Origin of the sequence: Bradyrhizobium sp. SZCCHNRI20481 (assembly GCF_032485055.1) — a bacterium.
Classification (GTDB): domain Bacteria; phylum Pseudomonadota; class Alphaproteobacteria; order Rhizobiales; family Xanthobacteraceae; genus Bradyrhizobium.
On the sequence record NZ_JAUEUE010000023.1, the window covers coordinates 57,672 to 108,685 of the forward strand.

The window sequence follows — 51,014 nt, forward strand, 5'->3', positions numbered from 1 at the left end:
CCGAGGGCTTCGCTGCGGGCGAACAGATCCTCGATCAGTCTGACGACGCCGAGGCCGAGTCCGAGCAGGACGAGGCCGGCGACCGAGCCCCAAAAAAGTGCGCCCCAGCCGAAGCTGCGCCGCGCCGGCAGTATGGTCTCGACCGGCACCGGCAATTGCGCCGGATCGGCCTCCGGCGTGATCTGGATGGTGCCGCGGCCCGGCCGGGTGGCCTCTTCGGCATCGACCACGACGACGTCGGGATCGTCGAGCCGGAAGGTCTGGGGACGACGTGGCTTGGCGCGTTCGCTCATTGCAGCCGGTCTCCGATCAGGAACTGAAGGGCGCGGTCCATGCGGATATGGGGCAAAGCGGGCTCGGCGCCAGCATCTGGGGTCAGCAAAGGCGGGCGGAAGCGAAGAAAGCGGAAATCGGTCCCGTCGGCGGCGGCGCTCGACAGGCCGCGATAGGCGCCCCCCTTGAACAGCTCCTCGGCGTCGGCTGGCAGCTCGCCCGGAAAAGTGGCGACCTCGGTGTTGCCGTCGAAGATCTCGCCATTGGCGCTTTCGCCGGCCGCCGGCGTGCCGAGCAGCGAGGGGAGCTTGTCGCGGCCGCGGGCGACCAGCGCCTCGCGCGTCGCCCTGACCGCGGCCAGCGCCACGACGTCGATCGCAGCGCCTGTGCTCTCGGCGCGCGCGACGGCACGGTTGACGGCACGCCGCAGCACCGCTTCGAGCCGGTCGTGGCTGGTGTGATGCAGATGGTCGGCCTTGGTCGCCGCGAACAGGATGCGGTCGATGCGCGGCCGGAACAGCGCCGTCAGCATGTTTCCGCGCCCGACGCGGAAGCAATCGAGAATGCCGGTCAGCGCGGCTTCGAGATCATGCAGCGCCTCGGGGCCGGCATTGAACGCCGCCAGCGCGTCGACCAGCACGATCTGGCGGTCGAGCCGGGCGAAGTGGTCGCGGAAGAACGGCCGCACCACGATGTCCTTGTAGGACTCGTAGCGCCGCGCCATCATCGCCCACAGCGATCCGCTCGGCGGCTGGCCCTCGGCCGGCACGTCGAGGGGCGCGAAGGTGAGCGCCGGCGAGCCCGCGAGATTGCCCGGCATCAGGAAGCGGCCGGGCGGCAGCAGGCTCATGGCGAAGCGCTCGTCGCGGCAGGCGCGCAGATATTCGGTGAACAGGCGCGCCGCCTCCAGGGTCGCCGGCTCGTCCTCCAGGCCTTCGGGGGCGAGCGTCGCCAGATGCGCGTGCCAGTCCTTGGCGACATGCGCGCGCGGCTCGCTGCGCGACAGCGCGAGGCTTTCTTGCGCCCACTGCTCATAGCTCTTGTTCAGTAGCGGCAGGTCGAGCAGCCATTCGCCGGGATAGTCGACGATGTCGAGCGTGAGCGTCCGCTCGGCGCCGTTGGCGCGCTGGAATTCGATCACCAGCCTGAGCTCGCTGATGTCGACGGTCGAACTCGGCCAGCGCCGCTCGGCGACCAGCGCCCGCAAATGACTCTCATAGGCAAAGCGCGGCACGCCGTCGTCGGGTTGCGGCGTCAGATAGGCGCGGGCGATGCGGCCCGATGCCAAGGCCTCGAACACCGGCATGCGCCCGCCGCGAACGAGGTCATGGATCAGCGCGGTGATGAACACGGTCTTGCCGGCCCGTGACAGCCCGGTGACGCCGAGGCGGATGGTCGGGTTGAGGAAGCTCTCGCCATAATCGAGCAGGGCACGGGCCGAGAGCCGCGCTTCCTCGACGAGTTCGGAAAAGGTCACCATGGGAGGAGGGGGAATTCGCAGTTGAAAAGGGCGTGAGCGATTTTTGACAGGTGGCGATGCAAAACGCCGGATTCAAGCTCACAATTCCGGCCCGTTTCCGGATAGAACCAGACTTTGAACGGAACGTTGACCACTGGAAACCATAATCCTTCCGGCACAATTGTCCCGGAAAACCGGCACCAGGTTCTGACATGACCGTATTTCAACTGAAGCAGTTCGCCTCGACCTCCGTCCATGCCGCCACCGGCGCGATGCGCTGGAACTACGACAAGGTCGAGATGATCGCGGACGGCGTCGTCCACGTCGTCGGCATCGCCGCCGGGCTGGTCGCCGCAACCGTGCTCGTCGTGCTGACCTCGATCTATGCCAGCGCCGTCGACATTGTGGTGGTGTCGATCTACGTCGCGGGGCTGCTCTCGATGCTGACGCTGTCGGCAACCTATAATCTGTGGCCGGTGTCGCCGACCAAATGGGTGCTGCGCCGCTTCGACCACTCCGCCATCTACGTCCTGATCGCAGCCACCTATACGCCGTTCATCGCCGCCCTGAAGGATACGGTATTCTCGGCCGCGCTGCTGCTCGGGGTCTGGGGCGTCGCCATCTTCGGCATCGTGCTGAAGCTGCGTTGGCCCGGGCGCTTCGATGCGCTCTCGATCGGCCTGTATCTCGCGCTCGGCTGGAGCGGCGTGATGATGTACGACCGGGTGATCTCGGTGATGCCGGCCTCGGTCCTGGCCTGCGTGCTCACCGGCGGCATCCTCTACAGCCTCGGCGTCATCTTCCACTCGTGGCGGCGCTTGCGCTTCCAGAACGCGATCTGGCATGGTTTCGTGTTGCTGGGCGCCGGCTTTCATTATACCGCGGTGCTCGATCTGGTCTTGACCTAGAAAATTCCACGAGGAGGGCTTTGCATGCAGGTGACCGGCAAGATTGTTGTGGTCACCGGCGGAGCCCGCGGCATCGGCAAGGCGCTGTGCGAGGCCTTTGCGAAGGCCGGTGCCGCCAAGGTGATCGTGGCCGATCTCGACGAAGCCGGAGCCAAGGCCGTCGCTGATGGCATCGGCGGCGCAGCCTTCAGATGCGACGTCTCCCAGGAAGCCGACATCCGGCACGTGATCGAGGAGACCGAGCGGCAGTTCGGACCCATTGCGCTGTTCTGCTCCAATGCCGGCATCGGCGGCGGCTTCGACCCGTTGTCGGTGAATGCCGGCGGCACCTCCGACGAGCCGTGGGCGCGCAGTTGGGCCATCCACGTGATGGCTCATGTCTATGCGGCGCGGCATCTGATCCCGCGCTACAAGGCGCGCGGCGGCGGCTATTTCCTCAACACGATCTCGGCGGCCGGCCTGTTGTCGCAGGTCGGCAGCGCGCCTTACTCCACCACCAAGCATGCCGCGGTGGGATTTGCCGAGAACCTCGCGATCTCGCACAAGGCTGACAACATCAAGGTCTCGATCCTGTGTCCGCAGGGCGTCGACACCGACATGCTGCGCGCGATCCCGAAGGGCCCGCAATCCGGCGACGGCGATCTGACGCCGGAGCAGGTCGCGCAGGACGTGCTGAAGGGCCTTGCCGAGGAGAGCTTCCTGATCCTGCCGCATCCGCAGGTGCTCGGCTACATGCGCAAGAAGACCGAGAACTACGACCGCTGGCTCGGCGGCATGGCCAAGATCCAGGCGAAGATGCGCGAGGAATTTAAGTAGGTCCAAGGGGAGAGGGCGCATTCACTTGCACCGCGCATAAGCTTGCGAATTCTAAGCGTGTAGGGTGGGCAAAGGCGCGCGGGCGATACTGTGTGCATCATGCCGCGCTCCCTCGCGCGCCGTGCCCACCATTTGCTCCGCGTGCGGAGATCGACGGTGGGCACGCGACCGCCCTGCGGGCGGCTGCTTTGCCCACCCTACGGCAGTGTCGCTCAGGCTCGCCCGATTCACATCTCAAACAGCTTCTGACACGACCTTACGGCCTCGCGGCGGATCACGCCCGAGTGGTTCGGTCGACACGACCCTCCAACACATGGGAGGGCGCAGGGAATGCCGGGTGAAGGCCTCACCCATGGCCCGCCTGCAGCAAAAAATGCAGGCGGCAGGTACCACAGGTGCAGCCGATCACCGGCATTCCCTGCGCGATGGTCTTCACGCTTATACGCAGTCTCCCTGGTGCGCCGGGCTGTTGGCCACCATTGTCCGCGCGGCGCATCAGCGCCATCGCGAACGTAACACCAGCATCGGGGTGTCAGGACGCTGCGACTTCACGTCCGCGGCCACGCCGTTCGTCCGCGTAGCAAGCTACGCTGCAGCATGGCCACGGCCATCGCATCCCGCCTCGCGTGTCGTGACGATCGCGCGCAACGCCCCTCCGTGGTGAGGCGGGATGCGCGGAAAGATCGTCCTGATTTGCCCGACGACGCAAGGCCGCATGCTGCGGCATTTCAACACGACGGGCAGTTTCGTCATGGTGCGTATGCGCAATCTGCCCGTCGGGCGCGCTCATGGCTCCGACGGCTGCATGTCCTGCTCTGCCGCGCGCCAGGCTTCGAGCGCGCGGGCGTACAGCAACAGGCCCTCGCACACCGTGCGCTGCTCGGCTTTCGACAGCGACGACAGGGCGCCGCGAACCTGCTGGCGGCCGAAGGCGTGCAGCGTGCCGAGCGTCTTCCGTCCCTTCGCGGTGAGGCAGAGCGGCTTGATGCGGGCGTCGCCGGAATCGATTGTCTCCTGCAACTCGCCGCTGTCGATCAGCTTGCGGACCATGCGGCTGATGCTGGATTTCTCGAGATGCAGGATCGTGCCGAGCTGCATCGCTGTCAGCGGGCCGCGCAGGCCGATCTCCAGGATGGTGTGGACCGCCGACGGCGGAAGGTCGGTGGCGGCCAGCGTCGATTCCATGAAGCCGAGCTCGCGCACCATCAGGCGCGAGGCGGCGCGGATGTCGTCGACGAGCGTGAGATCGGGATCCGGCATCTTGACTCCTGCCATATAGTTGTATCATACAACAAATAGCCGATGCAACGTGGCATCGACGACGCCATATCGCCGGAGGGTCGGAGATGGGTGATACGCAGCTCACGGCCGAGGCACGCTTGACCGCGGCGTCGCGCATGCAGGGGCAGGTCTGCCTCGTCACCGGGGGCGGCTCCGGCATCGGCCGCGCCGCCGCCTTGAAGCTCGCCGCCGACGGCGCGGAGGCGGTCGTCGTCGCCGGGCGGCGCGAGGCCGAGCTGGCCGATACGGCGGCACGATGCCGGGCGCTCGGGGCCGAGGCCCTCGCGGTGAAAGCCGACGTCACGCGCGAGGACGATGTGGCGAGCCTGGTACAGGCAGTGCTGGAGCGCTACGGCCGGTTGGATGCGGCCTTCAACAATGCCGGTGTCCAGGAGCGCCGGGCGCCGATCGAGCAGCAGGGCAACGGCGTCTATGCGGACGTGTTCGACGCCAATGTGCGCTCGGTTTTTCTGTGCCTGCGCGCGCAGTTGCCGATCATGTATGCGCGCGGCCGGGGACGCATCGTGATCAACGCCTCCGTCAGCGGCGTGCGCAATCCGAATGCGGGGCTTGCGCTCTATTCGGCCTCGAAAGCGGCCGTCATTTCGCTGACGCGATCGGCCGCGATGGAGGCGGCACCGCGCGGCGTCCGGATCAACGCGATTGCGCCCGGACGTGTCGTCACCGACATGATGCTGCGCGCCGGTGTCGGCGACGTCGCGACCGTCGCCGCCGGCCTGCCGCTGCGCCGGATGGGGCAGCCTGAGGACATCGCCGAGGCCGTGCTGTGGTTGTTGTCGGACGCGTCGTCCTACGTCGTCGGCCACGTTCTGGTGGCCGATGGCGGCTTCTTGGCTTCCTGAACGGCGGCAACGGCGCAAGACCCGCGATCGCCGAAGCCGGTCTCGGCCGAATGATCGTCGAAACGACATCATGCCGAAGTCCGAATTTCGCCGACTTTGGCGAAGCCCGCGCAACGATTGTCCTCATTTGAACTAATTAGTGCTGTCTGCGAACGCGGAGATGCGGCGGCGCCGCTTCGCGGCGGTTCATTGCGAACACCTCTCAATCTCGCCTGAAATCGTCCCAGCTCGGCAAAACTTCCGCCGACGTTTGCCGGCTATCTGCAAGGCAAGGGGAGCTCGTCGCGAGCATGCGCTGCGTAGTCGTTGCGGCGGCGCCCCGACCTGACGTCGTCGCGTGATATTGGCATACTCTCCGGCATTGCTTTGCAGGCTCATTCACGACAAAAGACCGGCGCGTTCGCGGTGCGGACCAAGCGGCTCATGGTGACGCGATCCCACCGCGGGGTCACGCTCGCGCTCGTCGAGGTGCTGCTCTTGACCGTGATGGTGGTGGATGCCGCGTCCGGACAGCAGACCATCAAGGCCAAGCCGACGGACGTCGTCCCGGGACGCGCCGATCGGCTGTTCTTCCGTCACGTGACGGCGCGCAGCATCTACTACAACGTTCCGCGGATCACCAACGACAGCCGGACGCTGATGATGCGCCAGGACCCGCGTGGCGTGAGCGCATTGTTGCGTCCGGTGCGGGAGGCCGGCGCGCCGTCGCTGGCCGCGCCGGGCAGGCCCGGCGCGTCGGTCGGCAGCTTCGGATTCTCCGCGTTTCAGCCCGCCCGTGGTGCGCGCGTGGCCACGGCCGAGCCGGCGCGAGACGCTCAACGCGCCGCGCCGCAACCGGCCGCACGGCAGATCGCGGCAAAGCCCGCGGCAGCCGCCGGGGCGCCGCCGGCCAAGCCGGACGAGACCGTGGCAGCCGCCCAGCCCGCGGCCGTGCTGCGCAACCGCGACGTTCTTCCGGATCGCAATCTGAACACGGTGAAGCCGCAGCCGGTGACCGCCGATGCGAAGCCCTACGATCCGACGGGGATGACGGTCGGGTCGTTCCTGGTGAAGCCGGCCGTCGAGATCCTGGCCGGCTATGACACCAATCCCACCCGGCGCAACGGCGGGCAGGGCTCACCGGTCGCGATCGTGGCGACGGAGGTCGCGGTCCGCTCGCAATGGGAGCGGCATCAGCTCAACGCCGATTTCCGCGGTGCCTATACCGAGGACACCAACGTCCGCTCCATCAGCCATCCGACCTTCGAGGCGCGCGCGCAAGGGCGCTACGACGTCACCGAGGGCACGGCCGTCACCGGCGAGGCGCGTTTCGTCAACGACGCCTTGACGCTTCCGGGCGCGCTCAAGCTGCCGCGGGCCACCAGCTTCGGCGGCAGCGCCGGCGTGCTGCAGAAGATCGGTCCGACCGAGATCGCGTTCAAGGGATCGGCGGACCGGGTCGTCTTCAACGATGCTGTCATCACGGCCAACGTGCCGCTGCGGACGCAGGACCGCAACTACACCCAGCCGGGCGCGCAGGTCCGCGTCACCTATGTGCTGACGCCGAACATCTCGCCGTTCGTCGACATGAGCTTCGATCGGCGCAACCACGATCTGCAGGTCGACTTCAACGGCCAGCGCCGCGATTCCAGCGGCATCACCGCGCGTGGCGGCGCCGTCGTCAATATGGGATCGCTGACCGGCGAAGCCTCGGTCGGCTATCTCACGCGCCGCATGGACTCGCCGCTGATGCCGAACGTCAGCGGCGTGATCGCGGATGCGACGCTCGCATGGGCCGCGACCGACACCACGACCTTCGTGCTGGTGGCGCGCTCGCAGGCCTCGGAGACGCCGGCGATGAACGTCTCGGGCATCCTGTCCCGCGACGTGATCCTGCAGATGGATCATCAGTTCGAGCCGTGGCTGATCGGAACGCTGCGCGGCGGCTACGGCCAGGATCAGTTCGTCGGCATCGGCCGCGTCGACCAGCGCATGTTCGTCGCCGCCGGCGGCACCTACAAGATGAACCGCAACGTTCAGTTGAAGAGCGAGGTCCGCACCGAATGGACCCGCTCCAACATCGCGCTCAACAATTTCATGGCGGTGGTCGGCGTCGTCGGCGTGCGTGTCCAGTACTGAGCGTGTGATGGGGGCCGTTTGGCTGACCGTCGTCGCCAACATCACCGCCGACCCGCAGGGCTATTGCAGATGGCCTTCCCATGGCGGCGCGCTCCGGGCCTCATGGTTCTCAGGGCGATGCAGAGCATCGCCTGAACGCGCCGAAGAGCGGCGCTCCTTACCATGAGGTCTGGCTCCGATACCGGCGCTCGAAGGATGGCCGCGACATGATCGCTCGGTCGCGCACAAAAAAAGCCCCGCAGGGGGGCGGGGCTCAAGGCATGGCATGCCGGGCGGTGGGGGGGACCGGGGCGCGTCTCACGCGGCGGGGTGAGGTCAGGTCGCCGACGCGTGCGCCGTCCCCGATCGGTTCGGCATGTGGCTGGTGATGGTCTTGTTGTTATGAGCGGGTCCGCGCTGCCGGTCGGCGACGCGGACCGCAATCGCGTTACTGCTCGAGCGCGGCCAGCGCAGCGTTGCCGATCTGCTGCGCCTCGGCCCAGGCGGCCTGGGTCGCCTGCTGAGCGGCGGTGTAGCCGGCCTGGATCTGCTGTTGAGCCGCCGCGCGCAGCGCCCCCTCCTGCTGCTCGCCGGTTTCGCGCGCCTGGGTCAGGGCCTGGTTGTCGGCGTTCAGCGTCGCATTGGCCTGGTTGAAGGCGTTGGCGGTGGTCTGCGCCTTGGCCTGGGCCGCCGCCAGCGCGGCCTGGTTGGCCGCATTGTTGGCACGCTCGAGGACCTCGGCGGCCTCCTGCGCATCCTGCTTGGCCTGCTGTGCCGCCTGACGCGCCTGTTCCAGGGCCTGCCGGTCGGCGTTCACCTTCTGCTCGGCCGCTTCCACCGTCGCATCGATCGTGCCGATCTTCTGGTTCAGCGCGGCCTCGACCGTCTTCTGGTTCTGGGTCGCAGCCGCCTGCGCGGCCTGGGTCTTCTGCTGGGCGACCGCGCGGGCCTGCTCGCCGGTCTTCAACGCCGCCTGCAGCGCGGCCTGCTCGGCGGCTTCCTGGGCCGCCTGGTTCTGCTGGTTGTTGTTATTGTTGTTGTTGCCGCCGTTGCCGGCCGCCGCTCCGCCATTGTTGGCATTGCCGCCATTGTTGGCGTTGCCACCATTGTTGGCGTTTCCGGCGGCCTGGCCGGCCTGCTGGGCCGCCTTCGCGGCGGCCTCGGCGGTCTCGCGCGCCGTGTCCTTGGCGGCGTTGGCGGCTTCCTTGGCCTCGTTGGAGACGTCGATGTCCTTGTCGAGCTTCTGGAAGGCGCTCTGCAGCGCGGCCGAGGCGGCCGTCAGCTTCGCGGCATTCGCCGTCGCCGCCGCCTGGTTGGCCGCGGTTGGGTTCTTCTCGGCCTGCTCCTGGGCCTCGATCGCGGCGCCTCGTGCGTTCTGCTCGGCCTGACGCGCGACATCGATCGCCTTGCGGTCGGCGGCGACCTGCGCCTCGGCGGCGGCGGCGGTCTGCGCGGCGGCCGCGGCCGCCGCGTTGGCCTTGGCGACGGCATCGGTGCTGCTCGACGCCGCGGCAGCCGCCTTGGCCGGGGTTGCTGCGGCGGCAGGCGTGGCGGTGGCCTTTGCGAGGGCGACAGTGGTGGTTGCCGTCGCTGCGGCAGCCGCGGCCGGCTTGGCAGCGCTCGTGCTCGTGCCCGTGGTGGTCGCGGTTGCAGTCTTGGCCGTGCCGGTCGTCGTCGTTGCCGCGGTGGCGGCCGCGGCGGGCTTGGCTGTGCTGGCCGCCGTAGTGGTGGCCGCGACGGGCTTGGCCGCGGTGCTGGCCGTCGCAACCGTGGCCGTCGGGGTTGCGGCGGCGGTCTTGGCTGCCGTGCTCGCTGCGGTGGCGGCTGCCGTTGCTGCGGCCGTGGTGGCCGCCTTGGCGGCGGCGCTGGTCGCGGCCTTTGCGGCGGCGTTGGCGGCGGCCTTTGAAGCGGCGTCGGCTGCGGCCTTGGTTGCAGCCTTTGCAGCGGCGTTAGCTGCCGCCTTTGCAGCGGCATCGCTCGCCGCCTTCGCCGCAGCCTTGGCAGCGGCGTCCTGCGCCGCCTTGGCAGCGGCAGCGGCCGCGGCCTTCGCCGCCGCATCCTGCGCCGCCTTCGCGGCGGCGTTGGTGGTGGCCGAAGTGGCAAGGGCGGTGGTCATGGCCTGCGCATTGGCCTGATGCGGCAGCGCCATCATCGTCAGGGCGGTCATCAGGGCCAGCACGCTGACATGGCGATAGAGATCGGTCCTCGACGCTGCGGTTTGAAGGTTCTTCTTGTCCGCCATCAGCTCAACTCCCTTGGTACGCTGGATTGGATGATGGAACCTTTTGAAAATGATTTTGGCTTGCAGCATGGTCGGACCTTGCAAGCAGCAAGGCGTCCGCCTGCAAGCTGACGGCAGGATTTCGCGATGTTTGCGGCGAGCCGGCCGTGACGAGATGGCGCAGGGGAACAGAAAGCTTTTGAAACAAGCGGTTGCCGGCGGTACGCCGGTTGCACGGTTGCGGCGGGCCGATGAGCATTTCGCGGCGAGCCATGCTGCCGCCATTGAAGATGCGACGCATTGTCGCATATGTCATGATTGACAAGTCGTCCGCTGTGCGAACGTCGGATCAGCCCTTCCGGGCGTAGAGCAGCGGGACCGCGGCGTCGACCATCACCTCGACGAGGCTCGTGCCGGCATGTGCGAGGGCTCGCGTCAGCGCACTGGCGAGCTCGGCGGCATTGCTCACGCGCACTGCATCGCAGCCCATGCCTTCCGCGAGCTTGACGAAATCGAGGCCGGGCAGCTCGAGCCCGGGCACGTTGCGCACCTGCATGACCTGGCTGAACGAGCGCATCGCGCCATAGCCGGAATTGTTGATGACGACGACCGTCAGCGGCAGCCTGCGCTGCGTGGCGGTCCACAGCGCCTGCAGCGAATACATCGCCGAGCCGTCGCCGATCAGGCACACCGTGCGGCCCGCGGTGCGCCCCAGCGCCATACCGACCGCCGCCGGCAGGCTGTAGCCGAGCCCGCCGCTCGCCATCGTGTAGAACGAATCCGCGCCGGGCATCGGCATGTACTTGTGCATCACCGGCCGATGCGAGGGGATCTCCTCGACCACGGCGCTGCCCGCCGGAAGCGCCTGCGCCAGCGTATGCAGGAGATAGTCGACCGGGATCGGATCGGCCGGCTCCGGCGCGGCCGGCAGCACGCGGCCCTTCGGCGCCGCGCGCCTGGTCTCCGGCAGCAACTCCAGCAACAGCTCCAGCGCCGGCCGCATGGTGGCAATGATGCTGGTGCCGATCGGCGGCACGGCGGCGCCTTCGGCATCGTCGGTGACCTGATAGAGCGTGGTGGCGCCGTCGAAGATCGCGGCATGGCCCTCGACATGGAAGGTGAACACCGGGGCGCCGAACACGACGACGAGGTCGTGTGGCTTCAGGGCGTCGGACAATTGTCCGGGCGAGGCGTGCAGAAAGCCCTGGAATTGCGGATGGCGCTCGGGAAACGAGCAGCGCGCCGAGAACGGGCTGACCCAGACCGCGGCCTTGGCCTTCTCGGCGACCTCGACCATCAGATCGACGCAGCCGGCGCGGTCGATGCCGGGGCCGACCACGAGTGCGGGATTCTTCGCGGCGGCAAGTGCGCTCACTAGTTCGTCCATGGCGGCGCGATCGGGGCCGAGCTCGCGGCTCACCTTGCGCGCGGTGATCGGTTGCGCCGGATGCATCCAGTCGTCGATCGGGATCGAGACGAAGGTCGGCCCGCAGGGCGGCTGCATCGCGGTGTAGTAGGCGCGGGCGATCGCGCCCGGCACGTCCTCGGGCCGCGCCGGCTCGACGCTGTATTTGACGTAAGGGCGCGGGAATTCGGACGGGCGTTCGGCATAGAGGAACGCCTGTAGAGGCAGGATCGAGCGCGCCTGCTGACCGGCGGTGATCACCAGCGGCGTCTGGTTGCGATGCGCGGTGTAGATGTTGCCGAGCGCGTTGCCGACGCCGGCCGCCGAATGCAGATTGACGAAGCCGGCATTGCGCGTCGCCTGGGCATAGCCGTCGGCCATGCCGACCACCGAGGCCTCCTGCAGGCCGAGCACGTAGTCGATGTCGTCGGGCCAGTCGCTGAGGAAGGGCAGCTCGGTCGAGCCGGGATTGCCGAAGACTTTTTTGATGCCGAACGCGCGCAGCAGTTCGAAGGTGGCCTGCTTGACGGTGACGGGCTTGGTTGTTGTTCCTGTGGTTTTTGGCACGGCGTTTCCTCGAATGACCGTCATTGCGAGGAGCGAAGCGACGAAGCAATCCAGAGTCGCGGGTGGAACTCTGGATTGCGTCGCTTCGCTCGCATTGACGAGACCGACTTCACCAATTCGCGGTGCCCTTCATCGTCGGCTGGCGCTCGGCGTTGGCGGTCCACAGCTCCAGGCCGGCATCGACGGGGTTGGCGTTGACCGAGAACTCGCTGCCCTCGAACAGCGGCTGTACGCCTCGATAGGCGAACTTCGCCGGCGGCTTGCCCTTCAGCCGGGCGGCGAACTCGACCAGCAGCGCGGCCTGCAGCGGGCCGTGGAAGATCAGTCCGGGATAGCCTTCGACCCTGGTGACGTAGTCGCGGTCGTAATGGATGCGATGGCCGTTGAAGGTCAGGGCGGAATAGCGAAACAGCAGCACGGCATCGGAGACACGAGTCTCGCTGTGCTGCGCGACCGGCGGAGGCGGCGGCGCTTTTGCCGGCGCAGCCTGCGCCCCGCCCATGTCGCGATAGACGATGTCCTGGCGCTCGCGGATCGCGACGCCGCGCGGCGTGGTCACGACGTGCTCGACGGCGACGAAGCAGAGCTGGCCGGTCGAACCGCTCTTCAGGGTGACGTCTGAGATCGTCGAGACGCGGGTGGCGACATCGCCGACGCGCAAGGGATCGATGAACTGCACCTCGCCGCCCGCCCACATGCGGCGCGGCAAGGGTACCGGCGGCAGGAAGCCGCCGCGGGTGGGATGGCCGTCGGGGCCGAGCTGATCGTGCGGAAACACGGGCTGGCCCAGGCACCAATGCACCGTGTAGGGCGCGATGTCGCCGGTTGTCGGCTCGCCGATGTCCTGGAACAGCGTCGCGCGCAGGCCCTTGGTGAGCTGCGCGGTGACGATGTCGGTCGCCTCGGCGCTGCGGCCGACCCATTGCCGGAGATGGTCGAGATCGAGCGGGTCCGTCATGATCATCCCTTGCGCTGATGGGGCGAGGCGGCCTCGCCGGTCGCGGGCACGGCGCCGTAGTGCCTGTCCTCGCCGACCACGATCGCCGCCGGCGCGGGATAGCTGACGACGCCGTTCGGCGTGTCCACCTCGATGCGCCGCAGATGCGGATGGACCGAGAGATCCGCCATGCTGTTGACCTCGGCGAAGGCGATGTCGGCCGCGGCGAGCTTGCCCAGCAGCTCATCGCGCGACAGCGCCGCGAAGCGCGCGGCGACGATGCCGTCGGTCAGCGCACGATTGCGCACGCGTTCGACCATGTTGGCGAAGCGCGGATCGTCGGGCAGCCCGGGCTGGTCCAGCACCTTGGCGCACAGCGTCTTCCACTCGCGCTCGCTCTGGATCGAGATCAGGATGTCCTTGCCGTCTTTCGAGGTGAACACGCCATAGGGCGCGATCGAGGGATGGGCGAGGCCGATGCGCTTCGGCGCGTTGCCGGCTTCCGCGTTGAGCAGCGGCACGGTGAGCCAGTCGGCCATCACGTCGAACATCGAGATCCTGATATCGGCGCCCTCATTGGTGCGGCCGCGCCTGATCAGCGCCTCGAGGATCGCGGCATGTGCCGTCGCGCCGGTGGCGACATCGACGATCGACATGCCGACGCGCGACGGACCGTCGGGGCCGCCGGTGATCGAGGCCAGTCCGCTCTCCGCCTGGATCAGCAGGTCATAGGCCTTGCGGTCGGCATAGGGACCGGAGTCGCCGTAGCCGGTGATGGTGCAGCAGATCAGCTTCGGATAGTCCTGGCGCAGCCGCTCGCGCGCAAAGCCCATTCTGTCCATCGAGCCGGGCTTGAGGTTCTGCAAGAGAACGTCGGCGCCGGCGATCAGCTTCTCCAGCTCGGCGCGACCTTCCGGTTTTGAAAGGTCGACGATGACGGAGTCCTTGCCGCGGTTGAGCCAGACGAAGTAGCTGCTCTGGCCCTTGGCGGCGGCGTCGTAGCCTCGGGCGAAATCGCCCTCGGGCCGTTCGATCTTGATGACATGGGCGCCGGCATCGGCGAGGCGCGACGAGCAGAACGGCGCGGCCACCGCCTGCTCGACGGCGACGACAATGATCCCTTCAAGCGGCAGCATGGCAGGACCTCAATACGACCTGGGCATGCCGAGCACGTGCTCGGCGACGTAGGACAGGATGAGGTTGGTCGAGATCGGCGCCACCTGATACAGCCGCGTCTCGCGGAATTTGCGCTCCACGTCGTATTCCTCGGCGAAGCCGAAGCCGCCATGGGTCTGGATGCAGGCATTGGCCGCCTCGAACGACGCATCGGCCGCCAGCATCTTGGCCATATTGGCCTCGGCGCCGCAATCGAGCCCCGCCTCGTATTTGCGGGTCGCTTCCTTGACCATCAGCTCGGCCGCGCGCATCGACGCATAGGCCTTGGCGATCGGGAACTGGATGCCCTGGTTCTGGCCGATCGGGCGGCCGAACACGACGCGCTCCTTGGCATAGGCGGTGGCCTTGGCGATGAACCATTTGGCATCGCCGACGCATTCGGCCGCGATCAGGATGCGCTCGGCGTTCATGCCGGAGAGGATGTAGCGGAAGCCCTTGCCTTCCTCGCCGATCAGGTTCTCCGCCGGCACCCGCATGTCGGTGAAGAAGACTTCCGTCGTGGCGTGGTTCATCATGGTCCGGATGGGGCGGATGGCGAGCCCGGCCTTCTTGGCCTCGCGCATGTCGACGATGAAGACGGAGAGACCGTCGGTGCGCTTCTGCGCCTGGTCCTTCGGCGTGGTGCGCGCCAGCAGGATCATCAGGTCGGAATATTCGGCGCGGCTGGTCCAGATCTTCTGGCCGTTGACGACGTAGCTGTCGCCGTCGCGCCTGGCGAAGGTCTTCAGCGACGATGTGTCGGTGCCTGACGTCGGCTCGGTGACGCCGAACGCCTGCAGCCGCAATTCGCCGCTCGCGACTTTTGGCAGCCACTTGGCCTTCTGCTCGGCATTGCCATGACGCAGTACCGTGCCCATCGTGTACATCTGGGCATGGCAGCCGCCGCCATTGCAGCCGGCGCGCTGGATCTCCTCGAGGATCGCCGCCGCGGCCGACAGCTTCAATCCGGCGCCGCCATATTCCTCGGGGATCAGCACGGAGAGATAGCCGGCCTGTGTCAGCGCATCCACGAAGGCGGACGGATAGGCCATCTCGCGATCGAGCTTGCGCCAATATTCACCGGGGAACTGGGCGCAGAGCTTTGCCACCGCGTCGCGGATGTCGGCGTAGTCGTCGGGCTGATGCTGTTCTGTCATGCGCTGCTCCGCCGACCGTGATCGCGCGGCCTCGCGGTCTCCCTATGCTTGTTCGTCATAGCCTATGACGAAGCATGCCAGCCTTGGCAAGCAGGGAATGACCACGCCGCGCGCGTCCGGCCCCGCCCCAGCGGCATGGCGCTTGCGCCCGCGTTCGCGTTCTAGCTGACGGGAAATCCGAGATGGCCGCGAAAACGGGTCTTCAGGAAAACACCGTCGCGCGGCGGCAAAGCGCGGTCGACATGATCGGTCGAGATCGCCACGCGGGCGAAATGCGGCCCCGCGCGATCATGCAGCTTTGGACGGAAGGCTTCGAGCGCGGCATGCGTTTCGATCGTGCTCACCGAGGGAAAGCCGGCGCCCGCGGCGATCAGCTCCAGCTTCGCGCCGAGCCCCGAATGGCTCATCTGCATGCCGGTCTCGCCGAAATGGGCGTTGTCGAGCACGACGACCGAGAGGTTCTTCGGCTGCTTCGCCGCCGAGGTCGCGAGGCTGCCGAGCCCCATCAGTTGCTCGCCGTCGCCGGTGATGACGACGACCGGGCGCGATGGCTGCGCCAGTGCGAGACCCAGGCCGATCATGGCCGCGCCGCCCATCGCGCCCCAGAGATAGAAGTTCGCGTCGTGATCGCCCGCGGCGAACACGTCGTAGGACGACGAGCCGAGGCCGCTGACGACCAGCAGATCGCCGCGATGATGGAGCAACGCCTTGACGGCGGTGCGGCGGTCGAGCGGTGCTCTCATCACTTCGCCTCCGTCCACTTCTTGGCGCCGATCATGCGCTGGGAGATCAGCACCGCGATCGGCTGGTCGCTGTCGAACGCGAGCCTCGCTGCAGCGGCCGCCATCTCGCCGGCGTCCTCGGGACGCTCCAGCCGGAACACCGTGACGCCCATGATCTCGAAGGCCGCCTGCGTCGCTTTGCCCATCGGCACCTGCCACGGATTGAACTCGGCCCATTCGCCGCGCATCGTCACGAAGCTGAGGAACGGGAAGCGGCAGCTCGCCAGCAGCGACAGCATGTTGACGCAATTGCCGACGCCGCTCGACTGCATCAGGAGCACTGCGCGCTGGCCGCCGAGCCAGGCGCCGGCGGAGAGCGCGATACCTTCCTCCTCGGTGGTGAGGACCGTGGTGGCGATCGCGGGATCGTCATGGGCGAGGCGGATCAGGCGGGAATGGCCGGCATCGGGGACGTAGCAGAGCTGCCGGACGTCAGCCGCCTTCAGCGCCTCGTAGATGGCGAGCGGCCAGTCGGTGGTGGGCGTGTCGGAAGCGGCCATGGCGTCCTGAGGTTATGGCGTCCTGAGGTTCATGAGCACCGATGGTGCAGCGGATGATTTAGCCAGAAACGACCGTCGAAGCCCATTGAATCTCGTTCACCCCGCATGCCGGATTCTCATAGGCAGCCGAGGGCCTCGTGGTTCGGCTGGGGAAGCCTCATGCGGCCGACCACGCGATCGTCATGTGGAGTGGCGGGAGTAACAGGAACTCACCCCGGGATCCGCACCGGCAGCGATTCATAGCCGCGGACGAAGCTGGAATAGACCCGCTTCGGCTCGCCGACGACCTCGATACGGTCGAAGCGCTTGAGGATCTCCTGCCAGACGATGCGCAGCTGCAACTCGGCGAGCCGCATGCCGACGCAGCGGTGGATGCCGAAGCCGAATGAGAGATGGATGCGCGGCCGCTTGCGGTCGATGATGAAGGCGTCCGGATTCTCGATCACCTCCCCGTCGCGGTTGCCCGAGACGTACCACATCACGACGCGGTCGCCCTTCTTGATCGTCTTCCCGCCGAGCTCGGTATCGACCAGCGCGGTGCGGCGCATGTGGGCGAGCGGCGTCTGCCAGCGGATCACCTCAGGCACCATGGTCTCGATCAGCGCCGGATTGTCGCGCAGCTTCTGATACTCGGCCGGGTTCTCGTTCAGCGCCAGCACCGAGGCCGTCATGGTGTTGCGCGTGGTGTCGTTGCCGCCGACGATGAGCAGGATCAGATTGCCCATCAGATTGTCCGGCGTCATGTGCCGCGTCGCCTCGCTATGCGCCATCATCGAGATCAGGTCGCGGCCGGGCTCGGCCTGGCGCGCCTTCCACATCCGGCCGAAGGTCTCGGCGCATTCGCCGAGTTCGCGGCGGCGCTCCTCCTCCGACGAGACGATGCCGCTTTTGGGCAGCGCGGTCGAGACGTCGGACCAGCGCGTCAGCTTGCGGCGTTCCTCGAACGGGAAATCGAACAGGGTCGCCAGCATCTGCGTGGTCAGCTCGATCGAGACCTTCTCGACCCAGTTGAAGGTCTCGTTGCGCGGCAGCGAATCCAGCACCTTGGCCGAGCGCTCGCGGATCAGCACCGCCATCTGGTCGAGATGGTCGGGCGTGAACATCGGCGACACCGTCTTGCGCTGCTCGCCATGAACAGGCTCGTCCATCGCGATGAAGCTCGGCCATTCGTATCCGGGCGGCACGTCTCGGATCATGATCCCGCCATTGCTGACGTCCGAGGAGAAGATCGCGTGGTTGGTGTCGACATGCATGATGTCGTGATAGCGCGTCACCGACCAATAGGGCTCGATCGGCGCCTTGGTGCAGTAGTGCACCGGCGCCTCCTTGCGCAGCCGCTCGAACCACGGCCAGATCGTGTCGTTCTGGAACAGCCGAGGCGCGCCGGGATGGAAGTCCTCGATCGGCGTCGCATAGGCCTCCAGCCGCGCTTCGCGCAGCAGATCGGCATGATCGGAACGGATCGCGGCCTGGGCGGTCATGGGGGTCGTCCTTTGCTGAACAGTCGCTCGACAATCGAGACAAGTCATAAGTCTGCTCGCCTGTCGTCGCGAGCAGGACGCGTAGGGTGGGCAAAGCGAAGCGTGCCCACCGCGTTTCGCGCCAATCGAAAGATGGTGGGCACAGCGTTCGCGCGATACGCGACCGCCTTTGCCCACCCTACGGGACCGTTCGTGTCGGACCCGATTCGTCTTCAATACAACTTAAGCCGCAATCCGCACCGGCAATGTCTCATATCCCTTCACGAAGCTCGAATAGACCCGCTTTGGCTCCTCCATCACGTCGATATGATCGAATCGCTTCAGGATTTCCTCCCAGATGATCTTGAGTTGCAGTTCGGCCAATCGCAAGCCGACGCAGCGGTGGATGCCGAAGCCGAACGACAGATGCTGGCGCGGCCTGACACGATCGATGATGAAGTCGTAGGGACGCTCGATGGCGGCCTCGTCGCGGTTGCCCGAGACATACCACATCACGACCTTGTCGCCTTTCTTGATCTGCTTGCCGCGGAACTCGATGTCGGAATGCGCGGTGCGGCGCATGTGGGCGAGCGGGGTCTGCCAGCGGATGACCTCGGGGACGAAGCTGTCGATCAGCGCGGGGTTATCCTTGAGCTTGCGGTACTGATCCGGGTTCTGGCTGAGCGCATAGATGCTGCCGGACATGGTGTTGCGCGTGGTGTCGTTGCCGCCGACGATCAGGAGCACGAGATTGCCGAGGAAGTTCTTCGGGTCCATGTTCCGCGTCGCCTCGCTGTGGGCCATCATCGACAGCAGGTCGCTCTTCGGCGGCTGGTTGACGCGCTCCTGCCAGAGCCGCGCGAAATAGCGGGCGCAGTCCATCAGCTCGGCCTGCCGTTCGTCCTCGGTCGCGACAAGCCCATCGGGGCCGGGGATCGTGGTCGCGATATCCGACCAGCGCGTCAGCTTGCGGCGGTCTTCCCAGGGGAAGTCGAACAGCACCGCCAGCATCTGCGTCGTCAGCTCGATCGAGACGCGATCGACCCAGTCGAACACCTCGCCGACAGGCAGATTGTCCAGGCATTCGGCGGAGCGCTTGCGGATGTTGATCGCGAGCTCGTCGAGATGTGTCGGCGTGAACATCGGCGCCACGGTCTTGCGCTGCGCGGCATGGCGCGGCGGATCCATCGCGATGAAGCTCTCGCGGCGCAGGTCGGGGTCGACGTCGCGAATGGTGATGCCGCCGAGCGCGGACACCGAGGAGAACACCGCGTGGTTGGTCTCGATCTCCATGATGTCGTCGTAGCGGGTGATCGACCAGTAGGGGCCGAACATCGACTCCTTGCAGTAGTGCACCGGATCCTCGCGACGCAGCCGGTCGAAATAGGGCCAGTGCGTGTCGGTACGGAACAACTCCGGATGACCGGGGTCGAATTCGGCGAGCGGCAACGATGCGGCGCGACTGGCGGCCGCGTCGTTGACGCGCTCGCCTGCTGCGGCGTGTCGCTGTGCCTCGGCCGTCGTGGTGGTCCCGTGCATGGACGTCTCCCTGATGGCCGGATTCTAGCTGTCCGGCGATGTCGGGCGCGATTACATCCTGCCCGGGAGCGCGGGGCAAGCGCGGAGTTTGGGCCGCCGGGCCGGTCTTGCGTCGCAACGCTGGTATTTGTCCGGACGTCGGGCGTGACAAGCGCCACGTCACGGAATATGGCTTTGAGCGATTGTTGCAAAGCAGAAGACTAGCAGGAGGCCGCCCCATGATCGCCAACGCGCAGCGCATGTTCAATTTCGATCTCGGCGAGACCGCGGACGCAATCCGCGAGACGGTGGCGAGCTTTTCGCAGGAGCAGATCGCGCCGCGCGCCGCCGAGATCGACCGCTCCAACCAGTTTCCGCGCGACCTCTGGCCCCGCATCGGCGAGCTCGGCCTGCACGGCATCACCGTCGAGGAGGAGTATGGCGGGGCGGGTCTCGGCTATCTCGAGCACTGCATCGCCATGGAGGAGATCTCGCGCGCCTCGGCCTCGGTCGGCCTGTCCTACGGCGCCCACTCCAATCTCTGCGTCAACCAGATCCGCCGCAACGGCAACGAGGCGCAGAAGCGCAAATATCTGCCCAAGCTGATCTCGGGCGAGCATGTCGGGTCGCTCGCGATGTCCGAGCCGCAGGCCGGCTCCGACGTGGTGTCGATGAAGACGCGCGCCGACAAAAAGGGTGATCGCTTCGTCCTCAACGGCAACAAGATGTGGATCACCAACGGTCCGATCGCGGAAACGCTGGTGGTCTATGCCAAGACTGATCCGCAGGGCGGGCCGCGCGGCATCACTGCCTTCATCATCGAGAAGGGCATGAAGGGCTTCTCGACCGCGCAGAAGCTCGACAAGCTCGGCATGCGCGGCTCGGACACCTGCGAGCTGGTGTTCGAGGATTGTGAGGTGCCGGAGGAGAATGTGCTGGGGCAGGCCGGCCGCGGCGTCAACGTGCTGATGAGTGGCCTCGACTACGAGCGCGCGGTGCTCGCCGCAGGTCCGCTCGGCATCATGCAGGCCTGCATGGACGCTGTGCTGCCTTACGTGCATGAGCGCAAGCAGTTCGGCCAGCCGATCGGCACCTTCCAGCTCGTGCAGGGCAAGGTCGCCGACATGTACACGACGATGAACGCCGCGCGCGCCTATGTCTATGCGGTGGCCAAGGCCTGCGATCGCGGCGAGACCACGCGCGAGGACGCGGCGGGCGCGATTCTGTTCGCCGCCGAAAAGGCGACGCAATGTGCGCTCGATGCGATCCAGCTGCTCGGCGGCAACGGCTACATCAACGACTATGCGACCGGGCGGCTGCTGCGCGACGCCAAGCTCTACGAGATCGGCGCCGGCACCAGCGAGATCCGGCGCATGCTGATCGGGCGGGAATTGTTCGACAAGACGTCTTGAGGTGCCGACCAAGCGGTTGGCGCATGCGGGACATGCGTTCGCCAACCGGCCGGATGCAGATATTTTAGTCATCCTCGTCGAGGTCGGTGTTTTTTTTCGGCCGACTTGCGTAGAAAATACGTCGAACCTCGGAGTCGTCCCGGCGACGAACAATCGAGGTATATTGTAGATCTTTTGCGTGTGTCGGAGGCCCTGAGCCGTGAACCAGATGAGTTACGTTCCGGAGCAGCTGCCGCCGCTTCCGCCTCTCACCGCCACCTTCTCAGGTGCGCGTGGCGAGTTCTTCCGGCTGGTCAGCCGCGGGGCGGCCATCGAACTGATCACACTGGGCTTCTACCGGTTCTGGCTCGCGACCGACATCCGCCGGCATCTCTGGGTCAACACGGCTGTCGACGGTGATGCCGCAGAATATACCGGGCGCGGCAAGGAGCTCCTGATCGGCTTCCTGTTCGCGATGGCGATCCTGGTCCCGATCTATCTCGCCTATTTCCTCATCGGCGTCGAGGCCGAGCGCTACCAGGGCTTCGCCAGCGTGCCGCTGGTGATCGCCTTCTACGCCTTCGGCCAGTTCGCCATCTTCCGCGCGCGCCGCTACCGGCTGACGCGCACGGTCTGGCGCGGCATCCGGTTCTGGATGACGGGTTCGGGCTGGGCCTATGCCGGGCGCGCCATGTTGTGGACCTTGTTGACGGTGGTCACGCTGGGGCTGGCCTGGCCGTGGCGCGCCGCCGCGCTCGAGCGCTACAAGATGCGACATTCGCACTATGGCGATCTCAGCGGCGACTTCGAGGGACGCGGCTGGGAGTTCTTCAAGCGCGCCTGGTATCTGTGGGTCATCGCGCCGTTTGCGCTGCTGCTGTTTCCGTTGTTTCCGTTCGTCTATGCGCAGTTCAAAGCGATCGAGTGGCGCTGGTGGCTGTCGGGCATTCGCTTCGGCGGCGTGCGTCTGGAATCGGACCTGCCCGGCAATGCGTTCTATGGTCTCTATTGGAAGGTGATCGGCTGGTGGTTTCTGCTGTCGATCGCCTCCAGCGCCTATTTCGGCGGTGTCGCCGCGCTGATGCTCAGATTGCTGGGGCCGGGGAGTGACGGCCGGCCTCAGGCGCAGGCGCTGTCCGACAACGTGCCGATGCTGGTGCTGGTCGGATTGGGCTACATCGCCTGGATCCTGGCGCTCAACGTCGTGATGCGGCTCTATCTGGTGCGCGACATGTGGGCGACCGTGCTGCAGTCGGTTCAAGTGCATGGCATCGAGGCCATGGCCAATGTCGCCGCCAGGGGCGATCTGGCCAGCGCGCTCGGCGAAGGATTTGCCGATGGACTCGACGTCGCCGGATTCTGATCCCGGGCAGGTGGCCGCTGCTGCGCCGGCCGCCGCCACGCCGGTCGAGCCGGCCGCTCCGCTCGGCGGCCCTGCGGTCTATTTCGACGGCCTGTCCAACCGGCGGCAGACGGTCACGATCGGCTTCGCCAATCAGCTCGTGATGCGCAGCGCCGACAATTTCGTCTCCTGGCCCTATGCCGACATCCGCCGCGTCGACGGCCCGAGCGGCACGCTGCGCGTGAGCTGCCTGTCGGCATCGCCGCTGGCACGGCTGGAGATCCGCGACGCGGCGTTGTCGGCCGAGCTGATCGCGCGCTGCAGCCATATCGACCAGAACAGGATGACCCGCGGCGCCATCGCGCGCATCGTCGGCTGGTCGCTGGCCGCCGTCGCCTCGATCGTCGCCGTCGTGCTGGTGGTGATTCCGTTCGCATCCGATCGGCTGACGCCCCTGGTGCCGCCGACCATGGAGCGGCATCTCGGCGAGGCCGCCGTGGTGCAGATCCAGACCGTGTTCGGTGACAAGCTTTGCGGCGAGGCGGCCGGGCAGGCCGCGTTCGCCAAGCTGGTGTCGGCGCTGCGCCGCCCCGCCGGCCTCGACGACAGCATCGCGTCGCAGGTGCTGGATACGCCGATCCCCAACGCCTTCGCGTTGCCGGGCGGGCAATTCTTCCTGTTCAGGGGGCTGCTCGACAAGGCCAATGACCCCGACGAGGTCGCCGGTGTGCTGGCGCATGAGCTCGGCCACCTCAAGCACCGCGACAACCTGCGGCAGCTGATCCACAATGGCGGCAGCTCATTCCTGATCGGCCTGCTGTTCGGCGACGTCACCGGCGCGGGCGCGGCGATCTTCGCCTCGCGGGCCATGATCAATGCGTCCTATTCGCGCGAGGCGGAGGCGGCGGCGGACGGTTTCGCGATCGACGTGATGCACAAGCTCGGACGGCCGACGCGCCCGATGGGCGAATTGCTGTTTCGCATCACCGGCAAGGAGGACGGCAAGCGCCCGTCGCTGTGGGCCAGCCATCCGCTCAGCGAGGACCGTCTCGCCCGCATGCGCGCCGAGGACCGGCCGCCGAGCGGCCCGCCGCTGCTGAGCGCGGAGGAGTGGCGGGCGCTGAAGGGGATCTGCCGATAGCGCCGAGTTGCCGCAGTCGCTTCGCCAAATGCGGTGTGGTCCCAGCGAACGCCGGGACCCATAGTCACCGGGCCCGGTAGTTGGAAGAAGAGCGTCGCTCAGCGTGCCCAATTGCACGGCCGCGGCGTATGGGTCCCGGCGTTCGCCGGGACGACACCTGTGTTCGAGGCGGCGTCTCGGCTCTCAAACCACGACGCTTAACCAAACGCCTGCGTCACTCCGCCAGATTGTTGGTCTTCCTCACCCAGGCCCGCACATCCGTCAGCACGTCCGGCAGCACGGCCTTGACCTCGGCGAGCGTCATGCCGGCCTTGACGCGCGGGTCGTAGAGCAGGTTGAGGATGTACTGATCGTAGACGTCGAAATAGCCCATCGAGACGTTGTCGTTGAACATGGTCCAAGGCACGCTCGAAGTGTCGTTGATCGGCCCGAGCGACTGCAGGAGCTCCTCATAGGCGCAGTCGAGAAAGACGAAATCGCCGTTGTCGACGGTGAGGATGACGTCGGAATGCTCGATCTCGAACGCCTCGTTCTTGCGGAAGCCGGACAGGCATTGCGGATCCAGCGAGGTCTTGATCTCGCGCGCGCGCTCGCTGCCATAGGACTGGCTGATGGTGTGGTAGAGATCGCGGTCGCGCACCAGCTTGACGCGGACATTGGCTTCGCCGTCGGCGTCGGTCATCGCAATGTCGAGGTTGCGGATGCGCGCGGCGATGTCGCTGACGACCTTGGCGAGCTGCGCCTTGCGATCGGCGCGGCGGCCATCGGCGAACACCCGCACCGGTGCGCTGTACTTCCGGATGCGGTCGACCCGGCCCGCCAGGTGATACTCGGCGCCGAACGCGGTCTTGAAGAAGCCGTCGGTGATCTCGGCGTCGGTGAAGCTCTTCTTCTCGATGCGCTGGCGGGCGGCGATCGCCGGAATTTCGGTGGTCGACGCCGGCAGCGGGACCATCACGGTCACAAGCGCAGCCAGCGCGGCCGCCGCCGCGCTCAGCAGGGGGCGCCAGGAGCACGGCTGCTCGTGGCGAGGATGCGCGCTGTGACATTGCCTCATCGTCGTGGTCGAGTGCGGCTCTCAGTTCTTGACGATCACGGTCGTGCCGACCGAGACGCGGTCGTAGAGGTCGGCGACGTCGTCATTGGTCATGCGGAAGCAGCCCGACGATACCGCCTGGCCGATCGTCTCGGGCTCATTCGAGCCGTGGATTCGGTACAGCGTTGAACCGAGATACATTGCGCGCGCGCCGAGCGGGTTCTCGATGCCGCCGGCCATGTGGCGCGGCAGGTCGGGCCGGCGCCGCAGCATCTGCGACGGCGGGGTCCAGGCCGGCCATTCCTTCTTGGCGGTGATGCGGTGCACGCCGCTCCAGCGGAACCCGTCACGGCCGACGCCGATGCCGTAGCGTAGCGCCTGGCCGCCCGGCAGGACCAGATAGAGCCGGCGCTCACTGGTGCTCACGACGATGGTGCCTGGCGCATACTGGCTCTGGAACATCACGGTCTGGCGCGGAATCGGGCTGATACCGCTCTGATAGAAGTTCGGCCCGCCGCCGAAGAGGTCCCTGGTGTCGAACATTTCCGCCCGCGCCATCCCGGCGCTTGCCACCGACGCGACCGCAGCAATTCCCAAAGCCAAACAGCGCTTCATTTCCATCCCCTGGCAAACATCAAATTCCGTTCGCAGACAGGCCATAAACGGTTGCACTTCGCAACCCACGGCGGCGTGAGGCCGGTATGTGGCGACGGTCCGTGACCCAAATCCCACGGAAGATCGCGCGCGTCCTGGACCAACATCCTGTTAGCCAAGCCCGCGCATGAGCACCGTGGCGATAGCAGCAATGCGGCCAGCCCCTTTGACGCCGCGGGCGAACAATGATTGATCTGCCCAACATTGCAAATAGCGCGCGGAATCAGCAGGAGAAGATGATGAACGGTGCGGAAAGCCTGGTACGGACCCTGGTCGCAGGGGGCGTTGACGTCTGCTTTACCAATCCGGGCACCTCCGAAATGCACTTTGTCGCCGCGCTCGATCGGGTCGAGGGCATGCGCTGCGTGCTCGGCCTGTTCGAGGGCGTGGTGACCGGCGCCGCCGACGGCTATTTCCGCATGAAGGGCACGCCGGCCTCGACGCTCCTCCATCTCGGCCCCGGCCTCGCCAACGGCCTTGCCAATTTGCACAACGCCAAGAAGGCCCGCTCGGGCATCGTCAACATCGTCGGCCAGCACGCCACCTACCACATCGGCTTCAACGCGCCGCTGACCTCGGACATCGAAGGCCTGGCGCGGCCGATGTCGGACTGGGTGCGGACCTCGCCGAGCGCCAAGGCCGTGGCCGCCGACGGCGCCGCCGCGATCGCCGCCGCCAAGAGCGCGCCGCCGCAGATCGCCACCCTGATCCTGCCCGCCGACACCGCCTGGAACGAGGCCGACGGCATCGCCCAGGTTCCCGCCGAGACGCAGCGCCCGAGCTATTCGGCTGAGGCGGTCGAGAAGGCGGCGAAGATCCTGCATGCCCACGGCCCCGAGACCCTGGTGCTGATGACGGCGGGCGCGCTGACCGAGCAGGCGCTGACCTTCGCCCAGCAGATTGCCGGCAAGACCGGCTGCCGCGTGATGGGCCAGACCTATCACCCGCGCATGGCGCGCGGCGCCGGCCGCTTCTCGATCGACCGCATCCCTTACGTGATCGAGCAGGCGCTGCCGATCCTGAAGAACTACAAGTACATCGTGCTGGTCGAGGCCAACGACCCCGTCGCCTTCTTCGCCTATCCGAACAAGCCGAGCATGCTGAAGGCCGAGGGCACCGAGGTGCACCGCATGACCGCCTGGGGCGAGAACTCGGCCGCGGCGCTCGAGGCGCTGGCCGGCCATCTCGGCGCCAAGCCGGCCGACGTGAAGCCGCAGCCGCTCGCCGAGCTGATCAAGCCCACCGGCGCGTTGAACCACACCACCATCGCCCAGGCGATCGCCTATGCGATCCCGGAGAATGCGATCGTGGTCGACGAATCCATCACCACCGGCCGCGGCTTCTTCCCGCCGACGGCGGCCGCCAAGCCGCATGACTGGCTGCAGAACATGGGCGGCTCGATCGGCTTCTCGACCCCGGTCGCGACCGGCGCCGCGGTGGCCTGCCCGGATCGCAAGGTCATGTGCCTCGTGGGCGACGGCAGCGCGATGTACACGATCCAGTCGCTGTGGACCCAGGCGCGCGAGAACCTCAACGTCGTCACGGTGGTGTTCGCCAACAGGATCTACCAGATCCTGCGCGGCGAGTTCGACGGCGTCGGCGCCGGCGAGCCGGGCCAGCGCGCCCAGGACATGCTCAAGATCGACCGCCCGACGCTCGACTTCGTCGCCATGGCGAAGGGCATGGGCGTCCCCGCCCGCGCGGTCACCTCGGCTGACGAGTTCAATGCCGCGCTGGCCGAGGCCAATGCCGAATATGGCCCGCGCCTGATCGAAGTGCAGATGTAAATCCGCAACGCTGGCGGCCGCAAAACGGCCGCGGGCCGAGGGAAGGCGCATCGCCTCATTTATGGGGTTGGCGACTCACGCCGATCGCGTGTTGATGGTGAGGTGTCCTTCTCTCCTGTATCTGAACGGCATGCACAGTGAATTGAACCGGCTGATCTCTGCGCTGCAGGAGTTCTATGCGCGCGAGCGCTTCATCCTCGACCGTGATCTCGGCGAGCGCGCCTTGACGCATCGGCTGGCGGTGCATCTCGAACGCAACTTCCTGGGGTGGGACGTCGATTGCGATTACAATCGGCTCGGCGACCGCGCCATGCTGCTGCCGCGTGGCACCATCGTCTCGACCGACGATGAGCTGGGAAAATCGGTCTACCCGGACATCGTCGTGCACAAGCGTGCCGTGCCCGACAATCTGCTGGCGATCGAGGTCCGCAAGGCCGGCAACCACCAGCCGCTGGCGCATGACCGCCACAAGCTGATGGCGCTGACCGATCCGCATCTGTGGTTCGCCTATTGGATCGGCGTGCTGGTGATTCTCGACCGCCGCAGCGTGATCACGCCGGAGGTCTATGTCGGCGCCCGGATCGATCCGGCATTGTCGGCCTGGTTCGCGGGGCGATTGCAGCAGATGGGACTCGCCGCCGGCTGAGACATCTCGCAGAAGAGGTGCGCGATCGCGGTCGACGCGAATGAACAAGGGCCGCCCCTGAGAGGAGCGGCCCGATCTCGTCGCGCATGTGGAGCCTGCGGACAGGCGCGCCCACGCCCTACTTCGACATGGCGTCGCCGGACGACTTCTTCGCCGACTTCTTCTTCGTCTTGCTCATCTTCATGTCGTCGCCCCCGCCCATGGCGTCGCCGCTCTTCGCCGACTGGCCGGTGGTCGTCATCGGCTTCTCCGTGGACTGGGCAAGAGCGGCCGTCGAGACGAACGCGAGGGCGGCGGTGGCGATGATCAGTTTACGCATGCGGAAAACCTCCGAGGGTTGGAAACGCGCCGGACCATAGGCGAATTCGAGCGCGGCGTTCTGACGCAGGAATCAGGAAAACGTGAGAGTTCCGCCCCGCAAAAGCCGCCTTGCGCCGTCCCCGCGGAGGTAGCAGGTGCATTCTGTGACTGATGTGCTGGATGCAGGGCGCCCATGCGGGGACGAGCGAGGTCAAAATGGCCGGGTGCGGCGATCCAAATGCCTCGATGCACATTCGATGCGTAGCCGCGGCCGTTGCTGCGACGTCGGCCACTGGTCCAAATGGAATAGCTTCGGGCTTCATGGAGGAAGAACGGAATGTCGAACAACCTGAGCGCGGTCCGCTCTTCCGAGGAGATCGAGACGCTCGCGCGCGATGCAGTCGCCGACGCTCGGGCGGAGCGTCGCGAGCAGGCGTTGCAGAAGCTCGCGCCGTTGCGGAAGGCGCAGACCTGTCAGCGCGCAGCAGGCGCTGCTGTGGGTGGTCGATCATATCTGCCTGCCGCGGGACGTCGCGGCCGGGATTCTCATGGAGATCGTGCGATCTCACGACGAGGACGCCGACATTCTCGCCAGGGAAGCAGCTCGGACTACCGGTCGACATCGGCCGCTTCGGCCTGCCGGAATGTGAACTCGGCCAACGCAAGGTCAAGCTCGCCGAGCGTCCGCTGGCGGTGCCCCGATCGTCATCATGCGATGGCGGCCAGATGGACGGTAGTAAACACGGAACGGACGCGCAAATTCAGAGGTCAATGGTGGGCGCACAAGGGATCGAACCTTGGACCTCTCCCGTGTGAAGGGAACGCTCTCCCGCTGAGCTATGCGCCCGGATCCTGGTGGCTGCCGGCCGTGGGGCCGTAAGAGGCAGCTGCCGAAGCAGTCCGTCGGAGCCCGCGATTTACGAAGCGCGGGCAGGGGGTGTCAAGGATTTGCGGCGCCGCTGGCGAGGAAAACTGCCGGGGTGCGGTGGCCCGTCCTCGATAGGGGCCGAAACCGGCCCTCTCGCGGGGCCTGCCTCCATACCGAAGCGAGGGGCGGATATCCGCCGCACTCGGCGCCGATCCGGCGGCCTCAGGCCCCGAGCTGCCGTGCTCGCGAGGCATGAGACTGCAGCGCGCGGATGCGGTCGGCCAGGGTGCCGCCTTGCGGACCGCCTGCGCCGGCTGCAGCGGCCGGAGCCGCGGCGACGCCATTGGCGTTGGCCGGCTTGGCGGGGGCCGGCTCGGCGGCCAGCATGGCTTCGATGGTCGAGTTCGGGCCCTCGATCTGCATCGCGAGCTTGGCCACTTCGGCGGCGATGTCGTTGATGCGCTCACGCAAGAGCGCGTTCTCCATCCGCTCCTGGGCCCAGGTGCTCTCGGCCTGCTGCTGGATCGCGTTCATCTCGCGCTGCAGCTTGGTGCGCTCGTCGCGGGCGGCCTGCAATTGCTCTTCGAGGGCGGCCTTCTCGGATTTGAGCCGCTCGAATGCGGCCGACTTGCCGCTACCGAAGCCGGCCAGCTCCTCTCGCAGCTCCTTCAAGGCGCGGTCGGCGGCCACGTTGGCCTCGCGCAACTGGTTGTTCTCGAAATCACGTTCGGCAAGCAGCTTGCCCTGGGTCGACAGCCGGCCTTCGAGGTCGGCGACGCGGGTCGCCAGCATCTCGGCTTCCTTGACCTGGACGATCAGCTGGCGGTCGAGCTCGGTGACGCGCTGGCTGAGATTCTCGACCCGCGCGCGGGCGTCGTTGAGCGCCTTGGTCGCGGTGTCGGATTCGTCGCGCTCCAGCGCCAGCCGCGTCTGGGTCGCGGAGAATTCCTTCTCGGCGTCGGCCACGCGGCTGCGCAGCTCCTCGACCTGGGTCCTGACCGACACCAACTCGACCTGGCGGCTGTCCGCCAGCAGCGCCTTGTCGTTGAGCTCGGTGCTCAGCCGGACCAGCTCGGCCTGCTTCTCCTTCAGCGCCTGCTCGGCGGCGCGCAGCGCCTCGGTCTTGGCGGCGAACTCCTCTTCCGTGGCGCGGAGCTGGTCCTTGAGCGCCTTCTCGCGCGCCTCCAGCGCGAAGATCGCAGCGTTCTTCTCGCCGAGCTCGATCTTCATGCGGTTGATGGCGTCGGTCTTCTTGCCGAGGTCGGCGAGCTGGCCGGTGGCCTTGTTCTTGAGCGCGTCGACGCTCATCTCCAGCCGCCGCGCCGACATCGCGAACTCCGCGCGCAGCTGGTCCTTGTCGGCCTGGATCTCGGCCATCGACAGCGGCGTCGCCGCCTCGAGCCGGCGCGTCGTCAGCCGCACCGCACGATTGTGCACCAGCGGCACGATCATCAGCGCACAGAGCATGGCGATCAGAAAACCGATCGCAAAATACATGATCGGCTCGACCATGACGCACAACTCCCGGTCCAAAATGATTAACGGAATCACAATGCACGGCGGGCTGATTCAACGCCAGCCCAATGCCGTGTTAACCTTGATCCGTCGCGGGAGAACGTGTCCTAGCGGTACCAGCCGGCGACCTCAGAACGGGTTCCAGGTCGCACTTGGGGTGAACTTGAGGTAGCCGACATTGGCGCCGAGCCGCAGGCCGATCCCGGACCGGATCGGCACCAGCACGATGTTGTTGGCGGTGAGCGCCGTCATGCCGAAGCCGCCGACGATATAGGCCGAGCCATCGATGCCGACGAAGCGCTGATAGATCGCGCTGGTCGCCGGCAGATTGTAGACCAGCGTCATGGTGCGGGCGCCGTCGCCGCCCCAGTCGAAGCCGAGCGAGGGGCCCTGCCAGTAGACGCGGAGGTCGCCGGCGTTCTTGGTGTAGAGCGTGCCCTCGCCGTAACGGAGACCGGCGACGAAAGCACCGGCGCCTTCCTCGCCCAGGATATAGCCGTTCGGCAGGCCCCATTGGCTGACGGCGCGCTCGATCACCGAGGCGAGGCCGCGCGAGACGTTGCCGAAGAAGCGGTGGCCGGCATTGACGAGCTCGTCCGGATTGAAGCTGTCCGGGCTCGGCGCAGGGCGCGGCGGCGGTGCGGGCTGCTGATACGGCGGCGCAGCCTGGTAGGGCGGCGCAGCAGGCGGGGGCGCCTGCTGCGCGGCGACCGACGCGGTCATGGCCAGCACGGCCGCTAGCGTGGCGGCGGCAAGGCGTGATGCGAAACTCATCGATGGAAATCCCCTGCTATCGGCTGCCCGAGCCTCGCCTTAACCTGACGCCAACCCCATCGGGCGATTGTCGGGCGAGGGGCGATGCCCCTGCGACTCCCATGTTATCGGCACCAACTATGACCGCACAACGGCAACAACCGAACCAGACCGGATCAAAGTCGCTGTTTCGCCTTATAATTGCCGCTATCGCGCTCGCTGCGCTGCTGCTGCCGGTCGGCGCGCCGGCGGCCACGACGCAGCGCATCATCTCCGACCGCTTCAGCGGGCTGGCGATCGACGGCTTCGACCCCGTTTCCTATTTCGTGGATGGCAAGGCCCTGCTGGGACTGCCGGATTTCGAGGCGTCCCAGGGTGGGGTGGTCTGGCGGTTTCGCAACGAGGGCAATCGCGCCTCCTTCCTGGCCCATCCGGAGGTCTACGGCCCGCAATTCGGCGGCTACGACCCGACCGATGTGGCTCGCGGCGTGACGGTGGCCGGCAACCCGCGCTTTTTCGTCGTGGTCGAGGAACGGCTGTTCCTGTTCAACCGCGAGGAAAGCCGCGACGCCTTCGCGGCCGACCCGAGCCGCTATCTGCCGCGGGCGGAAGCCCGCTGGCCGGCGCTGGAGGAGGATCTGCCGCAGTAGGGCGGCAGGGCTGTCTCAAACCTTCACCGCAGCCGGGTCACCCCAGGCGATGAAGGACGGCACGATGAAGCCGTCAGGGCGCTCGCCATAGCGCAACGGCGCGCCAGTCTCACTGGTGACGGCGCCGCCGGCGGCTGCGACCACGGCATGGCCTGCCGCCACGTCCCATTCCGAGGTTGGGCCGAGCCGCGGATAGATGTCGGCCAGACCTTCGGCGAGCCGGCCGAACTTCACGGCCGAGCCGAGCGGCAGGCGCACCGCGCCCGGACGGGCCGCAATGAAGGCTTCGGTGCGGGCATCGCCATGCGACCGGCTGACCGCGGCGACCCATGCCGCGCCCTGCGGCGGCATCGGCCGGGTGCGGATCGGCTCGGCGGCCGCCAAACCCGCCTCCGTGAACGACAGCCGCTCGGCGCCACGGCCGACCAGGCCGCGCCAGATCTGGCCGATGGCCGGCGCGCAGACGATGCCGAGCAGCGGGCTGCCGCCGGTGACCAGCGCCAGATTGACCGTGAACTCGCCGCGCCCGGCGACGAACTCCTTGGTGCCGTCGAGCGGATCGATCAGGAAGAAGCTGCCATTGAACGGTCCTGCGCTCGCCCCGACCCGCTCCTCCGACAGCGCGGGAATCGCGGGCGCCAGCCGTGCCAGCCCTTCGGCAATGACCCTGTCGGCGGCAAGATCGGCCTCGGTGACCGGCGAGCCGTCGGATTTGTCGGTGACAGCCATGGCGCGGCGGTTGACGGCGAGGATCGCGTAGGCCGCCTCGACAACGAGCTCCGTCAGGGGCGTCATCAGCGCGGCGGCGGCCTCGACCTCGACGGTTCCTGCAGTCGGTGCCGTCGTCATTGCGCGGTGCTCCTTCCGGCCGTTCCGTACGCAGCTTGCATCATCGTATCCTTGTTCTGGCGCCGGCGCATCCGGGTACGGCCGTTCGCACGTTCATTGAGCTGCGGCTGCCGGGAAAACCGCTACGTACTTTCCCGTGTCCCGCCCTCAGTCCGGTGGCGGTCCATGCTTTCGCAGTGTATCAAGCGTTAACGCAAGCATGATTCGCCCAGGTTCGCGGATTTCAGGAACATCGAATGTCCGGCACGTCCTCTCCCGAGATCGCCAATCCGATTCCCGCTCCCGATACGCTCGAACTTGCCGCTCTGCTCTGCTCGAAGGTCTGCCACGACCTGATTAGTCCGGTCGGCGCCATCGTCAATGGGCTCGAGGTGCTCGACGACAATCCGAAGCCGGAGGATCGCGACTTCGCGCTGGAGCTGATCCGCAAGAGCGCCAAGACGGCGTCGGCGCGGCTGCAGTTCTGCCGCCTCGCCTTTGGTGCGGCCGGCTCTGCGGGCGCGCAGATCGATCTCGGCGACGCCCAGACCATGGCGCGCGGCCACATCGAGGACGCCAAGACCTCGATCACCTGGAATCTGCCGCGGCTGCTGTTGCCCAAGAACCGGGTCAAGCTGCTGCTCAACATGATGGTGGTGGCGCAGCAGACGATCCCGCGCGGCGGCATGCTGACCGTCGACCCGATCGGCGACGGCGAGTCCATGAGCTTCCGCGTCGCTGCCACCGGGCTCAATGCCCGCCTGCCGCAGAACATCGTCAATCTGCTTGGCGGCGAATTGCAGTCGACCATCGATGCCCACGCGGTGCAGCCCTACTACACCCGTCTGCTTGCCGATGCCTGCGGCCTCAAGGTGACGCTCACCGCCGACGGCAACGCGATGGTCGTGCAGGCGGCCTGATCGGGCAGACGTCCTGCCGCGTCAGTCCTGCGACCTCGTGCCGTGGGACAGACGCAACAATCCGTTCACCATGGTTAATCAAGCCTTGCCGATGTGTCCGAATTTGTCCGGATGCATCTTATCTCTTTGTTGAGTCCGTTCATTTGCGCTTACTCAACTAATATTAAACGCTTTGCACCGAAACTGGCCACGGTTTGAAGGGCGCGTCATGTCGCGTTCCGTTGCGTGCGAAGGCCAGTTTCATGGATGACCTGTTGCGTGAGTTTCTGACGGAGACCAGCGAGAGCCTGGACACCGTCGATAATCAATTGGTGCGGTTCGAGCAGGAGCCGAACAACGCCAAGATCCTCGATAACATCTTCCGGCTGGTGCACACGATCAAGGGGACCTGCGGCTTCCTCGGCCTGCCGCGGCTCGAAGCGCTGGCGCATGCCGCCGAGACCCTGATGGGCAAGTTCCGCGACGGCATGCCGGTCACCGGCGAGGCCGTGACGCTGATCCTCACCACCATCGACCGCATCAAGGACATCCTTGGACAGCTCGAGGCCAACGAGGCCGAGCCCGAGGGCGAGGACCGCGACCTCATCAGCGAGCTCGAAGCCATGGTCGAGCGCGGCATGGCGGCAATGGCCGCGTCGGCGGAGCCGATCGCGATGGCTGGCGAGACCGCGCCACCGCTTGCGCCTGCAGCGCCGGCCGCGCCCGCGGTCACGCACGGCTCGCTGATCGACCAGACGCTGGAGCGTCCGCTGCGTCCGGGCGAAGTGTCGCTCGACGAGCTCGAGCGCGCCTTCCGCGAGACCGCGATCGAGTTGCCGCCCGCGCATGAGAAGGCGCCTGAGCCCAAGGCCGCTGCCCCGGCGCCGGTCGCCAAGGCCGGGCCTGCCAAGGCGGAAGCAGAGGCCAAGGCCGAGGCGCCGAAGAAGGCGGCGCGCGCCAAGGCCAATGCCGATGGCGAGGTGCACGAGAACGACAAGGTCGCCAACCAGTCGATCCGCGTCAACGTCGACACGCTCGAACATCTGATGACGATGGTCTCGGAGCTGGTGCTGACGCGCAACCAGCTGCTCGAGATCGCCCGCCGCAACGAGGACACCGAGTTCAAGGTGCCGCTGCAGCGGCTGTCGAACGTCACCGCCGAGCTGCAGGAGGGCGTCATGAAGACGCGCATGCAGCCGATCGGCAATGCCTGGCAGAAGCTGCCGCGCATCGTCCGCGACCTCGCCACCGAGCTCGGCAAGCAGATCGAGCTCGAGATGCACGGCGCCGACACCGAGCTCGACCGCCAGGTGCTCGACCTGATCAAGGACCCGCTCACCCACATGGTGCGCAACTCCGCCGATCACGGCCTGGAGACGATGGCCGAGCGCGCCGCGGCCGGCAAGGCCGAGCAGGGCACCATCCGGCTGTCCGCCTATCATGAAGGCGGCCACATCATCATCTGCATCGCCGACAACGGCCGCGGCCTCAACACCGAGCGCATCAAGGCCAAGGCCTTGGCGAACGGCCTCGTCACCGAGGCCGAGCTCGAGAAGATGACGGAAGCGCAGATCCACAAGTTCATCTTCGAGCCGGGCTTCTCGACCGCGGCCGCCGTCACCTCGGTCTCGGGCCGCGGCGTCGGCATGGACGTGGTGCGCACCAACATCGACCAGATCGGCGGCACCATCGACATCAAGTCGGTGCTCGGCGAGGGCACCTCGGTCACCATCAAGATCCCGCTGACGCTCGCGATCGTCTCGGCGCTGATCGTCGAAGCCGGCGGCGACCGCTTCGCGATCCCGCAATTGTCGGTCGTCGAGCTGGTGCGCGCGCGCGCCAACTCCGAGCACCGCATCGAGCGCATCAAGGACACCGCGGTGCTGCGCTTGCGCAACAAGCTGCTGCCGCTGATGCATCTGAAGAAGCTCTTGAAGATCGACGACGGCTCGTCGACCGATCCGGAGAACGGCTTCATCGTGGTGACGCAGGTCGGCAACCAGACCTTCGGCATCGTGGTTGACTGCGTGTTCCACACCGAGGAAATCGTGGTCAAGCCGATGTCGACCAAGCTGCGTCACATCGACATGTTCTCGGGCAACACCATCCTGGGCGACGGCGCCGTGATCATGATCATCGATCCGAACGGCATTGCGAAAGCGCTCGGCGCCGCCGGCTCGGCCTCGCAGGCGGTGTCGGACGAGCACGCCGCGCATCACGCGATCGGCGGCGAGCAGCTCACCTCGCTGCTGGTGTTCCGCGCCGGCACGGCGCAGCCCAAGGCGGTGCCGCTGGCGCTGGTCACGCGCCTGGAGGAGATCGCGGCCGACAAGATCGAGATCTCCAACGGCCGCTACATGGTGCAGTACCGCGACCAGCTGATGCCCTTGGTGCAGATGGAAGGCGTGTCGGTGCAGACGTCGGGCTCGCAGCCGATCCTGGTGTTCGCCGACGAGACCCGGGCGATGGGCCTCGTGGTCGACGAGATCATCGACATCGTCGAGGAGCGGCTCAACATCCAGGTCTCCGGCGCCAAGGACGGCATCCTCGGCTCGGCGGTGATCAAGGGCCAGGCGACGGAAGTGATCGACGTCGGCCACTTCCTGCCGATGGCGTTCGCCGACTGGTTCATCCGCAAGGAGATGGCGACCGAGTCGCAGACGCAGTCGGTGCTCTTGGTCGACGACTCGCCGTTCTTCCGCAACATGCTGGCGCCGGTGTTGAAGTCGGCCGGCTACAAGGTGCGCACGGCGGCGTCGGCGATCGAGGGCCTCGCCACGCTGCGTTCCGGGCACAGCTTCGACATCGTCGTCACCGACATCGAGATGCCGGAGATGAACGGCTTCGAGTTCACCGAGGCGATCCGCGCCGACCAGAACCTGAACCAGATGCCGGTCATCGCAGTGTCATCGCTGGTGTCGCCGGCGGCGATCGAGCGCGGCCGCCAGGCCGGGCTCTACGACTACATCGCCAAGTTCGACCGGCCCGGCCTGATCGCGGCGCTGAAGGAACAGATCGAGGAACGGGCGCGCGCCGAAGCCAACCGGCGGGCCGCGTGACAGCAAGCGGACAGGAGTAGCGTGCGATGAGCAGCAAGATCGAAACCACCGAAGGCGCCGCCGTCGAATACGTCACTGCGATGATCGGCGGTCAGCTGTTCGGCCTGCCCATCTCGCGGGTGCAGGACGTGTTCATGCCGGAGCGGGTGACGCGGGTGCCGCTGTCGTCGGCGGAGATCGCCGGCGTCCTCAACCTGCGCGGCCGCATCGTGACCGTCGTCGACATGCGGGCGCGGCTCGGCCTCGCCCGCGCCGAGGACGGCAAGCCGCCGATGGCGGTCGGCGTCGATCTGCGTGGCGAGTCCTATGGTCTCCTGATCGATCAGATCGGCGAGGTGCTGCGGCTGCCCGAGGAGAGCCGGGAGGAGAACCCGGTCAATCTCGACCCGCGCATGGCGAAGCTCGCCGGCGGCGTGCACCGCCTCGACGGTCAGCTGATGGTCATCCTCGATGTCGATCGCGTGCTCGAGCTCGCAGCAGACAAGATGGCGGCCTGAACACTGCAATTTGAGGGCGGCGGCGCATCAGGCGTCGTTGCATTGGGATCCTGATCTCGTGAGGCTGATATGAGAACGTGTCTGGTAGTTGACGATTCCAGCGTCATTCGAAAGGTGGCGCGACGCATTCTGGAAGGTCTGGATTTCCAGATCGTGGAAGCGGAGGACGGCGAGCAGGCTCTGGAGATCTGCAAGCGGGGCCTTCCCGATGCGGTGTTGCTCGACTGGAACATGCCCGTCATGGACGGCTATGAGTTTCTCGGCAATCTCCGGCGCATGCCCGGTGGCGACGCGCCGAAGGTGGTGTTCTGCACGACCGAGAACGATGTCGCGCACATCGCGCGCGCGCTGCACGCCGGCGCCAACGAGTACATCATGAAGCCCTTCGACAAGGACATCGTGACCGCGAAGTTTCAGGAAGTCGGGCTGATCTGATCTCCGTTGCGTGCGGCGGTCCCGTGGTCGTCCGGGCTTGCCGTCACCCCGTGCCTCTGTCCTGTTGGTGAACTATGAGCGTCGCGTTGGCCAGTTCTTCGATCCCGAGTTCGATCAGGCAGGAACCTCTCCGGGTGATGGTCGTGGACGACTCCGTCGTCATCCGCGGCATGATCTCGCGTTGGATCGCGTCTGAGCCCGACATGGTCGTGGCGGCGTCGCTGCGCACCGGCCTGGAAGCCGTGAACCAGATCGATCGCGTCAATCCCGACGTCGCCGTGCTCGACATCGAGATGCCCGAGCTCGACGGCATTGCCGCCCTGCCGAAGCTGCTTGCCAAGAAGAAGAACCTCGCCGTCATCATGGCGTCGACGCTGACCCGCCGCAACGCGGAGATCAGCTTCAAGGCGCTGTCGCTCGGCGCGGCCGACTACATCCCGAAGCCCGAGAGCACGCGCGAGGCCTCGGCGGCCGACAATTTCCACTACGATTTGATTCAGAAGATCCGCAATCTTGGCGCCAAGGCGCGCCGCGCCGCTCCTGCTCCGCATGCGCCGGCCGCATCGCCGATCGTTCCGCAAGTCCAGGGGCTCCGGCCTGCGCTTGCATCGCGGCCGATGGTCGCCCCCGTGGCGCCCGCCGTGCCGACCCAGCTGGCGCGCCGCTCCTTCAGCACGCAGATGCCGAAGGTGCTGCTGATCGGATCGTCGACCGGCGGCCCGCAGGCGCTGATGTCGCTGGTGACCGAGCTCGGTCCCGTGATCGACCGCTTTCCGGTGCTGATCACCCAGCATATGCCGCCGACCTTCACCACCATCCTCGCCGAGCATCTGGCGCGCTCGAGCCGCCGACCGGCCCACGAGGCCGTCGACGGTGAGGTGGTGAGGCCGGGTCAGATCTACCTTGCCCCCGGCGGCCGCCACATGCGTGTGGCGCGCCATGGCGCCGATGTGGTGATCGCGCTCGACAACGGTCCTCCGATCAATTTCTGCAAGCCCGCCGTCGATCCCTTGTTCATGTCGGCGATCGAGGTCTGGCAGGGCTCGACCCTGGCCGTGATCCTGACGGGCATGGGTTCCGACGGCATGCGCGGCGGCAAGGACATCGTCGCCGCCGGTGGCAGCGTGATCGCGCAGGACGAGGCGACCAGCGTGGTCTGGGGCATGCCGGGCTCAGCCGCCAATGCCGGCATCTGCGCGGCCGTCCTTCCCTTAAACCAGATCGGACCGAAGCTGGTCCGTCTGTTTGCTGGAGACCGTTCGTGACACCCCTGGACTATGAGTTCTTGCGTAAGGTCCTGAAGGATCGCTCCGGCCTCGATCTGTCGGCCGACAAGCAGTACCTGGTCGAAAGCCGGTTGCTGCCGCTGGCCCGCCGCGCCAACCTGCCGGGCATCCCGGAGCTGGTGCAGAAGATCAGGAGCGGCGCGGAGCAGCTCACGACCCAGGTGGTCGAGGCGATGACCACCAACGAGACGTTCTTCTTCCGCGACAAGATTCCGTTCGATCATCTCCGTGAGGGCATCCTGCCGGCGCTGATCCAGTCGCGCGCCAATCGTCGTTCCCTGCGCATCTGGTCGGCCGCCTGCTCGACCGGACAGGAGCCGTATTCGATCGCGATGTGCCTGCGCGAATTCGGTCCCGCTCTGGCGGGCTGGCGCATCGAGATCATTGCCACCGACCTGTCGCAGGAGGTACTGGAGAAATCGAAGGCCGGCCTCTACAGCCAGTTCGAGGTGCAGCGCGGATTGCCGATCCAGCTGCTGGTGAAATATTTCACGCAGCTCGGCGAGCTCTGGCAGCTCAGCGCCGACATCCGCGGCATGGTCCAGCATCGCCAGCTCAATCTGCTGCAGGACTTCTCGCATCTCGGCAAGTTCGACATCATCTTCTGCCGCAACGTGCTGATCTATTTCGACCAGGAGACCAAGGCCTCGATCTTCGAGCGGATGGCCAAGGTGATGGAGCCGGACGGCACGCTGTTGCTGGGAGCCGCCGAATCGGTCGTCGGCATCACCGACGCGTTCAGGCCCAACCAGGAGCGGCGGGGTCTGTACCAGATCAATCCGGTGCGCAGTCCGCGCGGTGGCGCTGCGCTGCTGCCCGGCCTCAAGGTGGTCGCGGCTCGCTGACGTTTGCGCTGAGCGCGGAGACATCGTCGGAACATCGGCCGGCGTCGGCCGTGCGGCCGGACTGACCGGTGTGTGATGAAGGTCGGGCTCCGGTCGGTGCTTCCTCGTCCTCGCCGTATCGGTCCTCACGTCGAGCGCTGAACTCAGGCCCGTCGGCACCACACGTCGTAGTCCCTCTCCGTCGCCTCGCGTGCGGCGCGGGAAGCTCTGCGCAGCCAGCCCGAACCGCGTTTCCTGAGATCCGCCGCGATGGTGCTGCTGACGCGACCGTCAGCCGCATGGACGGAGGCGAGCTCCGCGCCCATGCCGCGTAGAAGGACGAGCTTGAGGTCGGCGCCGGCCTCCTTGCCGAGGTCGATCTTGCGCGCATCGGCCGACAATCGCCGAACGACGTAGTCCCCCTCGTCGGTCCGGTAAACGCGGAGGAATGGATCGGGCGCGCGATGGGCTCCATTCGAGAGTTCAATGAACCTGTGCTGAGGCGCCGGCTTCCGTTGCGGCTTGTCCTTCGCCCAGGTCCAGGCCGAAGGGACCAACGCCTTCGCTTCGCGCACGACGCGGCCGCCGCGCCATGTTGCGACGACGACGAAGCGTGGACGTCCCAGGCTGCCGCCGCCGGCGGCGCGGCGGAAGAATCTCGGTGTCTCGCCCGTCCCGGGAAGGCTGCCGAGGAGCAACTTATGGACGGCGGAAGGAATTGCATCCGCCGGCGTCAATCCGTCGATCTCGTCCCAGAATTTTCGCCGGCACTGATCCGAGCATTTGACGTAGGAGCGGATCCACATCTCATGGTCGTCGAGCAGCGCCGGCCCTGGCCTTTGAAGTCCGTGGCGATAGCCTTCCAGGATCGCGTCTGCCGCATCGCGGTTGCCGATCTCCATTTTCGGCGCGAGCTCGACGCTGGTCGTGAGTCGGACCAGATCGAGGACGTAGGGCATCACCGCGGCCTCGTCGAAATCATTGACGCCCCACACCCAGCGCCCGTCGGCGTCGCGCCACGTGCCGAAATTCTCCAGATGGATGTCGCCGACGCAGAGCGCAGCTGGTGCGTCGGTGAGCTCGGGGCTGGTCTCGGCGATGCGCCGCGCCCAGCGGTAGTACGTCGCCCGCAGGAAGATGAAGGGGCTCTTTCGCATCCGCTCGTGCTTGGTGAGGAGGTCGTCCTCGACCACTGCGCATTGGCTGCGAAGCCAGGCCTCGTAGGCCGCGGTATCTTCGATGATGGACACGCGATGCCTCCCGATGCGCCGGGCCCGAGCGAAGCCTTATGAGTTGCGTTGATGCCGAACGAACGTGGTCTCGCCCATCGCGCGCAGCGCGCGCTTGTCGAACGGCTTGGCGAGCCGGGGCAGGCCGCGGATATCCGGCGGAAACAGCGTCGCATCGTCATGGCCCGAGGTAGTGACGATCTTCAGCTCGAGCGCAATCAGGCCCTCGTCCTCGGCGACCAGGATCCGCAGGCCTTCGAGTTCGGAGTTGTCCGTCGCCATGCCTCATCCCGACTATGCGCGCCGATCCGGCAGGGAATTCCCCTCGGTCCTATCTAGTGCTCCGGAACCGCGTGTCGAGGCGCTTTCGCTGGCTGTCGTCAAGATCCTACAGGATTGCATGCGGCAAAAAGCGCGAGCGGTTGCCGGTGATCGGGCTCGTGTCCTCGCGGATCGACAGGCCGCATGGCTCGTGGTCGACGAGCCAGCTGCCGATCACCGGGAACGCGCCGCCGAAATCCGGCAGCGGCGCCACCGCCTGGCGGATGTAGCCCTCGGCGCCGTAGGGCCCGTCCTGCACGGAGACGGCGACGCCGTCGGACACCAGGCTGACATTGGCGCCCTCGCGCGAGTAGATCGGCTTGCGCACGAAGCTCGAGCCGAGGCTGGCGGCTTTCGGATCGTCCTCGAAATAGGCCGGCAACAGGTTCGGATGGCCTTCGTGCATCTGCCAGAGCAGCGGCAGGATGCCCTTGTTGGACAGGATGGCCTTCCAGGGCGGCTCGATCCATTGCGTCGGCGCTTGCGCGAGCTTGGCGCCGAACGCATCGCGGAACATCCATTCCCAGGGATAGAGCTTGAAGGCGAGCGCGATGTCGCCGTCGTCGAGATCGACGAAGCCGCCGCCGGTCTCGCGCCAGCCGATGTCGGCGACATCAAGGATGGTTGTCGACAGGCCCGCTTGGGCTGCCGTGTCGGCCAGATAGACCAGGGGCGCGGCGTCCTCGGCGTTGCCGGTGAGGCCGGCCAGATGCACGCGGCGCTGCCTGCCCAGGGCGCGCCAGCGCTCGATCAGGCGCTCATGGATCGAGTTGTACTGGTCCGCACGCCCCGGCAGGATGCGACGTTCGATCGCCTGCTCGAGCCAGGTCCATTGGAACACCGCAGCCTCGAAGATCGAGGTCGGCGTGTCCGCGTTGTATTCGAGCAGCTTCGCCGGCGCGCGGCCGCCCTGATAGCTGAGGTCGAACCGTCCGTAGAGGCTGCCGTCCCTTCGCTGCCAGCTCTCCGCCAGCAGCGGCCAGACCGCTTGCGGGATCTTCAGCCGGCGCAGCAGCGCCTCGTCGCCGATGACGCGTGCGACCAGCGCGAGGCACATCTGCTCTATCTCGGCCGTCGGCTCCTCGATGCCGAGCTCGATCTCGGCAATCGTGAACGCGTAGTAGGCGCGCTCGTCCCAATAGCGCTCGCCGTCGAGCTCGTAGAAGTCGAAGCCGCATCGTGCCGCGGTCTCGCGCCAGTCGTCACGTTCGGGGCATGGGATGCGCTGCATCGGCGTCAGCCTAAGGCAGCGGCGATCATGCCGTGCCCGTGGCAACGGGGCGCAGCACGGCCGAGGCCGTCATCGCTGATGCGGCCATGACATCGTCCGCGCGGTCCAGGCGCAAGCTCGCGCCCGGCACCGTACGATTGTTTGCTACCAAAGCGCGGCGAGGTGGCGGCGGCCACCGCAGCCGTCATAGTCGTCGGCACCCCAGGGTGCGGACGTTGCATCGGATCGCTTCCGATGAGTCGGTAGGCCAGTTTTTTATGATTTTGAGTCTGTGTCAAAGATCCGAATCCAAGGAAACATCACAAACGCGGTGTTTTCACGGCGCCGGCGCGACGAAAATCAGCCGCCGCCTCCGAAGCCGTGTCCGAACGAGCCGAAGCCGCCGCGCGAGACATGCGCGGAGGACGCCTCGGCGACATGGCTCGAGCCGCTGCTTCTGGAATCGCTGTCGCCGCTGGAAAGTCCCCAGCGGCCGGAGCCGCTGCCGCCGCCACCGCCGCTCGAGCGGCGCGTCGTGCATTCGCTCGTCTGCGGCTGGCCGGCCATCGTCGGCGTCTCGGTGCCCTGCTGCGGGCAGCTTTGCTGCCGCGGCATCAGCGCATAGGCGGTGCCGCCGACCGCGAGCGTGCCCATCAGTAGCAGCGCGACGTGGCCGGAGCGCTTCACCGGCGGCGTCGCGGGCGGGGGCGGCATCGGCCGGCGCTTGCCGAATTCGCGGCGTTGCTTGGACATGGTCAGATGATCATCGAGGCGGCGTTGAGTGCGCCGGCGGAGAGCGACGCGAGACCGAGCCAGATTGCGGAGGCCAGCTCGCCGGCGACGATGCGCTGGGCGAGATCCGGCACCGGGATGCGGACGAGGTAATAGACGATCACCTGGACGATCAGCGCGACCAGCGCCCAGATCAGGCAGTCAAGCACGTTGGCGGAATGGGCGATGGCGCTGACCAGCGGCAGGGTGAAGCCGAGCAGGCTGAGACCGAGCGCGATCGCAGCCGACGGATGGTTGTCCCGGATCAGCTGGAATTCATTGTAGGGCGTGACGCGGGTGTAGATGAACAGGTAGGCCGTCACCGCGACCAGCGCGGTACAGAAGTACACCAGAAAGGCCGGCAGGCCGGCGAGCGATTGCAGGATCATGGATCAGGCCCGACGCGTGGAAGCTCTCATCTGTCGCGATGCCAGCATGCCCGGTTCGACGTGAACAAAGTCTATCCGTCTTTCGCCGGATCCAGCCTGGCCTGGTCCAGCATCTGCAGCACGGAATCGCCCGTCTTGCGGGTGTGCTCGGAGAGCGCCTCGGCGAAGCCGTCGCCGTCTCGGGCCCGCAGCAACGCCATGAAGGCCTCGTGCTCGCCGATCGACTCGTCCCAGCGCCGCGCGTCGTAATTGGCGACCGCCCGCGCGCGGAACACGCTCGCATGCAGGGTGCTCCACATGTTGAGCAGCACGGCGTTGCCGGCGAGCTTGGTGATCTCGGCATGGATCTGCTGGTTGAGCCGGAAATAGGCGGCGCGCTCGGCGACGCGATGCAGCGCCACCAGCTCGGCATGCATGGCGTCGAGCCTGGCGAGGTCGTCCGCCGTCGCACGCGCGGCCGCGGCGCGGCCCGCGGTGGCATCGAGCGACACCATCACGTCGAAGATCTCGGCGATCTCGCGGGCGTCGATCGGCGTCACCACGGGCGTGCGATGCGGCCGCAGCTCGATCAGGCCCTCGGCGGCGAGGATCTTGAAGGCCTCGCGCAGCGGCGTGCGCGAGACGCCGAAGGTCTCGCACAGCATGCGCTCGGGCAAGGCAGCGCCGGCGGCGAGCTCGCCGTCCACGATCATCTCGCGCACCCTGGCGACGAGCTGATCGTGCAGCGACAGCCGATCGAGCGGCCGCTTGGAGTGGTCGGACGACAGCTTCAGCCGCGCCGGCTTGAAGCGCGTCTTCAGTCTGGGCCGGGGTGCCGGTGGGGTCATGTCGGGCGCGGCTGCTCCGCTGCGAGATGCCTGAAATTCGGGCGATGCGCCCGCGGATCAGGCAGGTTCTCCGAGTTTGATGTGCTATTTCATATTGATTTTATTGTATAAAATCAACATTGCATATCGCATCCAGTTGGCATGTCGTTTGCTGATGAGAGGACAAGCCGTGACAATCCCGTGGATCGACCTGCCCTGGAGATGGATGTGAAACGTTTCGTGCTGCCCATGCTCGCCCTGCTCGCGCTCGCGCTGCCCTCGCTCAGCTTCGCCGACGACGCCGCCAAGATCAAACTCGGCTACGCCAAATGCGCGCATTGCACGCCGATGTCGCTGACGCCGCAATTCGCGGAGGGCGTCGCGATCGACGCCGTCAGCTTCAACACCGGCACTGATGCGCTGACCGCGCTGGTGTCGAAGAACATCGACGTCGCGCAAGTCACTTATCTGCATTACGCCATCGCGCTCGACAAAGGCTTCGATGTCGTCGCCATCTCCGGCCAGGTCAATGGCGGCTCGGCGATCCTGCTCGGCAACGATCTTGAGATCGCGCCGGGCGACTGGGCCGCGCTGAAGGCGCTGATCGCCAAATACAAGACCGACGGCAAGCCGTTCCGCGTCGCCGCCTCGCGCGGCAATGCGCAGGACATCCACATGCGCGGTGCCTTCGCCAAGCAGGGCATCGACATCAATAAGGACGTGCAGTTCATCAACATCCCGAACCCGTCGGATCATCTGCAGGCGCTGCGCCGTGGCGAGGTCGAGCTGATCTGCACCGTCGAGCCGTTCGCGACCCAGATCATGCAGGCCAAGGCGGCGAAGTTCTTCGGCTTCCCCTATGACCAGGCCGCCGGCAAGCTGACCAATCTGATCCTGACCCGCTCCGACGTCATCGCATCCAACCCGAAGGCGCTGGAGGGCGTGGTGCGCGCGGTCGTGAAGGTCGACGCGCACATCGCGGCCGACAAGCCGGCGCTGATCGAGGTGATCTCGAAGGTCACCGGGCTCGACAAGGCGATCGCCACCGGCGCGGTCGAGAATCTCGATCCCGATCCGAAGATGTACCGCGCTTCCGCGCTCGCCATCGCCACGATGATGCGCGACCTCAAATACATCAACTCGGACGTCTCGGCGGCGGTCGAGAAGAATCTCGACTACCGCTTCCTGGAAGCGGCGACCGGCAAGCCGAAGACCGAGCTCGGCTACTGAGATGGCCGCGCTCGCCCAGCTCAGGAAGCTCGACCGCACCATCGTGCCCGTGCTGGTGCTCGCGGGCTGGGAGGCGTTCTCGCGCTCCGGCGCGCTGCCGGCGGCGCTGCTGCCCGCGCCGTCGACGGTGCTGTGGGCGTGGGCGGACTGGCTGGTCGGCACCGACGGCAACACCCAGACCTACAGCGCGCATTGGCTCGCCGACATGCTGGCGAGCCTGTCGCGCGTCGCGGCGGGCTTTGCCATCGCCACTTTGCTCGGCGTCGGCCTCGGGGTCGCGATCGGCTGGTCGCGCAAGACCGAGATCGTGATCGAGCCGACCTTGCAGATGCTCAGGCCGATCCCGCCGGTGTCGTGGATCCCGCTCGCCATCATCTGGTTCGGCATCGCCAACAAGCCGGCGATCTTCCTGGTGTTTCTCGGCGCCTTCTTCCCGATCCTGCTCAACACCATCCACGGCGTGAAGACCTGCGACCGCAATCTCATTCGCGCCGGCGCCATGGTCGGCGGCAGCGAGCGCAAGCTGTTGCGCTACATCGTCGTGCCCGCGGCGATGCCGAGCATCTTTGCCGGGCTTCGCATCGGCATCGGCTCGGCGTGGATGCTGACGGTGACGGCCGAAATGGTCGCCGTGAAGAGCGGGCTCGGCTACGTGCTGTGGGATTCCTACTACTTCCTGCGCTACGATCTGGTGCTGGCGGCGATGGCGAGCATCGGCCTGCTCGGCTTCTGCAGCGATCTCGCCATTCGCTTCGTGATGGCGCGCGTGCTGCACTGGCAGCGCAACACCACCTTGGGCGGCGGGGAATGAGCATGGTCGCGATCGAGATCGCCAGCGTCTCCAAGATCTTCACCGACAGGAAGCGCAACGCCGAGGTGACGGCGCTCGCCGACATCAGCCTCAGCATCGCGCGCAACGAGTTCGTCTGCCTGCTCGGCCCGTCCGGCTGCGGCAAGTCGACCCTTCTCAACATGATCGCCGGATTCGAGCAGCCGAGCGCGGGCAGCATCGCCGTCGACGGCGAGACGGTGACGGCGCCCGGCGCCGATCGCGGCGTCGTGTTCCAGCACGCCAATCTGATGCCGTGGCTGCCGGTGTGGGAGAACGTCGCCTTTCATCTGCTGCTAGGCGGCGGCCAGAAGGCCGAGCGCCGCGCGCGGGCGCAGGTCTATATCGACATGGTCGGGCTGACCGGCTTCGAGAACCACTATCCGTCGGAGCTGTCGGGCGGCATGAACCAGCGCGTCGGCATCGCGCGGGCGCTGCTGATGAATCCTCAAGTGATTCTGATGGACGAGCCGTTCGGCGCGCTCGACGAGCAGACCCGCATGGACATGCAGACCGAGCTTGTCAGGATCTGGCAGCAGCACCAGGGCACGATCGTGTTCGTCACCCATGGCATCGACGAGGCGTTGACGCTCGGCACCCATGTCGCGGTGATGAGCGCACGTCCCGGCCGCATCGTCGAGATCATCCCGATCGATCTGCCGCGGCCACGGGATATTACCTCGCCGCAGTTCAACGCACTGAAGCGCCACATCCTGGCGCTGCTGCGCGGCGAGCGGGCGGAGCAGGGGGAGCGGGTGTGAGGATGGCCCGATTGCTCCCGCACAAACGATGCATGTTGAAGCCGAGACAGCTCGATATGCGCAGTGCGCCCCCTCTCCCGCTTGCGGGGGAGGGCTGGGGTGGGGGCGCTCCACGGCACGCTGCCCGTGAGGAGAGAGTTCCCCCACCCGGATCGCATCTGCGATGCGATCCGACCTCCCCCGCAAGCGGGAGAGGTCTTCCCGCCGACCACCTCCAACTGCCCGCGCCGAGAGAGGCAAACCACCAATGACCAAACGCACTCTCCTCGGCATGCTGACGCCGTCGTCGAACACCGCGCTGGAGCCGATCACCTCGGCCATGGTCGCCGGGCTGCCGAACGTGTCAGCGCATTTCTCGCGCTTCAAGGTCACCGAGATCGCGTTGTCGACCGACGCGCTGGCGCAGTTCGACACATCGAACATCCTGCGCGCGGCCGAATTGCTCGCGCATGCCAGGGTCGACGTCATCGGCTGGAACGGCACCTCGTCCGGCTGGCTCGGCTTCGAGGCCGACGTCAAGCTGTGCGAGCAGATCACCGCGGCGACCGGCATTCCCGCGACCACCTCGATGCTGGCGCTGAACGAGATTCTGACGAGATCCGGCGTGAAGCGGCTCGGCTATGTCACACCCTATCGCGACGACGTGCAGGCGCGGATCATCGCCAACTACGAGACGCTCGGCATCGGTTGCGGCGGCGACCGCCATCTCGGCCTGCAGGACAATTTCTCCTTCGCCGAGGTCACCGAGGCGCAGCTCGAGCGCATGATCCGCGAGGTCGCGGCCGAGAAGCCCGATGCGATCGCCGTCGTCTGCACCAACCTGCGCGCCGCGCCGCTGGTCGACAGGATGGAGCAGGAGACGGGCATTCCAATTCTCGACACCATCGCCACCGTGGTATGGAAGAGCCTGAAGGTCGCCGGCGTCGATCCGGCCGCCGTGACCGGCTGGGGCTCGCTGTTCAAGAACTTCGCCTGAGAAGGACGTCACATGGCTGCATTCGACACCGCCATCCGCAACGGCACCGTCGCCACCGCGAGCGATACGTTCAAGGCCGATGTCGCCATCAAGAGCGGCCGCATCGTCGCGATCGGCGAGGCCATCACCGATGCCGACGAGATCGTCGATGCCACGGGCCTGCTGGTGCTGCCGGGCGGCATCGACAGCCATGTCCATATCAGCCAGCCCTCCGGCCCCGGCATCGTCATGGCCGACGATTTCGAGAGTGCGACGCGCGCCGCCGCCTTCGGCGGCAACACGTTCGTCATGCCCTACTGCCTGCAGGAGAAGGGCCAGCCGCTGCGATCAGCGCTGAAGGACTATCATGCCCTCGCCGACAACACCTGCTACGTCGACCACTCCTTCCACCTCATCATCGCCGACCCCTCCGACGCCGTGCTCGGCCAGGAGCTGCCGGCGCTGGTCGCCGACGGTTATTCGTCGCTGAAGATCTTCATGACCTATGAGGGCCTCGCGCTCAGCGACTACGAGATTTTGGGCGTGCTGCAGGTCGCGCGCGAACGCGGGGCCTTGGTGCAGATTCACGCCGAAAACTACGACGCCATCCGCTTCCTCACCGACCGCCTGGAGCGCGCCGGCAACATCGCGCCGTATTATCACGGCAAGTCGCGGCCGATTCCGGTCGAGCGCGAGGCGACCCATCGCGCGATCTCGCTGGCCGAGCTGATCGACGTGCCGATCGTCATCGTCCACGTCTCCAACCGCGAGGCGATGGAGGAGATCCGCCGCGCGCAGGCGCGCGGCCTGAAGATCCACGGCGAGACCTGCCCGCAATATCTGGTGCTGACCGAAGAGGACATGCAGGGCCTCAACATGGAAGGCGCCAAATATGTCTGCTCGCCGCCGCCGCGTGACAAGGCCAGCCAGGAGGCGTGCTGGGAGGGCCTGCAGCAGGGCGTGTTCTCGCTGTTCTCGTCGGATCACTGCCCGTTCCGCTATGACGACGAGGCCGGCAAGCTGACGCCGAAGGGCCGCACCAGCTTTCGCTGGGTGCCGAACGGCATCCCCGGCGTCGAGACGCGGCTGCCGATCCTGTTCTCCGAAGGCGTCAACAAGGGCCGCATCACCCTGAACCAGTTCGTCGCCTTCACCGCCACCAACCACGCCAAGACGTATGGGCTGAGGGCTAAGGGCTCCATCGCGATCGGCTACGATGCCGACATCGCGCTGTGGGACCCGACCAAGACGGCCAAGATCAGCCAGTCCGGCCTGCACCACGGCTCCGACTACACGCCCTATGAAGGCATCGAGATCACCGGCTGGCCGGTCGCGACGATGCTGCGCGGAAAATTTGTCGTGCGCGACGGCCAGCTGGTCGGCGCCAAGGGCGACGGCCGCTACGTTACGCGCGGCAAGCCGGGTGCAGTGGCCTGAGTGGCCTAAGCACGCTCTTCCCATCCGTTATTGCGAGCGCAGCGAAGCAATCCAGAGTCGAGCTCGCGACTCTGGATTGCGTCGTCGCTTCGCCCTTCGCAATGAAGGCCAATTGCGATATCGCTCCTGTGAACAACCGTCAGACAAGGAGTGCCGCTAGGTCCGCGGCTCTTCCGAGACCCTGATCATGATGCGGGTCCGCGGGATCGCATCATGATCTCGTCTCTTTGCTCGAAGCTGATCGTGGGTGAACGATCGTTCCAGTCCTCAGCGGACTGGAAGCGGGTTCAATAGGCCGTCCATCCGCCGTCCGTCGCGTAGAATGCGCCGGTCAGGTTCGACGCCTCGGGCAACAGCAGGAACAGTATCTCCGCGACGAGCTCCTACATGGCGTCCGCGCGTACGGTGCCGCCAGCGCGACCGGCCAGACTCATGGGCCCGCCGTTACAGAACAGCCGACATGAAATCGCTGTCGGTCAATGCAAGGACAGCTAGTTTTCGTGGACGTGAAAGCCCGGTGCGCGGAACGCTCCGGGCTCATCACGTGGTCGCAAGAAACGACTAATGATGCACCCGCAGGGTCCCGTCCGCGTTGTAGTCACTCTTGGGATTGTAGCCGGAATCGCGGTGCGTTCTACGATGTAGGGCAGCGTTGCTGCCGCTTGCGCCCGGAGTTCCGCTGTCAACCCGCAGGGTCCCGTCTGCATTGTAGTCACTCTTCGGCCTGTAGCCGGAATCGCGATGCGTTTTTGCATGTAGGTCAGCGTTGCTGCCGCTCAGGCCCGGAGTTCCGGGATTGACCTGCATATTTCCATATTGGTCGCGATCACTTTTGCCCGCCCCGACCTGCTGAGCCGCACTGGCTTTTGCATGAGTACCTCTTGCATGATGAGTACGATGTCCGGCCAAGGCCGCAGATGTAGAGACGGCGAGAATAACAAGACCAACAGCAATGCTTCTAGCCATAGTGAACTCCTCACGTTGAAGGACCATTGATGACGGATACGCCGTCAATGTTAGCCTGCCACGAAAATTGCTGACCATCTTTGATGCAACTCAAGGTACCAAAAGCGGGTGCGACGTCACGATCCGCACGACTTTTGGCATCATTTCTTCGGCTTTGGCGCGGTGCCCGGCGGAGCCGATGTCGCTCCGCAACATGCCACTGAGGACGGGTTTGACCGATGCCTTCACCGTACCGCTATCGACTTCGACTTGCGAAACGCCGGTCGTCATGTCGACCAGAAGCCGATCGCCGCTCAGCACGTTCTGGCAACTGGTCGACACCACCCCGCCGAGCGTGGTGATCGGAATTGGGACCGAGCTCTGCGCCGCATGGGCATCGCAGGTGACTTGCGCGAAGCCGCTCATGGCAGATCGCCGATCCGAAACAGGAGCGTTCGACAGGGTCTCGATCGGGAACGCAAGCCTTGGCGGTGACCGTTCGAACGCCTGAAAGGAATATGATTTCTGTTTATCGAAATTCTATTTTGTTTTTCCGAAAATTGTGCTTTACTGCGCGCTGTCCCGCCCCAACGAGGGGACGCTTCGCGGTCGTCACGGACGTCGGGTGTGGGATGCGATGGGCGCTGTGGGGTCGCAGCATGGCTTGGCCGTGCCGACGAACGATCCCCGGCGCACGGTGAAGTCGCGTGGTCCTGGCCTCCCGGTGCTGAGGTCAAGCTTGTGGGCGTTGCTGATGAGCTGCCTGCGGGTGATGGGGGCAAGACAGCCGGTCCCCAGGGAGATCGCGTATAAATCGTAAA

The 51,014-nt window shown here is 66.4% G+C and carries 47 protein-coding genes and 1 tRNA gene (1 of these 48 only partly in view); 21 read left to right on the forward strand and 27 right to left on the reverse strand.

The window, feature by feature from the left end; translation table 11 throughout:
- A protein-coding gene (locus QX132_RS30410; protein WP_315796982.1) for a TIGR01620 family protein crosses the window boundary here: on the reverse strand, positions 1–293 show its 5' end (the start). It extends 736 nt beyond the left edge of the window; the window shows 293 of its 1,029 coding nt (coding positions 1–293); the start codon lies at positions 291–293; the stop codon falls past the left edge of the window.
- Positions 290–1,753, reverse strand: a complete 1,464-nt coding sequence (locus QX132_RS30415; protein ID WP_315796981.1) for a YcjX family protein — start codon at positions 1,751–1,753, stop codon at positions 290–292. Before QX132_RS30415 ends, QX132_RS30410 begins: the two co-directional genes overlap by 4 nt.
- A gap of 191 nt (positions 1,754–1,944) precedes the next feature.
- Between QX132_RS30415 and trhA the strand changes: the two genes are divergently transcribed.
- A complete protein-coding gene (gene trhA / locus QX132_RS30420) occupies positions 1,945–2,640 on the forward strand; it encodes a PAQR family membrane homeostasis protein TrhA (RefSeq protein ID WP_315759485.1) in 696 nt (231 codons plus the stop codon).
- Positions 2,641–2,664: 24 nt separating this feature from the next.
- Complete coding sequence (locus QX132_RS30425) at positions 2,665–3,456, forward strand: SDR family oxidoreductase (RefSeq protein ID WP_315734269.1); 792 nt, start codon at positions 2,665–2,667, stop codon at positions 3,454–3,456.
- A 786-nt stretch (positions 3,457–4,242) separates the two neighbouring features.
- Here the strand turns inward: QX132_RS30425 and QX132_RS30430 are convergent.
- Positions 4,243–4,731 (reverse strand): MarR family winged helix-turn-helix transcriptional regulator, encoded by a 489-nt coding sequence (locus tag QX132_RS30430; RefSeq protein ID WP_316159241.1) that lies wholly within the window; start codon positions 4,729–4,731, stop codon positions 4,243–4,245.
- 71 nt (positions 4,732–4,802) lie between these two features.
- Here QX132_RS30430 and QX132_RS30435 point away from each other — a divergent pair, with 71 nt between their 5' ends.
- Both QX132_RS30435 and QX132_RS30440 read left to right on the forward strand, forming a co-directional pair.
- Positions 4,803–5,600, forward strand: coding sequence for an SDR family NAD(P)-dependent oxidoreductase (locus QX132_RS30435; protein ID WP_315796980.1), 798 nt, complete (start codon positions 4,803–4,805; stop codon positions 5,598–5,600).
- Between the two features lie 423 nt (positions 5,601–6,023).
- Positions 6,024–7,718 (forward strand): outer membrane beta-barrel protein, encoded by a 1,695-nt coding sequence (locus tag QX132_RS30440; protein WP_315796979.1) that lies wholly within the window; start codon positions 6,024–6,026, stop codon positions 7,716–7,718.
- A 427-nt stretch (positions 7,719–8,145) separates the two neighbouring features.
- Here the strand turns inward: QX132_RS30440 and QX132_RS30445 are convergent, their stop codons facing one another.
- The 10 genes from QX132_RS30445 to QX132_RS30490 all read right to left on the reverse strand — a co-directional run bounded on the left by QX132_RS30445 (position 8,146) and on the right by QX132_RS30490 (position 19,420).
- A complete protein-coding gene (locus tag QX132_RS30445; protein WP_315796978.1) occupies positions 8,146–9,939 on the reverse strand; it encodes a hypothetical protein in 1,794 nt (597 codons plus the stop codon).
- 4 nt (positions 9,940–9,943) lie between these two features.
- Positions 9,944–10,234, reverse strand: a complete 291-nt coding sequence (locus QX132_RS30450; RefSeq protein WP_316163606.1) for a hypothetical protein — start codon at positions 10,232–10,234, stop codon at positions 9,944–9,946.
- Between the two features lie 33 nt (positions 10,235–10,267).
- A complete protein-coding gene (gene mdlC / locus QX132_RS30455; RefSeq protein ID WP_315796976.1) occupies positions 10,268–11,890 on the reverse strand; it encodes a benzoylformate decarboxylase in 1,623 nt (540 codons plus the stop codon).
- A gap of 109 nt (positions 11,891–11,999) precedes the next feature.
- A complete protein-coding gene (locus QX132_RS30460) occupies positions 12,000–12,848 on the reverse strand; it encodes a MaoC family dehydratase N-terminal domain-containing protein (protein ID WP_316163607.1) in 849 nt (282 codons plus the stop codon).
- 2 nt (positions 12,849–12,850) lie between these two features.
- Positions 12,851–13,963, reverse strand: a complete 1,113-nt coding sequence (locus QX132_RS30465; RefSeq protein WP_316163608.1) for a CaiB/BaiF CoA-transferase family protein — start codon at positions 13,961–13,963, stop codon at positions 12,851–12,853.
- A gap of 9 nt (positions 13,964–13,972) precedes the next feature.
- Entirely contained in the window at positions 13,973–15,139 is a 1,167-nt protein-coding gene (locus QX132_RS30470) for an acyl-CoA dehydrogenase family protein (protein WP_315796973.1), read from the reverse strand.
- 161 nt (positions 15,140–15,300) lie between these two features.
- Positions 15,301–15,882, reverse strand: a complete 582-nt coding sequence (locus tag QX132_RS30475; RefSeq protein WP_316163609.1) for a thiamine pyrophosphate-dependent enzyme — start codon at positions 15,880–15,882, stop codon at positions 15,301–15,303.
- Positions 15,882–16,421 carry a thiamine pyrophosphate-binding protein gene (locus QX132_RS30480; RefSeq protein WP_316163610.1) on the reverse strand — a complete coding sequence of 180 codons (540 nt, stop codon included), beginning with the start codon at positions 16,419–16,421 and terminating at the stop codon, positions 15,882–15,884. Before QX132_RS30480 ends, QX132_RS30475 begins: the two co-directional genes overlap by 1 nt.
- A 209-nt stretch (positions 16,422–16,630) precedes the next feature.
- Positions 16,631–17,902: a cytochrome P450 gene (locus QX132_RS30485; protein WP_316163611.1), complete on the reverse strand. Its 1,272-nt coding sequence runs from the start codon at positions 17,900–17,902 to the stop codon at positions 16,631–16,633.
- Positions 17,903–18,124: 222 nt separating this feature from the next.
- A complete protein-coding gene (locus QX132_RS30490; RefSeq protein ID WP_316163612.1) occupies positions 18,125–19,420 on the reverse strand; it encodes a cytochrome P450 in 1,296 nt (431 codons plus the stop codon).
- Between the two features lie 218 nt (positions 19,421–19,638).
- On the opposite strand from QX132_RS30490, the gene QX132_RS30495 reads away from it, so the two are divergent.
- From QX132_RS30495 to QX132_RS30505, 3 genes are all read left to right on the forward strand, one after another.
- Complete coding sequence (locus QX132_RS30495; RefSeq protein WP_316163613.1) at positions 19,639–20,811, forward strand: isovaleryl-CoA dehydrogenase; 1,173 nt, start codon at positions 19,639–19,641, stop codon at positions 20,809–20,811.
- 208 nt (positions 20,812–21,019) lie between these two features.
- Positions 21,020–22,153 (forward strand): DUF898 family protein, encoded by a 1,134-nt coding sequence (locus tag QX132_RS30500; RefSeq protein WP_315775837.1) that lies wholly within the window; start codon positions 21,020–21,022, stop codon positions 22,151–22,153.
- Entirely contained in the window at positions 22,128–23,273 is a 1,146-nt protein-coding gene (locus QX132_RS30505) for a M48 family metallopeptidase (protein WP_316163614.1), read from the forward strand. The genes QX132_RS30500 and QX132_RS30505 overlap by 26 nt, the downstream gene beginning before the upstream one ends.
- Before the next feature lie 214 nt (positions 23,274–23,487).
- Here the strand turns inward: QX132_RS30505 and QX132_RS30510 are convergent, their stop codons facing one another.
- Both QX132_RS30510 and QX132_RS30515 read right to left on the reverse strand, forming a co-directional pair.
- Complete coding sequence (locus QX132_RS30510) at positions 23,488–24,330, reverse strand: DUF2927 domain-containing protein (protein ID WP_410052916.1); 843 nt, start codon at positions 24,328–24,330, stop codon at positions 23,488–23,490.
- 21 nt (positions 24,331–24,351) lie between these two features.
- Positions 24,352–24,924: a L,D-transpeptidase gene (locus QX132_RS30515; protein ID WP_316163615.1), complete on the reverse strand. Its 573-nt coding sequence runs from the start codon at positions 24,922–24,924 to the stop codon at positions 24,352–24,354.
- Between the two features lie 278 nt (positions 24,925–25,202).
- On the opposite strand from QX132_RS30515, the gene QX132_RS30520 reads away from it, so the two are divergent.
- Positions 25,203–26,750 carry an acetolactate synthase large subunit gene (locus QX132_RS30520; protein ID WP_316163616.1) on the forward strand — a complete coding sequence of 516 codons (1,548 nt, stop codon included), beginning with the start codon at positions 25,203–25,205 and terminating at the stop codon, positions 26,748–26,750.
- 130 nt (positions 26,751–26,880) lie between these two features.
- The gene (locus QX132_RS30525) at positions 26,881–27,396 is read left to right on the forward strand and encodes a hypothetical protein (protein ID WP_315786030.1); all 516 of its coding nucleotides are present in this window, start codon (positions 26,881–26,883) and stop codon (positions 27,394–27,396) included.
- Positions 27,397–27,514: 118 nt separating this feature from the next.
- On the opposite strand, the gene QX132_RS30530 is transcribed toward QX132_RS30525, so the two are convergent.
- The 4 genes from QX132_RS30530 to QX132_RS30545 form a co-directional block, all read right to left on the reverse strand.
- Positions 27,515–27,715: a hypothetical protein gene (locus tag QX132_RS30530; protein ID WP_315775354.1), complete on the reverse strand. Its 201-nt coding sequence runs from the start codon at positions 27,713–27,715 to the stop codon at positions 27,515–27,517.
- 753 nt (positions 27,716–28,468) lie between these two features.
- Positions 28,469–28,543: transfer RNA gene (locus QX132_RS30535), tRNA-Val, on the reverse strand.
- A 243-nt stretch (positions 28,544–28,786) separates the two neighbouring features.
- Complete coding sequence (locus QX132_RS30540; protein WP_315734117.1) at positions 28,787–30,076, reverse strand: hypothetical protein; 1,290 nt, start codon at positions 30,074–30,076, stop codon at positions 28,787–28,789.
- Positions 30,077–30,208: 132 nt separating this feature from the next.
- Positions 30,209–30,853 (reverse strand): DUF1134 domain-containing protein, encoded by a 645-nt coding sequence (locus QX132_RS30545; RefSeq protein ID WP_315771790.1) that lies wholly within the window; start codon positions 30,851–30,853, stop codon positions 30,209–30,211.
- Positions 30,854–30,972: 119 nt separating this feature from the next.
- On the opposite strand from QX132_RS30545, the gene QX132_RS30550 reads away from it, so the two are divergent.
- Positions 30,973–31,482, forward strand: a complete 510-nt coding sequence (locus QX132_RS30550) for a YHS domain-containing (seleno)protein (RefSeq protein ID WP_316163617.1) — start codon at positions 30,973–30,975, stop codon at positions 31,480–31,482.
- 15 nt (positions 31,483–31,497) lie between these two features.
- Here QX132_RS30550 and cysQ read toward each other — a convergent pair whose 3' ends face one another.
- A complete protein-coding gene (gene cysQ / locus QX132_RS30555) occupies positions 31,498–32,331 on the reverse strand; it encodes a 3'(2'),5'-bisphosphate nucleotidase CysQ (protein ID WP_315734108.1) in 834 nt (277 codons plus the stop codon).
- A 236-nt stretch (positions 32,332–32,567) separates the two neighbouring features.
- On the opposite strand from cysQ, the gene chpT reads away from it, so the two are divergent.
- From chpT to QX132_RS30585, 6 genes are all read left to right on the forward strand, one after another.
- Positions 32,568–33,230: a histidine phosphotransferase ChpT gene (gene chpT, locus QX132_RS30560; protein ID WP_315734106.1), complete on the forward strand. Its 663-nt coding sequence runs from the start codon at positions 32,568–32,570 to the stop codon at positions 33,228–33,230.
- Between the two features lie 242 nt (positions 33,231–33,472).
- The gene (locus QX132_RS30565; RefSeq protein ID WP_315757213.1) at positions 33,473–36,268 is read left to right on the forward strand and encodes a hybrid sensor histidine kinase/response regulator; all 2,796 of its coding nucleotides are present in this window, start codon (positions 33,473–33,475) and stop codon (positions 36,266–36,268) included.
- A 26-nt stretch (positions 36,269–36,294) separates the two neighbouring features.
- Positions 36,295–36,765, forward strand: a complete 471-nt coding sequence (locus QX132_RS30570; RefSeq protein ID WP_172114528.1) for a chemotaxis protein CheW — start codon at positions 36,295–36,297, stop codon at positions 36,763–36,765.
- Positions 36,766–36,834: 69 nt separating this feature from the next.
- On the forward strand, positions 36,835–37,200 hold the full coding sequence (locus QX132_RS30575) for a PleD family two-component system response regulator (RefSeq protein WP_006613312.1): 366 nt from the start codon (positions 36,835–36,837) through the stop codon (positions 37,198–37,200).
- 74 nt (positions 37,201–37,274) lie between these two features.
- On the forward strand, positions 37,275–38,465 hold the full coding sequence (locus QX132_RS30580) for a chemotaxis response regulator protein-glutamate methylesterase (RefSeq protein ID WP_316163618.1): 1,191 nt from the start codon (positions 37,275–37,277) through the stop codon (positions 38,463–38,465).
- Entirely contained in the window at positions 38,462–39,331 is an 870-nt protein-coding gene (locus QX132_RS30585) for a protein-glutamate O-methyltransferase CheR (protein ID WP_315734099.1), read from the forward strand. Before QX132_RS30580 ends, QX132_RS30585 begins: the two co-directional genes overlap by 4 nt.
- A gap of 143 nt (positions 39,332–39,474) precedes the next feature.
- Here QX132_RS30585 and QX132_RS30590 read toward each other — a convergent pair whose 3' ends face one another.
- From QX132_RS30590 to QX132_RS30615, 6 genes are all read right to left on the reverse strand, one after another.
- Positions 39,475–40,560, reverse strand: coding sequence for a DUF2252 family protein (locus QX132_RS30590; RefSeq protein WP_315734097.1), 1,086 nt, complete (start codon positions 40,558–40,560; stop codon positions 39,475–39,477).
- A gap of 36 nt (positions 40,561–40,596) precedes the next feature.
- Positions 40,597–40,821: a hypothetical protein gene (locus QX132_RS30595; protein WP_316163619.1), complete on the reverse strand. Its 225-nt coding sequence runs from the start codon at positions 40,819–40,821 to the stop codon at positions 40,597–40,599.
- A gap of 106 nt (positions 40,822–40,927) precedes the next feature.
- On the reverse strand, positions 40,928–42,091 hold the full coding sequence (locus QX132_RS30600; protein WP_316163620.1) for a glutathionylspermidine synthase family protein: 1,164 nt from the start codon (positions 42,089–42,091) through the stop codon (positions 40,928–40,930).
- A gap of 339 nt (positions 42,092–42,430) precedes the next feature.
- Complete coding sequence (locus tag QX132_RS30605) at positions 42,431–42,823, reverse strand: hypothetical protein (RefSeq protein ID WP_316163621.1); 393 nt, start codon at positions 42,821–42,823, stop codon at positions 42,431–42,433.
- Between the two features lie 2 nt (positions 42,824–42,825).
- Positions 42,826–43,230 (reverse strand): DUF350 domain-containing protein, encoded by a 405-nt coding sequence (locus tag QX132_RS30610; protein ID WP_315734089.1) that lies wholly within the window; start codon positions 43,228–43,230, stop codon positions 42,826–42,828.
- Between the two features lie 71 nt (positions 43,231–43,301).
- A complete protein-coding gene (locus QX132_RS30615) occupies positions 43,302–44,057 on the reverse strand; it encodes a GntR family transcriptional regulator (RefSeq protein WP_316163622.1) in 756 nt (251 codons plus the stop codon).
- 201 nt (positions 44,058–44,258) lie between these two features.
- On the opposite strand from QX132_RS30615, the gene QX132_RS30620 reads away from it, so the two are divergent.
- The 5 genes from QX132_RS30620 (at position 44,259) to hydA (ending at position 49,248) form a co-directional block, all read left to right on the forward strand.
- A complete protein-coding gene (locus QX132_RS30620) occupies positions 44,259–45,266 on the forward strand; it encodes an ABC transporter substrate-binding protein (RefSeq protein ID WP_316163626.1) in 1,008 nt (335 codons plus the stop codon).
- A gap of 1 nt (position 45,267) precedes the next feature.
- Complete coding sequence (locus tag QX132_RS30625; protein ID WP_315734084.1) at positions 45,268–46,077, forward strand: ABC transporter permease; 810 nt, start codon at positions 45,268–45,270, stop codon at positions 46,075–46,077.
- Positions 46,078–46,079: 2 nt separating this feature from the next.
- Complete coding sequence (locus tag QX132_RS30630; RefSeq protein WP_316163627.1) at positions 46,080–46,856, forward strand: ABC transporter ATP-binding protein; 777 nt, start codon at positions 46,080–46,082, stop codon at positions 46,854–46,856.
- 247 nt (positions 46,857–47,103) lie between these two features.
- The gene (locus QX132_RS30635; protein WP_316163623.1) at positions 47,104–47,832 is read left to right on the forward strand and encodes an aspartate/glutamate racemase family protein; all 729 of its coding nucleotides are present in this window, start codon (positions 47,104–47,106) and stop codon (positions 47,830–47,832) included.
- 12 nt (positions 47,833–47,844) lie between these two features.
- The gene (gene hydA, locus QX132_RS30640) at positions 47,845–49,248 is read left to right on the forward strand and encodes a dihydropyrimidinase (RefSeq protein WP_316163624.1); all 1,404 of its coding nucleotides are present in this window, start codon (positions 47,845–47,847) and stop codon (positions 49,246–49,248) included.
- Positions 49,249–50,304: 1,056 nt separating this feature from the next.
- Here hydA and QX132_RS30645 read toward each other — a convergent pair.
- Entirely contained in the window at positions 50,305–50,619 is a 315-nt protein-coding gene (locus QX132_RS30645) for a hypothetical protein (RefSeq protein WP_316163628.1), read from the reverse strand.
- Positions 50,620–51,014 lie beyond the last annotated feature (395 nt).

Bases quoted from the DNA above. Each gene is read 5' to 3' on its own strand.
- QX132_RS30415 (WP_315796981.1), bottom strand. From the start codon at position 1,753: ATGGTGACCTTTTCCGAACTCGTCGAGGAAGCGCGGCTCTCGGCCCGT.
- trhA (WP_315759485.1), top strand. From the start codon at position 1,945: ATGACCGTATTTCAACTGAAGCAGTTCGCCTCGACCTCCGTCCATGCC.
- QX132_RS30425 (WP_315734269.1), top strand. From the start codon at position 2,665: ATGCAGGTGACCGGCAAGATTGTTGTGGTCACCGGCGGAGCCCGCGGC.
- QX132_RS30430 (WP_316159241.1), bottom strand. From the start codon at position 4,731: ATGGCAGGAGTCAAGATGCCGGATCCCGATCTCACGCTCGTCGACGAC.
- QX132_RS30435 (WP_315796980.1), top strand. From the start codon at position 4,803: ATGGGTGATACGCAGCTCACGGCCGAGGCACGCTTGACCGCGGCGTCG.
- QX132_RS30440 (WP_315796979.1), top strand. From the start codon at position 6,024: ATGGTGACGCGATCCCACCGCGGGGTCACGCTCGCGCTCGTCGAGGTG.
- QX132_RS30445 (WP_315796978.1), bottom strand. From the start codon at position 9,939: ATGGCGGACAAGAAGAACCTTCAAACCGCAGCGTCGAGGACCGATCTC.
- QX132_RS30450 (WP_316163606.1), bottom strand. From the start codon at position 10,234: ATGACATATGCGACAATGCGTCGCATCTTCAATGGCGGCAGCATGGCT.
- QX132_RS30460 (WP_316163607.1), bottom strand. From the start codon at position 12,848: ATGACGGACCCGCTCGATCTCGACCATCTCCGGCAATGGGTCGGCCGC.
- QX132_RS30465 (WP_316163608.1), bottom strand. From the start codon at position 13,963: ATGCTGCCGCTTGAAGGGATCATTGTCGTCGCCGTCGAGCAGGCGGTG.
- QX132_RS30470 (WP_315796973.1), bottom strand. From the start codon at position 15,139: ATGACAGAACAGCATCAGCCCGACGACTACGCCGACATCCGCGACGCG.
- QX132_RS30475 (WP_316163609.1), bottom strand. From the start codon at position 15,882: ATGAGAGCACCGCTCGACCGCCGCACCGCCGTCAAGGCGTTGCTCCAT.
- QX132_RS30480 (WP_316163610.1), bottom strand. From the start codon at position 16,421: ATGGCCGCTTCCGACACGCCCACCACCGACTGGCCGCTCGCCATCTAC.
- QX132_RS30485 (WP_316163611.1), bottom strand. From the start codon at position 17,902: ATGACCGCCCAGGCCGCGATCCGTTCCGATCATGCCGATCTGCTGCGC.
- QX132_RS30490 (WP_316163612.1), bottom strand. From the start codon at position 19,420: ATGCACGGGACCACCACGACGGCCGAGGCACAGCGACACGCCGCAGCA.
- QX132_RS30495 (WP_316163613.1), top strand. From the start codon at position 19,639: ATGATCGCCAACGCGCAGCGCATGTTCAATTTCGATCTCGGCGAGACC.
- QX132_RS30500 (WP_315775837.1), top strand. From the start codon at position 21,020: ATGAGTTACGTTCCGGAGCAGCTGCCGCCGCTTCCGCCTCTCACCGCC.
- QX132_RS30505 (WP_316163614.1), top strand. From the start codon at position 22,128: ATGGACTCGACGTCGCCGGATTCTGATCCCGGGCAGGTGGCCGCTGCT.
- QX132_RS30510 (WP_410052916.1), bottom strand. From the start codon at position 24,330: ATGAGGCAATGTCACAGCGCGCATCCTCGCCACGAGCAGCCGTGCTCC.
- QX132_RS30515 (WP_316163615.1), bottom strand. From the start codon at position 24,924: ATGAAGCGCTGTTTGGCTTTGGGAATTGCTGCGGTCGCGTCGGTGGCA.
- QX132_RS30520 (WP_316163616.1), top strand. From the start codon at position 25,203: ATGAACGGTGCGGAAAGCCTGGTACGGACCCTGGTCGCAGGGGGCGTT.
- QX132_RS30525 (WP_315786030.1), top strand. From the start codon at position 26,881: ATGCACAGTGAATTGAACCGGCTGATCTCTGCGCTGCAGGAGTTCTAT.
- QX132_RS30530 (WP_315775354.1), bottom strand. From the start codon at position 27,715: ATGCGTAAACTGATCATCGCCACCGCCGCCCTCGCGTTCGTCTCGACG.
- QX132_RS30540 (WP_315734117.1), bottom strand. From the start codon at position 30,076: ATGGTCGAGCCGATCATGTATTTTGCGATCGGTTTTCTGATCGCCATG.
- QX132_RS30545 (WP_315771790.1), bottom strand. From the start codon at position 30,853: ATGAGTTTCGCATCACGCCTTGCCGCCGCCACGCTAGCGGCCGTGCTG.
- QX132_RS30550 (WP_316163617.1), top strand. From the start codon at position 30,973: ATGACCGCACAACGGCAACAACCGAACCAGACCGGATCAAAGTCGCTG.
- cysQ (WP_315734108.1), bottom strand. From the start codon at position 32,331: ATGACGACGGCACCGACTGCAGGAACCGTCGAGGTCGAGGCCGCCGCC.
- chpT (WP_315734106.1), top strand. From the start codon at position 32,568: ATGTCCGGCACGTCCTCTCCCGAGATCGCCAATCCGATTCCCGCTCCC.
- QX132_RS30565 (WP_315757213.1), top strand. From the start codon at position 33,473: ATGGATGACCTGTTGCGTGAGTTTCTGACGGAGACCAGCGAGAGCCTG.
- QX132_RS30570 (WP_172114528.1), top strand. From the start codon at position 36,295: ATGAGCAGCAAGATCGAAACCACCGAAGGCGCCGCCGTCGAATACGTC.
- QX132_RS30575 (WP_006613312.1), top strand. From the start codon at position 36,835: ATGAGAACGTGTCTGGTAGTTGACGATTCCAGCGTCATTCGAAAGGTG.
- QX132_RS30580 (WP_316163618.1), top strand. From the start codon at position 37,275: ATGAGCGTCGCGTTGGCCAGTTCTTCGATCCCGAGTTCGATCAGGCAG.
- QX132_RS30595 (WP_316163619.1), bottom strand. From the start codon at position 40,821: ATGGCGACGGACAACTCCGAACTCGAAGGCCTGCGGATCCTGGTCGCC.
- QX132_RS30600 (WP_316163620.1), bottom strand. From the start codon at position 42,091: ATGCAGCGCATCCCATGCCCCGAACGTGACGACTGGCGCGAGACCGCG.
- QX132_RS30605 (WP_316163621.1), bottom strand. From the start codon at position 42,823: ATGTCCAAGCAACGCCGCGAATTCGGCAAGCGCCGGCCGATGCCGCCC.
- QX132_RS30610 (WP_315734089.1), bottom strand. From the start codon at position 43,230: ATGATCCTGCAATCGCTCGCCGGCCTGCCGGCCTTTCTGGTGTACTTC.
- QX132_RS30615 (WP_316163622.1), bottom strand. From the start codon at position 44,057: ATGACCCCACCGGCACCCCGGCCCAGACTGAAGACGCGCTTCAAGCCG.
- QX132_RS30620 (WP_316163626.1), top strand. From the start codon at position 44,259: ATGGATGTGAAACGTTTCGTGCTGCCCATGCTCGCCCTGCTCGCGCTC.
- QX132_RS30625 (WP_315734084.1), top strand. From the start codon at position 45,268: ATGGCCGCGCTCGCCCAGCTCAGGAAGCTCGACCGCACCATCGTGCCC.
- QX132_RS30630 (WP_316163627.1), top strand. From the start codon at position 46,080: ATGGTCGCGATCGAGATCGCCAGCGTCTCCAAGATCTTCACCGACAGG.
- QX132_RS30635 (WP_316163623.1), top strand. From the start codon at position 47,104: ATGACCAAACGCACTCTCCTCGGCATGCTGACGCCGTCGTCGAACACC.
- hydA (WP_316163624.1), top strand. From the start codon at position 47,845: ATGGCTGCATTCGACACCGCCATCCGCAACGGCACCGTCGCCACCGCG.
- QX132_RS30645 (WP_316163628.1), bottom strand. From the start codon at position 50,619: ATGAGCGGCTTCGCGCAAGTCACCTGCGATGCCCATGCGGCGCAGAGC.